Genomic DNA, 52,879 nt, shown 5'->3' with positions numbered 1-52,879 from the left:
GCGCGCGCGGCGGCCTGGGCCATGGCCTGGCCTGCGGTCGATTGCTCGAGATCCTGCGCGGCGATGAACATCTCGCTGCGCAGGGCAGCGGCATCGGCGGGGCCGCCCGCCTTAACGCCTGCCGCGGTCGCCTCCATCAGCGCGCCATAGGCCATCGACAGGGGATCATGCGTCGTCGCATCGCCGGCCAGCGCGCGGGTGAGCGCCGCCGAGGCGCCGTCGGGCGCGCTGTCCGCATAGCCGCCCGCGGCCCGCGCATCGCGGTGCCGGCGGGCGATCGCCGCCGCCTCGCGCGCCAGCGCCAGCGCTTCGGCCCGGTCACCCCCTGCCGCCACGATCGCGCGCGAGAGCGTGGTCAGCAGGATCACCAGATCGGCGTGGTCGGGGTCGAGCTTGCGCTGGATCGGCACTCCGAAGCGCAGCAGCGGCAAGGCCTCCTCGGCCCGCCCCTGACCCAGCAGCGCAGCGGCGAGATTATACTTGTACTTGGCGTAAGTGAGGCTGTCCGAAGTGTCCGTGCCGCTGAAGAAGCCCTCGAAGATTTCCAGCGCCTTGCGGGCATTTGTCTCAGCCAGCGCAAAACGGCCCTGGAAGTTCTGGCGGAAGGCCATGTTGTTGTAGGTCTGCGCGACGATGTGCGTGGGCCGCGTGAAATAGCGGGTGCGCATCCGGTTTGCCGCTTCGAACTGGAGATCGGACTGGCTGATCTTGCCCTGCGCGCCCAGATGATCGGCCTGCCGTTCGAGCAGGTTGGCATAGCGCAAGCCCGCCACGAGGCTTTCCATTGTCCCGTTCTTGGTCTCGTCCGCGCCGGTCGCGCGCCACACGGCCTCGGCACGCGGGAGGGTGGTGGCGAGCAGCGCGAGCGCTTCGGCATGGCGGCCCGTCTGGCCGAGATCCCAGCTCAGGGCCTCGACGGTCCGGAACGCGTCGTCCGAATCCGGCCCCTTATGCTCCACCTGCATGGCGAGCAGCGCGCGGTAGGCATCGATCGCGTCGCCCAGATGCTGGGCATCGTCGAGGTAGCTGGCGAGGGCCCGTTGCAGGCCGATCCTGACCTCGGGATCCTTGCTGGCGGCAACCACGCGGCGCAGGTGCGCCTCGCCCTCGGCCGGGCGGCCTTCGCGGCGCAGCAGATCGGCCACATCGACCGCAAGGATCGCCGCCGCGTAGCTCTTCGGCCCCTCGCGCGATGCAGCGAGAGCGGCGCGGCGCTCGATGATGCCGCGCTCGCCCGCGAAATCGCCGAGCAGCGCATGGGCGCTTTGCAGCACCGGCAGGGCTTGGTCCTGATCCTCCGGGGCGGCGTCCTGCGAGTTCAGCACCAGCGCATCGACCACCGGCAGCAGCGTCGCGACGCGGGCGGTGTCGCCTCGGCTGATCGCGGCCTCGAGCCTTTCGACGAGCGGGCGATAGGAGGTCGAAGCCCCGCCCTTGCCGAGCTTGCCGTCTTCGGCACGCGCGGACGTCTTCTTGGCAACCTTGTCCGAAGCGCCCGATGCGGCGAGCGCAGGGATGGGCTGCAAGACAGCGAAGCACGCCGCCAGAACGGCAGCCGGACAGCAGAATATCGATGCGGCCATGCGCCACTCCCCCCACAGCGGTTCTTGGCCGGAGGACGGCGGATTGGCAAGGGCGCGGAAGCCGCCGTGGTTAGGAGATCTGGCTGGGGCGGAAGGATTCGAACCTTCGCATGGCGGTACCAAAAACCGCTGCCTTACCGCTTGGCTACGCCCCAGCAAGAGCGGCGCTCTATAGCGGCTCGATTGGCAATGTGAAGGGGGCGAAAGCGCGTAATTCGCCCCCTTCGTGTCACAGGCTTAGGCCGGAGCGCCGGTCACCAGCCGCTTGCCTTCGAAATCCGCGGCCGAGTGGCGCTCGCGCAGCTGGGTGTCCTCGTCGCCCCACACCTTGTTGACGATCCGCCCGCGCTGGACCGCCGGGCGCGCCTTGATCTCGGCCACCCAGCGCGCGACGTTGGTGTATTCGTCGATGCTGAGGAAGGTCTTGGCATCGTTGTAGATATTGCCTTCGACGAAGGGCGCGAGCCACGGGAAGTTGGCGATGTCGGCGAGGGTGTATTCGTCGCCCGCGAGGAAGCGGCTCTCGGCCAGCCGCCTGTCGGCGACGTCGAAGATGCGCTTGGTCTCCATCGCGTAGCGGTTGATCGGATATTCGTACTTCTCGGGCGCATAGGCGTAGAAGTGGCCGAAGCCGCCGCCGATGAAGGGCCCGCTCGCGACCTGCCAGAACACCCAGCTCAGCACCTCGGCGCGGCTCGAGGGGTCGGAGGGGAGGAACATCCCGAACTTCTCGGCCAGGTGGACGAGGATCGCGCCGCTCTCGAAGACGCGGAAGGGCTTTGCCGGATCGCTCTTGTCGAGCAGGGCGGGGATCTTCGAGTTGGGGTTCACGCCTACGAAGCCGCTGGTGAACTGCTCGCCTGCGCCGATGTTGATCGTCCAGGCATCATACTCGGCGCCCGTGTGCCCGGCTTCGAGCAATTCCTCGAGTATGATCGTCGCCTTCACCCCGTTGGGCGTGGCGAGCGAATAGAGCTGGAAGGGATTGTCGCCCTCGGGCAGCGCCTTGTCTTCGCGCGGCCCCGCGGTCGGGCGGTTGATGCTGGCGAAGCGCCCGCCCGAAACGGTGTCGGCGCTCCAGACGGCGGGCGGGGTATAGGTGGCGTCTGCCATGGGAAGTCTCCTGTTGGCGCGGCACTGATGCGCGCCGTCACGGCCCCCTAGCTGGCGCGCGGAGGGGCGGGGTGCAAGATGGAACATTCGCGGCCTCGCGCGGCTTTCTCTTGCCGATGGAAAACCTTGTCTATGTTGACGACAGCCTGCCCGGGATCACGCGGCGGCGGGCGGGGAAGGGCTGGGCCTATTACGACCCGAGCGGCGCGCTGATCCGCTCTGCCCGCGAAAAGCAGCGGCTCAACGCCATCGCGCTCCCGCCGGCTTACACCGACGCGTGGTTCTGTCCGGCGCCCAATGGCCACATCCTCGCCACCGGCTATGACGATGCGGGGAGGAAGCAATACCGCTACCACCCGGATTTCCGCAGCGCGCAGGAGAGCGCCAAGTATGACGCCTGCGCCGCCTTCGGCAAACGCCTGCCGCTGGTCCGGAAGCGCGTGGAAGAAGACATTACGGGCGGCGTCACCCGCGAGGCGGCGCTGGCGGCGGTGGTGCGGCTACTCGACCTCTCGGCGATCCGTATCGGCAATGCGCATTACGCCCGCACCAACGACAGCTATGGCGCCACCACGCTGCGGTCCGACCACGCCGAGGTGGGGCGACGCAAGCTCGCGCTGCACTTCGTGGGCAAGGGGGGCAAGGAACACGATCTCGAGGTCGAGGATGCCGACCTCGCCAGGGCCGTGCGGCGGATGGAGAGCCTTGGGGAAGAGGAGGGCGACCACCTGTTCCGCTACGAGGACGACGCGGGCGACATCCGCCCCGTCACCGCCGCCGACGTCAACGGCTACCTGCGCGAGACGATGGGCGAGGATTTCACCGCCAAGCACTTCCGCACCTTCCACGCGAGCAGTCTTGCCTTCGAACGGCTGGCGACCGGCAAGGGGCGGGTGAAGCTCGGCGAGATGCTCGATCACGTCGCCGAGCACCTCGGCAACACCCCGGCGATCGCGCGCAAGTCCTATATCCATCCCGCGCTGATCGCGCGCATCGAGGGGCAGGAGGAATGGCGCGCCGGCCTCACGCTCCCGCGCCAGACCCGCTGGCTCAGCCGGGCCGAGCGGGGCCTCATTGCCTTTCTGGAAGAATGCGGTAGCGCGCAGGGCTATCTGGGAGGCGAGCAAAGCTAGGCAGCGCGGGCCCCGCGCGTTACAGCGCTCGCCCAGCAGGAGATGCCGCAGCGATGACCGAGGCCCACCCCTTCTTCGACATGCACGCGCACGGCTTCGTGCGCGTCGCCACCGCGACCCCGTGCAGCCGCACCGCCGATGTGCCGTTCAACACCGCGGGCGTGCTGGCCGAGGCGGAGAAGGCGCACGAAGCGCACGTCGATCTGGTGGTGTTCCCCGAGCTGACGCTGTCCTCCTACGCGATCGACGATCTGCTGCTCCAGAACGCGATTATCGAGCGGGTCGAGGCAGGGCTGGCCGAGATCGTCGCGGCCACGGCCGACCTGTCCCCGGTGCTGATCGTCGGCGCACCGCTCAAGCGCGGCGACAAGCTCTACAATTGCGCGGTGGTGATCGCCCACGGGACGATCCTCGGGGTGGTGCCCAAGAGCTTCCTGCCCAATTACCGCGAGTTCTACGAGAAGCGCCATTTCGCTCACGGGCGCGGGTGCACCGATCTGTGGATCGACGTCGCGGGGAGCGAAGTGCCCTTCGGCACCGACCTGATCTTCGCCGCCGAGAACCTCCCCGGTTTCCGCTTCGGGGTGGAGATCTGCGAGGACTTCTGGGCGCCCGTCCCGCCGGGGATGCAGGCCGCGCTCGCGGGCGCGCTGATCCTGTGCAACCTCTCGGCCTCGCCCGTCACCATCGGGCGCGCGGACGACCGCCACCTGCACGCGCGCTCCTCGGCGGCCCGCGCCATCGCCGCCTATGTCTATTCGGCGAGCGGGCACGGGGAGAGCACCACCGACCTTGCGTGGGACGGGCAGGGGATGGTCTACGAGATGGGCAGCCTGCTCGCGCAGTCCGAGCGCTTCGACCGCTCGGGCGAATTGTGCATCGTCGACATCGACACCGAAAAGCTCGCCGCCGAGCGCATGCGCAACCAGACCTTTGCGGACGCGGCAGAATTCGCGGGGCGGCCCGAGGACTCCTACCGCCGGATCGAATTCGAGCACGGCTATGCGGCGGGCGATATCGGCCTCGTCCGGCCCGTGGCGCGCTTCCCCTTCGTGCCCGACCGGCCCGAGAAGCTCGACGAGGACTGTTTCGAGGCCTTCAACATCCAGGTCGACGCGCTGATGCGGCGCATCCAGTCGACCGGGGCGAAGAGCCTCGTCATCGGCATTTCGGGCGGGCTCGATTCGACCCACGCGCTGATCGTCGCGGCCAAGGCCTGCGACCGGCTCGGCCTGCCGCGCACCACGATCCGCGGCTACACCATGCCGGGCTTCGGCACCTCGGAGGGCACCAAGTCCAACGCCCACCGGCTGATGCAGGCACTCGAAATCACCGCGGGCGAGATCGACATCCGCCCGGCGGCGCGCAAGATGCTCGAGGACATCGGCCACCCCTTCGCGAGCGGCGAGCCGGTGCATGACGTAACCTTCGAGAACGTGCAGGCGGGCCTCAGAACCGATTACCTGTTCCGCCTCGCGGGCCAGCACGGCGGCTTCGTGGTCGGCACCGGCGACCTCAGCGAGCTCGCCTTGGGCTGGTGCACCTATGGCGTGGGCGACCACATGAGCCACTACGGCGTCAATGCGGGCGTGCCCAAGACGCTGATCCAGTATCTGATCCGCTGGGTGATCCGCACGGGGCAGTTCTGCGAGGAATGCTCGGCGGTGCTCGATGGCGTGCTCGACACCGAGATCAGCCCCGAGCTGGTGCCACCGGGCGCTGACGGGCAGGTGCAATCGACCGAAAGCCTTGTGGGCCCCTACGAGCTCAACGACTTCTTCCTCCACCACATCATCCGCTTCGGCCAGCGTCCCTCCAAGGTCGCGTTTCTGGCGTGGCACGCGTGGAAGGACGCAGCGGCAGGGATGTGGCCTGCGGGCTTCCCCGAGGCGCGCAAGAACGCCTACGACCTTGCCACCATCGCGCGCTGGCTCGACAAGTTCTGTGCGCGCTTCTTCGGCTTTTCGCAGTTCAAGCGCTCGGCGCTGCCTAACGGGCCCAAGGTCTCCTCGGCGGGTGCGCTGTCCCCGCGCGGAGACTGGCGCGCGCCCTCCGATGCGGTCGCGACCGTGTGGCGCGAGGAGCTGCGTGAAGGCCTGCCGGACGAGGTGGCACGCAGCCTTACCCCCTGATGCCCAGATCGCTCCCCCTCTCCGCGCTCGGGATCATGCTGTTTTGCAACGTAGCCTGGGCAATGAATATCGTGGTCAGCAAGATCGCGGTGGCAACGCTCGACCTGCCGCCGCTGTTCTACACCGTGCTGCGCTCGGCCACGGTGGTGGCGGTGCTGCTGCCGCTGCTGCTGCGCGGGCGGCCGGACCGCCTGCCGCTGGTGCTGCTGATCGGCTTTGCCATCACCGGGGGAAGCTTCGGGCTGCAATTCATCGGGCTCCAGACCGCGAGCCCTTCGGCGGTCGGGATCGTCAACCTCTCGGGCGCGCCGCTCACGGTGCTGTTCGCGATCCTGTTCCTCGGCGAGGAGGTGCGCTGGCGGCGCGGGATCGGGATGGCGCTGGCGCTGGGCGGCGTGGGCCTCGCGATCGGCGCGCCTTCGGAAGCGGGCGATCCGGTGGGCCTCGGCTTTGCCTTTGCGGGGGTGCTGGTCGGGGCCTTCGCTTCGGTCTTCGTCAAGCGGCTCGATATCGGCGCGGCGACCCTGCAGGCCTGGGCCGGGGTCGCCTCGCTGCTCGTCATGCTGCCCGCGACGATGGCATTGGAGACCGGGCAGATCGCCGCGGTCGAGGCCGCGCCGCTGGCGGTGGCGGGCTGCGTGCTGTTTGCCGGCGTCATCGTCTCGGTCGGCGCGCATTCGGCCTATTTCATGCTGTTCCAGCGCTACGACGCGAACCTGATCGTGCCGCTGACGCTGCTCACCCCGCTGCTGACCATCGCCTTCGGGACATGGCTGACGGGGGACACGATCCACTGGCCGCTGATCGTGGGCGGAGCGATGGCGCTGACGGGGGTGGCGATCATCGTCATCCGCCCGAGCCGGACGGTCTTCAAGTCCTGGCTGGCGCGGCCCAAGGTGTGACGCGAGAAGGGCCGGAGCGCCTGCGACGCCCCGGCCCTTCGTGCGAGGTTCCGATCCTTCAGCCGCGGTCGAGCGACAGGCGGCCTGGCCCGAAAGCGGCCAGCTGGAACATGCCGCCCGCGATCGCGAGGTTCTTGAGGAAGCTCGTGAACTGCATCTGGTCGGCGAAGTCGGCGTGGAAGATCGCCGCGGCAAGGATGCTGAACAGGCCAAGCGCGATCGCGGCGGCGCGGGTGCGGTAGCCCGCGATCAGCAGGCCTGCGCCCACCACTTCCAAGGCGATGGTGGCGTAGGTGAGGCCGGTCGCGAAGGGCAGGCCGACGCTGGCGATGTAGCCGGCGGTGCCGCCGATCGCGGCCAGCTTGCCGAGCCCGGCGAGCAGGAACAGGGCGGCGAGCAACAGGCGGGCGCCGAGCGCGACGGCGTCCTGCGTCGAGGTGGCGGCAGCGGATTGGGGCAAGGGGGCAGCGATGTCATTCATGGCGGTTCTCCTGAGGAGGAAAGTTGCAGGCAGGGGAGGAGGAAGGGGTGGGCGGGAGACGGTGCGACCCTCGTCGGCCGCCCCCCGCCCCTATGTGTCGCCGGTCAGGCGGCGAGCTTCAGCGCGGCGTCCTTGGCAGCGGCGATCTTCGCCTCGCCATCCGCGCCCATGATCCCGTCGGCCGCGACGATCTCCACGGCGGTGATCCCGATGAAGCCGAGGAAGAAGGTCAGCCAGCGGCTCATGAAGTCGAACTCCGCGCCCACAGGCGTGCCGCCGGTGGCGATGGCGAGGTAGGCCTTCTTGCCCTTGAGCAGGCCCTCGGGGCCGTTGGCGGTGTAGCGGAAGGTCGTTCCTGCGCGCGCGACCAGATCGGCCCAGGCCTTGAGCGTGGCGGGCGGGCCGAAATTGTAGACCGGGCTGGCGATCACGATGGTGTCGGCGGCCTGCAATTCGGCGATCAGCGTGTCGGCGATGGCGGCGAGTTCGGCCTGCTCCGGGGTGCGATCGGCGGCGGGGGTGAGGTTCGCGGCAAAGCGCTCGCCGCTCACGAAGGGCAGGTCATTGGCGGCGAGGTCACGGGTGGTGGTGCTCGCGCCGGTCTTGGCGGCGAGGCCATCGACAATGCTCTGGCCGAGCTGGCGCGAGACGCTCTCGGCGTCCGAACGGATGCTGGCGGTGATGAAGAGGATGTTGCTCATGTCGGAAAACTCCTTTGCTTGGGAGAGGGGGTGGAGCCGGCCGGCGTGGGGGGAGAGGGGGGAAGAGCCGGCCGGCTCCGGGGGGCTTACGCCGCGTCGACCAGCACGACCTCGCTGTCTTCCACAGCCGTGACCGTCACCGATTCCTGCCCGGTGATGGCGACGCCGTCGCGGGCATTGGCTTCGACCGTCTCGATCCGCACCTTGCCGGTGGCAGGCACGAGGTAGAGGTGGCGGTCGACCGAGCGGGGCGTGTAGGTCACGCTCTCGCCTGCCTTGATGGTCGCGCCCAGCACCCGCGCATCGGCGCGGATGGGGAGCGCGTCGTCATCATTCGCCACGCCGCTTGCGAGCGGGACAAAGGCACCCGCACGGTCGTCCTTGGGGAACTGGCGCGCGCCCCAGCTCGGCTGGCCGCCGCGGGCATCGGGGATGATCCAGATCTGGAAGATCCGGGTCTCCTCGTCCTCGAGGTTGTATTCCGAGTGGGTGACACCGCTCCCGGCGCTCATCACCTGGACGTCGCCCGCTTCGGTGCGGCCTTCGTTGCCCATCGAATCGCGGTGCGTGATTGCGCCTGCACGGACATAGGTGATGATCTCCATGTCGCTGTGCGGATGCGGCGGGAAGCCAGACTTGGACGCGATCGCGTCGTCGTTCCACACGCGCAGGGCACCCCAATGGACGCGGGCCGGATCATGATAGCCTGCGAAGCTGAAGTGGTGGTGCGCATCGAGCCAGCCGTGGTTGGCGGCACCGAGCGTGTTGAAGGGCCTGAGTTCGATCATGGCGTGTCTCCTTGTTTCGTTGAGGCGGAGATAGGCCGGTTATGCTGTGCAGATAAGTGCGATAAAACTTGCCAAGATGTTCGGATTATCCGAACAAGCGCGCCATGAAACTCGGCGAACCCACCCTTGACCAGTTGCGGCTCTTCATCGCGGTGGCCGAGCATGGCAGCTTCGGCGGCGCGGCCAAGGCGACGGGCCGGGCGGTCTCGGCGGTCTCTTACGGCATCGCGCAGCTGGAGGCACAGCTCGCGCTCAGCCTGTTCGACCGCGAGGGATCGCGCCGCCCGGTGCTGACGCAGGCGGGCGAGGGGCTGCTGGCCGAGGCGCGCAGCGTCGCCGACCGGGCCGACGCGCTGCTGGCGAAAGCCCGCTCGCTCCACGCGGGGCAGGAGCCGTCGCTGACGCTGGTGGTCGACGTGATGGTGCCGGGCGATGTCACCGCCCATGTGCTCGGCGAGTTCCGGCGGATGTTCCCGACCTGCGCGCTGACGCTCAGGATCGAGGCGCTCGGCGCAGTCGCGGCCTGCGTGATCGAGGGCGGGTCGGATCTTGCGATCGGCGGCCCGGTGATCGGCGACAACCCCGCGCTCGAAAAGCAGGCCGTGGGCGAGATCGACCTCGTCCCTGTCGCCGCGCCCTCGCACCCGCTGGCCCGCCCCGGCATCGCGCCGGGCGAGAGCCGCCGTCACCTGCAGCTGGTGCTGACCGACCGCTCGCCGCTGACCGAGGGCCGCGAGTTCTCGGTGCTGAGCCCGCTCACCTGGCGGCTGGGGGATCTGGGCGCGAAGCACTCGCTGCTCAAGGAGGGGCTCGGCTGGGGCAACATGCCGCGCTCGATGGTGGCGGGCGATCTGGCGGCGGGAACGCTGGTCGAGCTCGACCTGCCCGAGAAGCCCGGCGCGCAATATCGCCTCTCCGCCCTGTGGCGGCGCGACACGCGGCTCGGCCCGGCGGCGAGTTGGCTGGTCGATGCCTTCAAGGAAGGGCTGGCGGGCGCCTAGCCGGCCAGCTCCGCCAGCAGCTGCTCGCTCCCGGCATCGGCAGGAAGGAAGGTCTCGAGCCGCAGCCCGTCGAGCTCGTATTCGCCGGGCGAGGCGAGGTGCGAGATGACCGAGATCACCGACAGCGTCTCCGCTCCCAGCCGATAACGCTCGATGAGGACCGGCGGCGCGGCAAGTTGCGCGCGCGCCGTCAGCGCCTGCACCGCCGGGTAGCGCTCGATCCGGCGCAGCACCGGGGCGAGCATACGGTCCTGCGCCGCCTCGATCCGCAGCCGCCGCAGGGTTTCGGGAATCACCTCGTCCGGGTTCGCCAGCCAGCGCCCGAGCCCGGCCGGGTGGAACACAAGATCGTAGATGTTGGGACCGTCCGCCGGCGCGGTCGCCGCCCACAGGTCCTCGCCCGGCGCGGCGAGATCCAGCAGCCGCCCGAGCGCGCGATTGGCGGCCAGCAGCGTCCCGTCCGGGCGGAAGGCATAGGCGGGCCAGGGTGACAGGCGCTCGGCGAGCAGTGACACCAGCGCAGGGTCGGGCGCGTCGGGCGTTTGCGCCCCGGAAGGCGGATGCGGGGCAAGCGCATCAACCAGCGCACGCTGCTCCCAGCCCCGCAACGCGAGCGCGGCGATCAGCGCGGCAAGGCTGCGCTGCCCCGGCTGCGCCCGTCCGGTCTCGAGAAAGCTGACATGGCGCTGCGAGAGCCCCGCCGCATCGGCAAGGGCTTCCTGTGAGAGGCCGCGGCTGCGGCGAAGGCGGGCAAGGGCGGGTCCGAAGGCCATCGGGCGACGAATATGACTTCAAGGTAATTGAGTCCATTACCTTCTGCGACGATCATTCGCTCACCAGCAAGGAGAGAGACATGATCGACCTGTGGCGCCGCTGGACGGCAGCCTTCGACACCGCCGTTGCGACGGGCGACTGGGACGCGCTTCGCCCGCTCATCGCCGAGGATGCGACCTACACCGTCTCGGGCGTGCCCTTCGCCTGCCATCTCGTCGGCGCCGATGCGGTGCTGGGGGGCTTCCGCCGCTCGATCGCGGGCTTTGACCGGCATTTCGATCAGCGGTGGTGGTTCGGCGTTGGCGCGCGCGAATTCGGACCCGATGTGGTCACCGCGCGGGCGATGGGGGTCTACCGGCTCGGCGACAGGCCGCTGCTGCATTTCTCCGCCCCGAGCCTGTGGCGCTTTCGCGAGGGGAAGGTGGCAATGATGCAGGACTGCTACGACCTCGCCGAGGCCGATGTGCAGGCCGCGCTGGCGTGGCTGGCCGAGCACGCGCCGGAGCTCGATGCGAGCTACGCCTGAGGCGAGCCTGCGTCAGGCGTCAGGCCCGCACACCGGGCAGGCCTCGCCCGCGGGGTAGGGCCGCCCGCAAGGCTGGCAGCGCGTGTGGCTGCCCTGCGCCAGGCCGTGGCCGAGGCTGACGCGCTCGTCGAAGACGAAGCACTCGCCTTGCCAGAGGCTTTGTTCCTCAGGCACTTGCTCGAGATATTTGAGAATGCCTCCACGCAGGTGATAGACCTCGTCGATCCCCTCGGCGCGCAGGAAGGCGGTCGATTTCTCGCAGCGGATGCCCCCGGTGCAGAACATCGCGACCTTCTTCTTGCCTTCGAGCAGCGCGTCGCGGTTGTCGCGGAACCAGTCGGGGAAGTCGCGGAAGGAGGGCGTGGCGGGGTCGACCGCGCCGGCGAAGGTGCCGATGGCGACCTCGTAATCGTTGCGGGTGTCGATCACGAGGCAATCGGGATCGGCGATCAGCGCGTTCCAGTCCTGCGCATCGACATAGGTGCCGACGCTCAGCAGCGGGTCGATATCGGGCTCGCCCATTGTGACGATCTCGCGTTTGACCCGCACCTTCAGCTTGCCGAAGGGCATGGTGGGCGCCTCGGAGAACTTCACGTCGACGCCAGCGCACCCCGGCAGCGCGCGGATGTGGGCGAGGACCACCTCCAGCCCCTCAGGAGCGCCCGCAATCGTCCCGTTGATCCCCTCGCGCGCCAGCAGCAGGGTGCCCTTGATGCCCTGCACCTCGCAGGCGGCAAGAAGCGGGCCTTGCAGGGCGTGGGGATCGTCGAACTTCGTGAACTGGTAGAGCGCCGCAACTGCGACGCCCTGATCATCCCTTGCGGCAGGCATAGGTCCCGCTCATCGCGATCACCGGCTTTCCGCCCTCGATGGCGATGCCGGTGACGACCGGTTCGCCGACCGCGACCGGTGCGCCCTTGTCGCCGCAGACCTCCCTGGCCTTCGCCAGCAGCAGGCCCTCGCCCTGCGGGAAGGGGTTGGCGGGGTCCTTGGCCGCGAAGGACAGCGAAATCTCGAAGCTGCCGTCGTTCTTCCAGATAATCGCAATGCTCTGTTCGAGCATGACGAGGGCGGCGAGGGTCAGTGCAAGCATCGTTGTTCCTCCTAGACCCGCATCACCCAGCCGTGGGTATCGGCGATGCGGCCGGTCTGGATGCCGACCAGCTGTTCGCGCAGGGCCGCGGTGGTCTGGCCGATGCCGCCTGCGCCGATGGTGAATGCGCCGTCATGCCCGGCGACCTTGCCGACCGCCGTGACGACCGCCGCGGTGCCGCAGGCCATGACTTCGACGAGGTGGCCGCTGGCCGCATCGGCGCGCCACTGGTCGATCGAATAGGGGGCTTCCGAGACTATGAGGCCCTGCTCGGTCAGCAGCGCGATCAGACTGTCGCGGGTGATGCCGGGGAGGATCGTGCCGGTCAGCGGCGGGGTGATGACGGTGCCGTCGGCGAAGACGAAGAACAGGTTCATGCCGCCCAGTTCCTCGACCCATTTGTGCTCGGCCGCGTCGAGGAACAGCACTTGGTCATGGCCCTGGGCGAAGGCCTGTCCTGTGGGGACGAGGCTGGCGGCATAGTTCCCCCCGCACTTCGCCGCGCCCGTCCCGCCGGGGGCGGCGCGGGTGTAGTCGGAGATCCAGATGCTCACCGCCTTTGCGCCCGATTTGAAATAGTTGCCGGCCGGACTTGCGATGACGATGAACTTGTATTTCTTCGCAGGCCGCACGCCGAGGAAGGCCTCGGTCGCGATCATGAAGGGTCTGAGGTAAAGCGAGCCGCCTTCGACCGCCGGATACCAGTTGCCATCGACCTCAAGCAGCGCGCGGATCGCGCCGATGAAGGTCTCCTCCGGCAGCGCGGGCATAGCGAGCCGCTCCGCCGAAGCGTTGAAGCGTGCGGCGTTGGCCTCGGGCCGGAACAGGCCGAGCGCGCCGTCGGGGTGGCGATAGGCCTTGAGGCCCTCGAAGATCTCCTGCGCGTAGTGCAGGACGCTCGCCGCCGGATCGAGCGGGATCGCCTCGCGCGGGCCCAGCACCGGGGTCTGCCAGCCGCCCAGCGCCTCGTCATAGTCGATGACGACCATGTGATCGGTGAACACCGTGCCGAAGCCCGGATCGGCGATCAGGCTCTCGCGGGAGGCGTCGGGCGTGGGGGCGGGGTGGGGCAGGCGCGTGAGTTGCATCGGACGCGCGTAATACTGTGGGGGGCGAAGGGCAAGCATCTGCGCGTCCCTCCCCGTCCCGACAGGGATGGGGAGGTGGCAGCGCTGCCAAGCGCTGACGGAGGGGTATGGCGGTCAAGGAAGAACCCCTCCGTCAGCCCTGCGGGCTGCCACCTCCCCATTCGCAGGGCGAACGGGGAGGGACTCCACAGTCGCCAGCCCGCGATAGATGCGCTGGCTCGGTCGCTCAGCGACCGCGAGCGCACGGCGCGAGCCGCAGGCGCTCCGTAGCGCAGCGAAGGAAACAGCGCCGAGGACGAACCTGCGGAGGCAGGTTCGAAAAACAAATATGAAAAGGGCGTTTCCTGCCCGTCGGAGGAAACGCCCTTGACATGGTCAGCGGCCGGAAGTGCCGCTCACGGTGCCTTACTCAGAAGGATGATTACCGAGTATGCTCCGTAGGGATCTTCACCGACCTCGCTACTGAACCATGAGACATCGGATCACCTCCTTTCGCGCTTGTGAGCCAGACCCCGCGTTTCACCGGGGGCCGAGAGCCGCGTTCGCCGCTGGCCTCGGGTGCAATGTGAGTCATTGCGCAGGGCTGCACAAGACTTGAAATAATCTTTTCCGGCGTCATACTCACGCCTCGCCGCACGACGGATGCGGACTGGCCGCCCGGGGGAGACCCCGGGCGTTTTTCGTTTCCGTCGCGGGTGTGGACAGGCTGGGGGCAAGCCTGTGGATATTAATGTATGGAATCGGTTTCCGCTTCGTCATTGCGAGCCGCAGGCGAAGCAATCCATCGACGGATCTTTCGCCAGCGAGCAGCGGCTGTCCATAGATTGCTTCGTCGCCTATGGCTCCTCGCAACGACGAAGCTTAGCGACAATCCTCGATCACCCGGCTGACCTCGGCATAGCTGGGGAGATAGAGCGTTGGCAGGCCGTCCACTTCCACCGCAAAACGCCCCTTGCTGAGCGCCATGGCATCGAGCAGCGGGTCGCGTGCGGACAGTTCCGCCGCAAGATAGGGAACGGGGTCTGGCGCCTTCTTTGCCGTCAGGGTTCTGGTCGAAGTCTCGGTCCGGATGGTCATGGCCGAGCTAGGCTGCATCACCGCCATTTGCGTCAGGCTGATGCGGCCGTTCGGTCGGTCGCAAGATATCACGAACCTGCCCTCGCCATCCGGCGACATGAAGACAGCCGGAGGGCTGCTCATGTAACCCTGATAGACCCACGTACCCGGCGTCAGTGGAGCGTCCATCCAGTGCATATCGACCGGAGCGGGCAGCGGGGCGGGACGGGCGGGCGCAGACGCCACAGACGGACGCGGCGCAGGCCTGGCGGCGGTCGCGACCGGCGGCGCCTTGGCGGCAGGCGCGCAGGCGGCCAGAGCGAGCGTCAGGGCGAGGAGCGGAAGTCCGGCTTTCATCCCCGCATCTTGCGCGCTAGGGCCTCCTCTTGTCCATGCCTGACCACCAACCCCGTCCCCCGAAAGCGCAAAAGCGCCGTGTCGATCAGCTGCTGGTCGAGCGCGGGCTCGCCGAAAGCCGTGCGCGGGCGCAGGCGCTGGTGATGGCGGGGCTGGTGTTTGCGGGCGAGGTCAAGATCGACAAGCCGGGGCACCAGCTGCCTGAGGACGCCGCGCTCGAGGTGCGCGGGCGCGATCATCCCTGGGTTAGCCGGGGCGGGATCAAGCTCGCCCATGCGATCGAACACTTCGGGCTCGATCCGGCAGGGGCGACGGCGATGGATATCGGCTCCTCCACCGGCGGCTTCACTGACGTGTTGCTGACCCACTGCGCCGCCCACGTGTTCTGCGTCGACAGCGGCACCAATCAGCTCGCCTGGAAACTGCGCGAGGACCCGCGCGTGACCGTGCTCGAACAACTCTCCGCCCGCCTGCTGACGCCCGCGCATATCGACCGCCCGTGCAACTGGGTGGTGTGCGACGCGAGTTTCATCAGCCTCGCGAAGGTGCTGGAGGTGCCGCTGCAACTCGCGGCCACCCCGTGCCAGCTGGTCGCCCTGATCAAGCCGCAGTTCGAGGTCGGGCGCGAGGAGGTCGGGAAGGGCGGGGTGGTGCGCGATCCCGCGCTGCACCAGCGCGTGTGCGAGGAGGTGCGCGGCTGGGTCGAGGGGCTCGGCTGGCACGTGCAGGGGATCGCGACCAGCCCGATCACCGGGCCGCAGGGCAATGTCGAATTCCTGATTGCGGCGACGCGGGGCTAGGGCAAAAAAAAAGACCGGCAGCAACCGCAGTTGCTACCGGCCTTTCAATTCCGTTCCCCGATCCGAAGATCAGGGCCGAAAAGCCCTTAAGGCTTACTCGGCCGGGGTTTCGGCAGCCATCGGCTCAGCGGCCGGGGTTTCGGCAGCCATGGCGTCGCCGGTTTCGGCAGCCATCGGCTCTTCGGCCACGGCGGTGGTGTCGGCTTCGGTCGCGGCTTCTTCAGCGGGCTTCGAGCAAGCGGCGGTGGCGAGAGCGAGGCCGGCGACGGCGACGAGAGCGATCTTCTTCATGGTCATTTCCCCTATGGGTCCGGCTAGGCCGGGAATGAGCAAAAGCGCGATTTGTGTTACATCCGGCCGCTACTGCGCTTCGAATCACGGCAGGAATGTGGCAGCATCTAGCAGAGGTTTTTGCAGACCCCAAAGCGTTTCGTGCACCTCTGCCCAATTTTCACCACATTTTTCGCAATTCCCGAGGTGGGCCCCCGGCACCGTGCCTCATCGCGGGGCAAGTGATGGCGGAGTTCTTGCTGGCCTATCGCTGCGCTACTTGAGGCCGGATGTTGGCGCGGCCGCGATGCTCTGGTATCGCCGCGCTCCCCGGCCGGCCAATGAGTGGAAAACCGATGAACGTCCTTGCTTCCCCCGCCCAGCTGCGCGCGAGCTTCCTGCGCTGGGCGCTGTTCATAGTGCCGCTGGTGCTGCTGGTGGGGTTTGTCGCGAGCCAGTTCGGCGGGCCCGACACGGCGTGGTTTGCCGGGCTGGTGAAGCCCGCGATCTATCCGCCGCCGGTCACCTTCGGGATCGTGTGGACCACGCTGTTCGTGCTGATCGGCCTCGCGCTGGCACTGGTCGCGAGCGCCTGGGGCGCGGCGGGACGGGGCCTCGCGCTGGTGGTGTTCGGGGTGCATTTCCTCGTGACGCAAAGCTGGAGCGCGGTGTTTTTCGGGATGCAGGAGATGCAGATCGCGCTGGGCGTGATCGGCTTCGGCATCGCGAGCTTGGCTGTCGCGCTCGCGCTGATCCTGCGAGTGCGGCGCGTGGCGGCGCTGCTGCTGCTCCCCTATCTGGCGTGGCTGTGCTTCGCGGCGGCGCTCAACTACCAGTTCATCGCCGAGAACCCCGACGGCGGCCAACGCGGCATCGACGGCGCAGCCACCAAGGTCGAGTTCTGAGGCGCCGAGCCTGACGACCTATCGTGTGGCAGTGAACGGACGGCGCAGCACGTCCGCAAGGCCGAACGGCCGCCCGCAGCGACGCGCCCGAAGGGCGGGAGAGCGAGGATTTCGCAGCTCGGATGGGCTGCGGAACAAAAAACCTCGCGGCGCAGCACGTCCGCAAGGCCGAACGGCCGCCCGCAGCGACGCGCCCGAAGGGCGTGAGAGCGAGGATTTCGCAGCCCGGACGGGCTGCGGAACACAAAGACTCGCTTGCACAACCGTGCAAGCCTCCCCAAAAAGCAAATATGCAAAGCCAGAACCCGATCATCGCCGACCTCGTCAAGCTTGCCAACAGCGCGGCGGGGACCATGGCGGGCATGACCCGCGAAGCCCGCGAAAGCGCGCGCGAACGGATGCGCGAAGCCTTTGGCGGGATCGATTTCGTCTCCCGCGAGGAGTTCGAGACGGTCAAGGCCATGGCCCAGAAGGCGCGCGAACAGGCCGACGCGCTGGAAGCGCGGCTCGCGGCGCTGGAAGCCAAGTCCAAGAAGTAAGCAAGGGCGCGCGGGCATGACCTCGCGCAGCCCGGCGATCGTGCTCGCGTCCCGGCCGCAGGGCGAGACCGGAGCGATGGTGCGCGTGCTGACTGCGCGCGGCGGCCTTGTCGCGGCCTATGTCGCGGGCGGGCGCGGGCGGCAGATGCGCGCGGTGATGGTGCCGGGCAACCGCGTCGCGGCGGAGTTCACCACCCGGCCCGGCAGCCAGCTTCCCTTCGCAAGGCTCGAGCTCGAGCATTCGCGCGCCGCGCTCATCACCGAGCCGCTGCCGGCTGCCGCGATGCAATGGGCCTGCGCGCTGACCGCGAGCGTGCTGCCCGAGCGCCAGCCTTACCCGAGCCTCCACGCGGCGCTCGATGCGCTGCTCGAGGCGATCGCGATGGCCCCCTCGGCGCGCGGTTGGGTGAGCGGGCTGATCGCCTACGAGACGCTGCTCTTGTCCGAACTGGGCTATGGCGGCACGGCCCCACCCGAAGCGCCCGATTGGCCCGCGCAGCTTGCCCAGCTCGCGATCCTCGAGCGCCGCATCGCGCACTACCTGCTTGCAGGGGCCAAGAGCGATGTTATGGGCGCGCGAAAGCTGCTGACCGAGCGGCTGATGCGGATCGGGTGAGAAAGCCACAGACATGAAGATTGCAGTCCTGCCCGGCGACGGGATCGGCCCGGAGGTCACCGCCGAGGCGGTCGCGGTGCTTGAAGCCCTGGCGCTCCCGGGCCTCACGCTGTTCAGCGGTGATGTGGGCGGCGCGGCCTATCACCGCCATGGCCACCCGCTGCCGGAAGAGACGCTCGACATGGCGCGCGCGGCCGATGCGATCCTGTTCGGCGCGGTGGGCGATCCTTCGTGCGACGCGCTGGAGCGGCATCTGCGGCCCGAGCAAGCGATCCTCGGCCTCAGGAAGCACCTCGGCCTCTTCGCCAACCTGCGCCCGGCGCGGGTGTTTGCGGGGCTGGAGCATCTCTCGCCCCTTCGCGCGGACATCGCCGCCGGGCTCGACATGCTGATCGTGCGCGAGCTGACCGGCGATGTCTATTTCGGCGCCAAGGGCCGCCGCGAGACCGACGCGGGCGAGCGCGAGGGGTGGGACGCCATGTCCTATGCGGAGAACGAAGTGCGCCGCATCGCCCACGTCGCCTTCCGCGCGGCGGCGGCTTCGGGGCAGAAGCTCACCAGCGTCGACAAGGCCAACGTGCTCGAAACCAGCCAGCTGTGGCGCGACGTGGTGGTGGAGGTCGCCGCCGAATATCCCGGGGTCGCGCTTGAGCATATGTACGTTGACAACGCCGCGATGCAGACCGTCAGCCACCCCGAGCGCTTCGGCGTCGTGCTGACGGGCAATCTGTTCGGCGACATCCTTAGCGATCTCGCCAGTGCGGCGGTGGGGAGCATCGGCCTGCTGCCCTCCGCCTCGCTGGGCGAGCGGCAGACCGCCTCAGGCAACTTCGGCCTTTATGAACCGATCCACGGCTCCGCCCCCGATATCGCCGGGCAGGGCAAGGCCAATCCGATGGCAACGATCTTGTCGGCGGCGATGATGCTGCGCCATTCCTTCGGGCTGGAGGAACAGGCCGAGCGGATCGAGGGCGCTGTGGCCAAGGCGCTCGCCGACGGCATTCTCGGCGGCGATCTCGGCGGCTCGTACGGCACCGCAGCCATCGGCGCGGCGGTGCGCGAACGGCTCTGACGAAGCGGGCGCGCGCCAGTTATGGTTTATAAAGAATTATGGTGCACATGGGGGCCATGGATAACGCCTTCTTTCCGCGCCTCGACAGCATCGACGAAGAGCTCGCCGACATCTGGCCGGTGCCCGCACCCGTGAACCTCGAACTCGCCATCATCCTGCCGACCTTCAACGAGCGCGGCAATCTGGCCCCGCTGGTCGAGCGGATCGACCGCGCCATCGGCACGGCGGCCGTCTGGGAAGTGATCATCGTCGACGATGACAGCCGCGACGGCACCGCCAATGAAGCGCGCGCGCTGGCGCAGAAGGATGCCCGCGTGCGCGTGATCCAGCGCATCGGCCGCCGGGGCCTGTCGAGCGCGGTGATCGAGGGCTTCTGCGCCACCGCCGCGCCCTATGTCGCGGTAATGGACGCCGACCACCAGCACGATCCCGCGCTGCTCCCCGGCATGCTCGCCGCATTGAAGAGCGGCGAGGCCGAGATCTGCGTCGCCAGCCGCTTTGCCGAAGGCGCGAGCACCGCCGAATGGGCCGCGCCCGAGCGCGAGAAGCTCTCGACCTACGCCAACGCGCTCGCCCGCAAGATGACGGGCGTGGAATTGACCGACCCGATGAGCGGCTATTTCATGCTCCCCGCCGATGCCGCCCGCGCACTGGTGCCGCGGCTGTCGGCAATCGGTTTCAAGATCCTGCTCGACCTGCTCGCCACCAATGACAGGGCGATGAAGGTCAAGGAATTCCCCCTCAATTTCGCGGCCCGCCGCGAAGGAGAAAGCAAGCTGGACCGCGCCATCCTGTTCGATTTCCTCGCCGGGCTCTACGACAAGACCTTCGGCAAGGTGATCCCGACCCGTTTTGCCCTGTTCGGCACCGTCGGTGCAGCGGGCGTGGTGGTGCACTTCCTGGTCCTCACCAGCCTGCTCTTCGTGATGGACCACGCCTTCACCTTCGCCCAGAGCATCGCGGTGCTGGTGGCGATGAGCTTCAACTTCTGGCTGAACAACTGGCTGACCTACCGCGACAAGCGGTTGACCGGCGCAGGCGAATTGCTGCGCGGCTGGCTGGGCTTCATCGCCACCTGCGCGATCGGCGGCTTTGCCAATGTGGCGATCGCGACCTTCCTCGAAGGGCAGGGCGTGTTCTGGGTGCTCGCCGCGCTGGCGGGGATCGTGGTCGGCTCGGTGTGGAACTACGCCCTGTCGAGCCGCTTCGTGTGGGGGCGGTTCTGAGGCCCAAGTGCCTCCCCGTCCCGCAGGGATGGGGAGGGGGACCGCCCGCAAAGTGGGTGGTGGAGGGGTTTTGCCCCGATGCCTTACCCCTCCGTCAGCGCCTGATGGCGCTGCCACCTCCCCATTCCTGCGGAACGGGGAGGGACTTTCTTACCTCCACCCCTTGAGCCACGCCCAGATCAGGTAATCGTCGCCCCCGCTCAAGGGGAGCGCGGCAAGGATCGGGAAGTAGAAGGCGAACACCGCCACGGACGCCGCCGGGATGCCCCAGGCGGGCCACTTGCCGTAAGGCAGCCGCCTGAGATCGCTGCACGCCAGCGCCAGCGCCGCCAGCAGGAACAGGCTCGGGGCAGCATAGTGGTAGTAGAACTGCACCGGCTTGGGCGCGATCAGCCACAGGCCGAGGCTCGCAGCATAGCCCAGCGATGCCGCCAGCCGCGCCGCGTCGCGCCGCAGCACGCCTGCGGCCAGACACCACACCAGCGCCGGCAGCCCCAGCAGCATCGTCAGCGGATTGCCGATCAGCAGCACCCCGCGCCACGCCCCGTCGACCTCCTCGTAAAGATACCAGATCCCGCGCGTGTTCAGCACCCATTGCGGCCACTGGCTCATGTAGCGGTGGGGGGTCTTGAGCTGGCTCTGGAGCGCGAAGATCTCCTCGTGCAGCCCGACCAGCCCCTTCTCGGCGAGCGGCGAGGGGTGCAGGGGCGCTGCCATCCAGTATCCGGGGATGAAGGTCGCCGCATAGACCGCGAGCGGCAGGATCCCGAGCCACACGAAGGCCTCGACCAGCCGGATCCCCGGCACCGGCGCGCCGCGGCGGCTCAGGAACAGGCGGCGGCGTCCGGCAGAAAGGCGGGCGAAGAAGAAGGCGAGCCCCGGCGCCATCGCCAGCGGAATGGCGTTCCACTTGGACCCCAGCGCCAGCCCCAGCGCGACCCCCGTCAGCGCCAGCCGCCAGCGGCCCTGCTCGGGCCGCGCCGCGGCGGCGGCAAACTGCCATGCGGCGAGCGCGAGCGCCGCGATCATCACCATGTCGAGCATCGCGATCCGGGCGTGGACGAAGAGGTGGAAGCCGGTGGCCGCCAGCACTGCAAAGGCGATGGTGGCGAAGCGGTCATGGCTCGCATGCCACAGCGCGCGCACGCTCGCGAACAGCGCCAGCACGCCCGCCAGCCACGGCACGATGCGCCAGCCCAGCGGATTGTCGCCGAAGACCCACATCGCCAGCGCGATCAGCTCCTTGGCGACCAGCGGATGCTCGCGGTTGCGATATTCGCCCGCCCCTTCGGTGAAGGCGGCGAGCATCTCGCGTGCGGCGGGGACGTAGTGGACCTCGTCGAAATATTCGATCGTCGGTGTGCCGAGCCGCCATGCGGCGAGCAGCGCGAAAACCCCGGTGATCGCCAGACACCACCCCAGCGGATCGCGCGGGCGCGGGGGAGGGGTGGCGGCGGGGGAGGGGGAGAGGTGCGCCTCGGCCATGGCGGGGCCGCGCTTAGGCAGCCCCGCCGGCGAGAGCAAGAAGGATTATGCCCGCGCCGCCTCGCGCGTCCCCGCCTGCTCCAGCCAGAACAGCCGCGCCGCCATCGCCAGCAGGCCGATGCTGGCGCTGAGCAGGATGAAGGCCACCCACAGCGGCAGGTTCATCCCCACCGCCCGCGCGCGGGGCAGGATCAGGAACGTGGCGACCGAGAGCGAGAACAGCAGATCCCACCACACCTGCACGCCCCACAGGTTGGAGGTGTGGTTGAGGATCACCGGAAACACCCCCTCCGAGGCGATGGTCACCACGGTGAAGGCGGCAAAACCGGCCGAGAGCGCGCCTGCCAGCACGGCGTTGCCGGGCGCACCGGGGCGCGCGGCGATCATCAGGATCGCGGCCACGCCGAACACCAGCCCGCCGCCGGCGAGCGCGAGAAAGGGGGTAAGACTATCGGGCATCACGCTTTTCTCCCATAATGTAGCGATTGCTACATGCGCTTGTAGCAAGCGCCCTGCGTCGCTACAAGCGCGCCATGAGGGCCCGTGCAAAAAAGCCGCCGATGTCGAAGGAGAGCCTGCTGCCGCTGCTGACGGGGCATGTCCTGACGCATGGCCTCGGGCAGGCGAGCCTCAGGCCGCTGGCGCAGGCGGCGGGCACGTCTGACCGGATGCTGCTCTATCATTTCGGCACCAAGGAACGTCTCATCATCGACCTGCTCTCGCATGTCGCGGGGCTCTATTCGGCGGCGATCGATGCGGTGATGGCCGAGGGGGAGCGCCCCGCCACGCGGCAGGCGCTGATGGCGCGGATCCTCGAACAGAACGCCGATCCCGCCTTTGCGCCCTTCATGATGCTGTGGTGGGAAATCGTCGGCGGCGCGGCGCGCGATCTTCCGGGTTACCGCGCCGCAGCCGAGGCGATGGTCGGCGAATTGCTGGTCTGGCTCGAAGGGCACATGCCCGCGGGCGATCCCGATCCGGCGGGGGGCGCGCGCTATCTCCTCACCGTGATCGAGGGGACGATGATGCTCGCCGCGGTCGGCCACGGCGAGACTGCGCGCCAAGGCCTGCTTGCGGGCGGGCTTCTGCCGACGTAGAGACCCCGCCCATGAAGAAGACCACCGGCATGGACCGCGCCGCCACTTCGCGTTGGCGCCCCGCAACCCGCGCGCTGCGCGGCGGCACCTGGCGCTCCGAGCATGGCGAGACCAGCGAGGCGCTGTTCCTCTCCTCGGGCTATACCTACGACGACGCGCAGACCGTCGCCGACCGCTTCGCGGGCACCGCGACAGGCATGACCTATTCGCGCCTCCAGAACCCGACCGTCGCGATGCTGGAAGAACGCATCGCCCTGATCGAGGGGGCCGAGGCCTGCCGCGCGCAGGCGAGCGGGATGGCGGCGATGACCGCTGCGCTGCTGTGCCAGCTCTCCGCAGGCGACCACATCGTCGCCGCGCGCGCCGCCTTCGGCTCGTGCCGCTGGCTGTGTGACAGCCTGCTCCCGCGCTTCGGGATCGAGGTGACGATCATCGACAGCGCCGACAACGCCGCGTGGGAGGCCGCGATCCGGCCCAATACCAAGGTCTTCTTCTTCGAGACTCCGGCGAACCCCACGCTCGATGTCGTCGACCTCGCCTATGTCTGCGGGCTGGCGAAGGCGCACGGGATCACCACGGTGGTCGACAACGCCTTCGCCTCGCCGGTGCTCCAGCGCCCGATGGAATTCGGCGCGGATGTCGTTGCTTACAGCGCGACCAAGCTGATGGACGGGCAGGGCCGCGTGCTGGCGGGCGCGATCTGTGCGAGCAAGCAGTGGATCGACGAGGTGCTGATGCCCTTCCAGCGCAACACCGGGCCCACCCTGTCTGCCTTCAACGCCTGGGTGGTGCTGAAGGGCTTGGAGACGCTCCCCTTGCGCGCCTTCAAGCAATCCGAACAGGCCGTGGCGCTCGGCCAGTTCCTCGAACCGCGGGTGCAGGCGGCGGGCGGACACATGCTCCATCCCGGCCTGCCGAGCCATCCGCAGCACAATCTCGCCATGTCCCAGATGGACGCGACGGGCCCGATCTTCGCGCTGGATGTCGGCACCCGCGCTCGGGCCTTTGCTATTCTCGACGAGCTGAAGCTGGTCGACATCTCGAACAACATCGGCGACGCGCGCAGCCTGATGTGCCACCCGGCCTCGACCACCCACGCAGGCCTCACCGACGAAGCGCGCGCGGCGATGGGCGTGACCGAGGGCCTGCTGCGCATCAACGTCGGCCTCGAGGACATCGCCGACCTCACCGAAGACATGGACCAGGCGCTCGCCGCGGCGGGGATGTGAGGGCGGGGCGGGGCCTCCTCTTTGCCGTTGCGGCGGTCATCACGGGGCTGTGCGGTGCTCCTGCCGCTGCCGATCCGGCACCCCGCGCTGCGGCTGAAGCCGCATTCGAGGCTGCCGTGACGCAGCTCGCGCGCTCCTATGGCCCCGGCGATGTGGCATCGGACCTCGCACCTGACGATGTCCTGGTGCCCTTGCGCGACGCCAGACTGGTTGGCCGACGGTTCGACGGAACCTGGGACTACTATGCCTGGGTCCGCCCACGCCGCCCGCTCGCCTTCCTAGGACATTCGGTCGAGCTGGTCATCACCGAGCAAATGCGCGGCGCTTTCATCGGCTGCTGCGTCGATGACGGGGTGACGCTGGTGCTGCGTGAAAATGGCGACCGGGGTGCGCTCCAGCAATTCGCCGACGATCTGCACTGCCGTCTGGATGCCGCAAGCGCCGATTCCCGCGCAAGCGAGGCGCTGGCGCGCAGCCGGCCCAAGGTCGATCCGGCGACCCGTCTTGCTCTGCAATGCCACTTTGGAGTGATCAACCAATGACCAAGCGCGTTGAACTCGTCTTCGATTTCGTCAGCCCCAATGCCTACCTGATCTGGTGGCCGCTGCGCGAATTGCTGGGTCGCTACGAGGCCGAGCTCGATGTGATCCCTGTCTTCCTCGGCGGCATGCACAAGCTCACCGGCAACGCCCCGCCGATGATCCGCGACGCCGAGGTCAAGGGGAAGAACGAATACGCGATGCTCGAGATGCAGCGCTTCATCACCAGGCACGGCCTCGGCAAGTATCGCCTCCACCCGCAGTTTCCGTTCAATTCGATCCTGCTCCAGCGCATGCTCTTCGCCGCCGATCAGGACGGGCGCGGCGTCCAGTTCGTCGAGGCGCTGCTGCGCCCGATCTGGGAGGAGGGGCTGGACATTTCCTCGCCCGAGGCGATCGGCGCGGCCCTCGCCGGAGCCGGGTTCGACGCCGCCGATCTCTTCGCGCGCGCGCAGACCGACGCGGTCAAGCAGGGCCTTGTCGCCAACACCGACGCGGCGGTCGCGCGCGGGGCCTTCGGCATTCCGACCATGTTCGTGGGGCCGAAGGGAGAGGGCGAAATCTTCTTCGGCAAGGAGCGCCTCGGCCAGATCGAGGAACTGCTCGCCAAGGGCTGAGCCGTCCGCCTCCCGCCCCAATCCCCTTGCCAGCCCTGCATATAATCATAGGCTTGGCGAATCGACGACGCTTCAGGGGACGATAGCGGGGCGCTATGGGACTTTTCCGGAATTTTGCCGGGCCGGCGCTGCTGGCCGGCCTGACTTTCGTTGCCGCCACGGCCAACGCGCAGGAGCAGGCGCCCACGCCGCTCAAGGAAGTGCCCTCTGCGCCCCATGCAGCGCCGGAGCCCTAGGCACCGCCGCCCGTCATCGAAGCGCGCCACTTCGCCGGGCGGCCCGCCTTCTGGGATGCCAAGCTCTCGCCGGACGGCGCGCTGTTCTCCTTCATGCGCCAGGGCAAGGACGCGGTGCAGATGGTCATCACCGAAACCGTCTCGGGCAAGCTGGTGCGCGCCTTCGCGAGCAGCCCGACCGACGATCTGCAATGGTATCGCTGGGTCTCCAAGGACAAGCTGCTGCTTTCGGTCGCCACCCCGGGCAAGTTCTACGACGAGGACGTGCGCTACACCCGGCTGGTGCTGATCGAGGTCGGATCGGGCACGATGACCCGGCTGTTCCCGCGCAGCAATGTGGTGGAGGGCGACAACGTCATCCACATCGCCCCCGATGGCTCTTACGTCCTGGTCTCGATCCAGCCCTCGGTGAACGAATATCCCGCGGTGATGCGCCACGATCTTGCGCCCGACGGCAAGATCACCACCGTGCAGGCCCCGCGCGAGGGCGTGTTCAACTGGACCGCCGACCGCAACGGCGTGGTGCGCCTCGCCACCGGCTATGTCCGCGGGCAGGAGCGGCTCTATTACCGTCCCGCGGGCAGCAAGGAGCTCGTCATGACCCCGCTCGCCGAAGACGGCACGGCGTGGGAGGCGGTGCAGATCGACGGCGATTCGGACCAGGGCTATGTCCTGTCTGAGGGAGAGAACGGCCGCGTCGCGCTGCGGCGCTTCGATTTCGCCAGGCGCGAGGTGCTCGAGACCGTGTTCGAGCATCCCGAATGGGACATCGACGATGCCGCCTTCCGCGACGGCAAGCCCTTCGCCGCCTTCTACACCGCCGAGCGCGACGAGGTGCACTGGTTCGATCCCGCCGCCCGCGCCGCCCCGGTGCCGCCGCAGACGCTGGTGATCGAGGGCGAGGGCCACTCCTTCTCCAAGCCCGAAAGCGCGCAGGCCTGGTACGAGGCGCTCGAGGCGTTCCTTGCCAAGCACAACCCGGCCGACCCGGCGCCGACGATGACAGTGACGGTGGCCGCGGCGGGGGAGTGAGGGGCGGGCCTGCCGCCCCCCCGGTTCATCACCCCTCCTTCGCCTTCATGCGCAGTTCGTAGCTGTTGCGCATCAGGAACGGCGATCCCGCAGCCTTCGTCTGCGTGGTGATCCGCAGCCTGCTGCCGTCACGTGTCACGATCTTGCGCGCGGTCAGCGCCTGACCTTTCTCGATGGTGGTCCCGTCGAGCACGATCGTCAGCGCGCTGCCGTCCGCCGCGCCGCGGGCTTCGACCACGGTCCAGGTAGCGGCCGGCTTCGCGCCGCTGGCGATGCTGAAGGTCCGGCCCGAGGCATCGAGCGTCCAGGTCTCGGCCGACCGGACGGTCTTGCCGGGGCCGTCGTCGAAGGTGAAGGCCAGCGCCTGCCCGTCGCTTTGCATGAGCGTCGGCAGGGCCTGCCGGGCATCGTTGCCATAGTCGCGGTAGTCGAGCGTACCGACCCACTCGCCCGCCAGTGCCTTCGCCAGCAAGCCCGCTACATCATTGCTCGTCGCAAGCTGCCCGCGTGCCACAGCCAGCGCGCGGTCACGCCCCGCTTCGAAATCCGCCAGCGTCGGCACCACCAGCTCGTCGACCGGCACTCCCTTGCCGGGAACGAAACCGGCGATGTTGGTGCGGTTCCAAGCCTCGGGGATGCGCACCTTGATCCCGCTTTCGGGGAGCTTCATCAGGAAGATGGCGCCCGATGTCGGCCCCTCGGCACTCCCTGCGCTGTCTTCGCCGATGACGACCGCGCCCGCCTTCTCCTTGAGCTGCGCGATGGTGCGCGTGGCACCCGATCCGTTGCGCGGCCCGCTCAGAATGGTGAGGCGCCCGCGAAAGGCGAGCTCGCCGATCGGCTGCTGTTCGAAGGTGCTGTCGCCATCGCCGAGCGTCTCTCCGCCCAGCACCGGGATGCGGTCATACCAGCCGTCGGCGCTCCGGGTGAAGGCCTCGAGCGGCGGATTGAAGCGCGCCTCGCGGTCCCCCCAGGTCTCGAAATAGTCGGGCAGATCGCCGTAGCGCACCGCCTTGTAGCGGATCGGCTTCGACCAGGTGAAGGGCTGGCCAATCAGATAGCGTCCGAGCGCCACCGAGACATCCTCCGAACCCCCGCCATTATTGCGCAGGTCGAGGATCAGGTGATCGGTCCCGGCCTCCTTCATCGACGCGAAGAATCCGCTCAGAAAGGCGGTGGCCTGCACCGGATTGCGGTAATTGACGAAGGTATCGATGCCGAGCCGGGCGGCCTTGCCGGCCATCCGCCAGGTGATCGCATTGTAGAATTCGCTGCGATACTTCGCCCCCGGGCCGGGCAGGGCGGTCCATTGTGCGAAGCGGATCGGCTCGAGCGTGGCGGTGGCGGACGTGAGCGCGCCCGGCACCTTCCACTCGATCTGCCAGCTCTCGGGAAAGCCGAAGAGCGACGGGTAATTCTCGTTGAAGTCGTCGCCCATCAGGTCGCTGTCATCGGCCAGCTTGGCGGCGATCGCCTGATCGGTGGTGCCGTCATAGGACACCAGCGGCGCAAGCTGGAGTAGCAGCGCGGGCACCGGCGTGCCGTTGATCGCCAGAATCTCGCTTCCCGCCGGGGGTGCACCGGGCTGACCATCGTTGGAGACGACGATCATCCGCCCCTCGATCAGCTGGAAGCGCAGCGGCAGGTGGGTGGCGGCGCGGGTGCGAAAATCGTCCAGCGCCTCGGACATTTCGGCCTTGGTGTGATCGCAGTGGATGGAAGCGAGCAACCGGGCGATCTCGGCATGGAGCGCAAGCTCGGTGATCGGCGCGGCCGCCGCCGCTTCCAGCCGCGCGAAGGCGGCGTCGATCGCTGCCTTGTCGCTGTAGCGGTAGAGCCCCGGATGCACCGTTTCGAGCGCACGGCGCAGCAGAGCGACATCGCGGCTCGCCTGCGCGGCGCTCAGCACCCGCGGCGTGTAGCGCGCGGCATCGACGGTCTGCGCGGCAAGGGGGGCGGCAAGCGGGACAGCAAGGGCCAGCGGCAGGGCGAGGGCGGCAGCGGCAAGGGCGAGGTGTTTCATCGGGACGGCTCCATCTTTCGGGGATGCCGCCCTCTTGTCCCGATCCTCCGGCGGGCGCGCCTCAAACCTCAAATGGCCAGAGAAATTTGTGATCTGGAACGCCACGCGCTCGGGCTCATTCCGGCAAAATCCCGGAAAGCCCGGTTGAAGCTCGCCTTGGAATTGAACCCGGCATCGAGCGCCAGCGTCAAGAGGTCGCGATCTTCGCCCGGCACCGCCAGCAGCCCCTGCACCGCCGCAACCCGGCGGCGGTTGATGACGGCGTTGAAATTCTCGCCCGAGGCCGCGCCCAGCGCGCGCGAGAGATAGGTGGTGTTGGTTCCGAGCATACGGGCGAGGCTGGCGAGCGTCAGCCCGGGATCGCGCCACAATTCCTCCGCCTCGATCCGGGCGATCCATGCGTTGCCTTGCGCGGTCCAGTCGCGCAGCGGTGCGGGCGCGGCTGACTCGGGCTCGGGCTCCGGTGCAGGTTCAGTCGCAGCCGGGGCCTGCGGAAACCGTGTCTCGGCATGGCGCCAGCCGGCAATGCCGAGGTAAAGCACCAGCAGGCTGTAGCCGACATAGAGCGGGAACTGGTCGAAATAGTCGCGCGACGGATCGATCCGCTTGGCGATCAGGAAACCGGCCCAGATCGCCCCCATCGTCACCAGCGCCGCGAGGAAGTTGCGGATCCACACCGGTTCGAAATCGGCGCTGTCGGTGCGGTTCTCGTCCAGCCACTGGCGATAGGCGCGATAGCGCCGGTAGGCGATTGCGCCGTAGACCGCGATGCTGACCAGCGCGGCAAGATCGAGCGCGGGATCGATGAAAGGTTCGTGGACGGCATCGTTCCAGCGGTCCTTCACCGGCAGGGGAAAGGGGAAGACCAGCGCATAGGCGAGGAATTGCACCGCGACGGCCACGAAATGCGGCCAGACCCGCGACGGCGGCGCTTCGACAAGCGAGACGGTGTAGAGATAGAGCAGCGGTCCGAAGGCGAGCGTCAGCGGGAACGGCGCGAAACTGAGCCACGGCCACCTGTCGTAGAAGCCCGCATAGCCGATGATGTAGGGGGTCATCAGCGCGGCCACCGCCAGGATCAGCAGCGCCAGCCACCGGTTGGCCGCCCGGTTTGCCCCGGCGCGGAACAGCAGGACGGCGAGCAGGACCCCCTGCATCGCGCAGATCAGCAGCGTGATGCTCATCGGTCCGAAAGCGATCATGGGGCGATATATGCCGCAGTCGGTGGCCGGAGGAAACAGACTTGCCGGGCGTGAGGCAGCGGCCGGCCATCGGCTGTCACCGGTTTCGCGCTCACCCCGCCGTCACTGCCTCCAAGGGCGTGTCCATGATCGGATAGCGCCGCCATTCGGCCCAGTCGTAGTGCCACCATTCGTTGGGGAGCGGGACGAAGCCCTCGGCGACCATCCAGATCTCGAGCAGGCGGCTCGCGGCGAGTGCCTCCGGCGGGGCGTCGGTGAAGCTGCGGTAGGCGGCGGGGGTGAAGTCGTCGTAGGGGCTGGGCATGGTGACCTCGACGCCGCCCTTGTGGAGCGAGAGGTCGATCGAGCATCCGCGGTTGTGGCGCGATCCGGCGCTCGGGTTGGCGACGAATTCGCGCTTGTCGGGCGGGGTCTGGTCCCACATCGCCTTGGTGATGCGCCAGGGGCGGTAGGCGTCGAAGATCAGGAGGCCGTAGCCTGCCGCCTCGGCGCGGGTCTGCACTTTCGCGAGCGCCTCGGCCACCGGACGCTGGGCGACGGCGCGGGCGACGGGGTAGAGCACGCGGCCCATGAAGTTGGCGGAGGTTGCATAGCGGATGTCGAGCCTGAGGCGCGGATCGTAGCGGGCGAGGTCGACAAGGTCGCTCGCCAGGTCCGCGGCCGGATCGACCGGCGGGAGCAGGGCAGGCGGCGCGCTGCGCCCGGCGCATCCCGCCACCGCGCCCGCCGCCATGCCCGCCAGCACCGCGCGGCGCGATAGGTGGAGGGGCGGGGCGGGGGCGCGCAGCATCGCCGCTCTGGCTATGCCATCGCCCGCCCGCCTGCAACCGCGCGGCGCGAATTACGACGAGTTGCGGGATACAGCTGGGATTAAGCGCGTTGGTGCTCTTGTGACCCGGCGAAGAATCGCTAACCTTGGGGGCGACATGAAAGAATTTTTCCAGCACGCCGCCACCACCGACGGGGTCACCGTGAGGGTCGCCGTCAACTACCTGCCGGAGCAGTCGCATCCGGAGGCGGGCAAGTGGTTCTGGGTCTATCACATCCGCATCGAGAACGCCTCGCACGAGCCGCTCACCCTGCGCACCCGCCACTGGCGCATCACCGACGGGCGCGGGATGGTGAACCATGTCGACGGCGAAGGCGTGGTGGGCGAACAGCCGCTGCTCCAGCCGGGGCAGAGCCACGACTATGTCTCGGGCTGCCCGCTGACGACGCCGTTCGGCTCGATGGAGGGTTTTTACACCTTCGAGCGCGGCGATGGTTCGCGCTGCGAGGTGCGCATCCCCTTCTTCCCCCTCTCCGCGCCCGAGACGGCGGAAGGCCGCACGCCCCGCTGACTCTTGCGGTGAGCCGCGGGCCGTCCTAATCGCTTCGGCGTGAAGCGCACCCACTTGCCCCTCAACGCCCTGCGCGTGTTCGACGCCGCCGCGCGGCACCTCTCCTTCACCCGCGCCGCGGACGAGCTGGCGGTGACCCCCGCCGCGGTCGGCCAGCAGATCCGCGCGCTGGAGGACGTGCTCGGCGTGGTCCTGTTCCGCCGCACCTCCAAGGGGCTGGAACTCACGCCCGAGGGCGAGGCGGGGCTCGATCCCTTGCGCGAGGGGTTCCTGAGGTTCGAGGAAAGCGTCGCCGCGATGCAGGCCGGCCAGTCCTCCGACCGCTATACCATCGCGGTCCCGCGCGAGTTCTACGCCGAGTGGCTCGCCCCGCGCCTCGCCCGGTTCCAGGCCGGCACCCCCGGCGTGCAATACATCCTCGCCCCCGACGAGCATGCCGACTTCACCGAGGCGAACCTCGACCTCGCGATCCGGCTGGCCGACGGGCCGGGCGACCTCATGGGCGTCCAGCTCGCCCCGGCAATGCGCGTGACGGTCGCCGCGCCCGAGTATCGCGACGCATGGATCGACTGGCCCGGCATGGCGCTGCCCGAGGGCGTGAACCCCTGCATCCGCGCGGGTTCGCCCGGACAGGCGCTCGCCTCGGCGATGGCCGGGATGGGCCGCACCATCCTCCCCCTCGCGCTCGCCGAGCGGGCGATCGCGGGCGGCCAGCTCCAGACCCTCGCCGAGCCCGAGCCCGCCACCCGCGCCTACTGGCTCCTCGCCCCCGCGCCGCAGTGGCGCAGCAAGAAGGTGCGCGCGCTGGTCGCCTACCTTGCGGGCTGATCCGCCGGGTCGTCCAGCAGCCCGACCCTGATCCCGAACACCTCGGGATGCTCCTCCGGCCAGCGCCCCTCGGCCTTGAGCTGCTCGGCCCGGGCGACGAAGGCGGGATCGTGGATGTCGATCCCCATCAAGACCAGCCGCTCCTCCCACAGCGCCGTGAAGCCCTTGTACCAGCGGGCGACCATGTGGTGGAGGGTGTCGAGCCGCTTCTTCTCGGCCACCGGATCGGCGGCGATCCGCCGCTGCTCGGCCGCATAGGCCGCCGCGACCTTCTCGTAGAGCGGGTGCCCCGGCCCCACGTCCTTTTGCTGGTCATAGCGGTGGGGGAGGCGGTTCCTCAGGAAGAACATCACCAGTGCATCATTATGCCGCCGCTCGGTGCCGACGACCTTGCCGCCGTGGAGGATGGGCCGCTCCTCCCCCTGGATCGCGCGGGCGAGCGCCGAGTCCTCCAGCCGCGCCACCCCCCGGTCGAGCGCCGCATCCCACGCCGCCCGGAACCCCTCCGCGCCGGGCCGCTGGCGCAGCTTGTAGAGCGCCTCGAGGCTCTTGCCGACATGCCGCGCGGCCTGCTGGACGATGCCGGTCGCGGCCAGCTGCGCGATGAAGGCGCGCTGCACGTCCGGCGTGATCGAGTTCGCGCGCGGCTGCACATGCGGCACCGGCACGAAATCGAGCAGCGGATCATCGGGCGCAGGCGGCACGAGTTCATAGGCGACCGCGGAGGTCGCCTGCTTCGCGATCTTGCGCTTGATCCGCGCAACGGGCCGGACAGCGGAGCGGGAGGGGCGGGCGGCAGGAGGGCGCTTGTCGGTCATGGCCCAAGGGGTGACAGGTTTGCGGGGAGTAGGAAAATGAAAAGCCTCCTCCTCTTCAGGGGGAGTCGCAGACGGCCCGCTTGCGGGTCAGCGGGTTGGGGGAGGGGCGGCTGGGCTCACACGGAGACCGCGGAGGAAAGGAGACCGCAGAGGGAAATGAGTCCCCCTCCCGCCCACCCCCGGCTCAAGGCCGGGGCGGGTATCGGGGTTAGGGGTGGGCGCGGAGCCACCACCCTCGCGCAGGCCCACCCCGCTGCGACTAGGCCGCTGCGCGACCAAGTCTCGCTCCCCTCCCGCAAGCGGGAGGGGCGATCAACGCCACCAGTCCCCCTCCCGTTCACGGGAGGGGCCAGGGGTGGGCGCGGAGCCGCCAACGATGCGTGTGACAATGAACCGGCGCGAAGCGCCGCAAGGCCGAACGGCCGCCGCGCCTTATGGCGCGAAAGCCAAGCAGCGCGGACGCGCTGCGCCCGGCGCTTGAGGGCGAAAACAAAAAACTCCCGGAGCCACAACGCCAGCGCCCAACCCCGCGGCCCCACCCCCCCCGCGTCCAACCCCGCCCTGCCGGTGGCAAAAGCGAGCGCCCGCAGAGCGCCCTCGATCGCGTGGAACAGAGAGCAGACCCGAACGCGCCGGTCCTCGGCAGGGCCAGAGAAGGTGACTTGGGGAGGGGGGAGGGTGGCGTCGGGCTGCTGCAAGGCTAGATATGGATCTGCCCAAGCCGCAGCGCCTTGATCACCGCTCCGATCCGATCGTGGCAGTCCAGCTTGGCGAAGATCCGCCGCATATAGGTGGCCACCGTATCACCCGAGATGGCGAGGATGGTCGCGATATCGGTGTTGCTCTTGCCTCGCCCGGCCCAGGTCAGAACCTCGCGTTCACGCAAAGACAGAGAAGGATCGGCGTTCGCCGCTGTCAGTTCGCAGATTTTCTGATGGCCGTTCGTCAGCAACATATGGTGCGTGTTGATCGTCGGCAGATCAGGTAACGGCTCGCCGGGGGGAAAGCCGACTGCAACATAGGCGTTATGACCATTGGGGCCCCACAGCGGGAACCCGTAGCCCGATGTGATCCCCATCCGCACCGTCTCGGCCACATAATCGAGCTCGGCCCTGGTCAGCCTGCGGCTGCTGAGCGCATCGTGCCAGGTCGTCGGCTTGCCACGGCGCATGGTGATGTCCGGGCCCGGATCGATCAGCCGCGCACCCTGATCGATGTAGTATGTCCTCCACTCATCGGAGAATCCGACCGAGTAAACCTCCGACAGGACCGACGCGATCCCTTCGAACATCACTTCGGTGTGGTAGCTGAACTTATCGCCTCCGATCGCGATCGAGGCTTCGTGCATGATCTCCAGCAGCTCGGCGACGCTGGTCGCTGCGAGCAAGCGGTCGACGGCCTCTTCGTCCAGATGTGATCCGGTCATTGGCACCCTCCCTTGCCATGATCCCGCTTGGCACTCGATCCGTGAATTGTCTGATCTTTACCTTCTCGACGCCGACCCTCTGCTTTTCAAGGGTATTTATCCTGACATAAGTTTGTAGTCGATGTAGGTGACAGGTATCTAACCGGTTAACGTCCTATCGTAGGATCATGAAAGACGACCTCCACAGCCTCGCGGCGAGACTCGAACATCTCAGCGCAACACTCGATCGGCTCGGCATCAAGGCGGGCTGCGACGTCGGGCTCGATGTGCCGCCCGTGGGGGCAAACGACGGTCCCGGGGTTGAGCCCTTTGCCGCGGCTCCCAAGCCGGCTCCGGGGCAGACCGTCGGAGTGGCGTTCGTGGAGGCGGTCATGCGCAGTCGCCAAAGGCGCTCGTCGTTCCTTGAGGGCGATCTCCTGTTCGACCCGGCCTGGGCAATGCTGCTCGACATCTATTGCGCCACGCTGCGGGGGAAGCGGCTGGCGGTGACGGCCGTACTGATCGGGAGCGGCGTTCCCGACACCACCGCGCTGCGATACCTGAAGGTGCTCGAAGAGCGCGGCCACGTCGTCCGTGTTCCCGACGAGACCGACAGGCGCCGCAGCTTCGTGAAAATAGCCCAGCCGACCTTCGAGGGCATGACGGCCTATTTTGCCGCGCTGGAGTCGGACACGATCGCGATCCTGCCACCGAAGATGGCGCTTTCCTGAGCGGGCAAGCTGCACCCAGGCCATCCCGCCCTTGACCCCCCGCCCAAACCCGCCTAAGGGCCCCCATCCTTCCGGGGGTCTCCCTCGGAAAGCGAGCTGAACATTGGCGGTGCGTCTCTCACAAAAGGGGCAGCCGTCAAAGTAACCCGGTGGCCGAAGGGCCTGACCATGTGGGTGGAGCGTTTCGGCTTGAACGTCATGCCGGCTTCGGCCGGTTCTTTCCCGCTGGCGATGCGCTGGCGGCGAGCGGTCCCGGATCAAGTCCGGGATGACGGTTCAGGGCAATCCTCTCTCCCCGACATCGTCCGGCACCCGTGCTCACCATCAACCTGGTGAAGTGAGAACTTAATGCCGACGATCAACCAGCTGGTCCGCAAGGGCCGCGTTCCGCAGAAGGCCAAGAGCAAGGTCCCTGCGATGGAGCAGAACCCGCAGAAGCGCGGTGTCTGCACCCGCGTCTACACGACGACCCCGAAGAAGCCGAACTCGGCGCTGCGCAAGGTGGCCAAGGTCCGCCTGACCAACCAGCGCGAGGTCATCTCCTACATCCCGGGCGAAGGCCACAACCTGCAGGAGCACTCCGTGGTGCTGATCCGCGGCGGGCGTGTGCGCGACCTTCCGGGCGTGCGCTATCACGTCCTTCGCGGCGTGCTCGACACGCAGGGCGTGAAGGACCGCAAGCAGTCGCGCTCGAAGTACGGCGCCAAGCGTCCGAAGTGACCCGGTAGCCTTCGGCACCGGGTCATCCTGAACTTGTTTCAGGATCCATGGAGCCGCCGGCGCAGGTCTATCCGATTACAGGGCTGAGCCCGTCTCCCGATGGATCCTGAAACAAGTTCAGGATGACGGAAGGGGAGGGTGGGGCCCGCACTCCGAAGGAGTTCAAAACATGTCACGTCGTCGTCGTCCCGAAAAGCGGGTCATCCTGCCCGATCCCCAGTACGGGGATCAGATCCTGTCGAAGTTCATGAACAACCTCATGCTCGACGGTAAGAAGGCTGTTGCCGAGAAGATCGTCTATGGCGCGCTCGCCACGGTCGAAGCCAAGGCGAAGGCCGATCCCATCCAGCTGTTCCACGATGCGCTGAACAACGTGAAGCCGCAGGTCGAGGTGCGCAGCCGCCGCGTCGGTGGTGCGACCTATCAGGTGCCGGTGGAGGTGCGTCCCGAGCGTGCCCAGGCGCTTGCGATCCGCTGGCTGATCACCGCCGCGCGCGGTCGCCCGGAAACCACGATGGCCGCGCGTTTGTCGGGCGAGCTGCTCGATGCGGCGAACAACCGCGGCAACGCGGTGAAGAAGCGCGAGGACACGCACCGCATGGCGGACGCGAACCGCGCCTTCTCGCACTATCGCTGGTAACTCGCTCGGATTGTGGGCAGCCGGGGGCGCAAGGTCTTCCGGCTGTCACAATTCTCCCTATATGGGGGCCTGACCGCGACCCGGCGGCCCCTCTCAATCCAAGGAACCTGATATGGCCCGCGAGTATCCGCTGGAGCGCTATCGCAACATCGGCATCATGGCGCACATCGATGCCGGCAAGACCACCACGACCGAGCGTATTCTCTACTACACCGGCAAGTCCTACAAGATCGGCGAAGTGCACGATGGTGCCGCGACGATGGACTGGATGGAGCAGGAGCAGGAGCGCGGGATCACGATCACCTCGGCCGCGACCACGACCTTCTGGACCGCCGAGGACAGCTCGATGGATCCGATGAGCGATCCCGACGCGCTGCGTGAAGGCCAGCCCAAGCACCGCATCAACATCATCGACACCCCCGGCCACGTCGACTTCACCATCGAAGTCGAACGCTCGCTGCGCGTGCTCGACGGTGCCGTTGCCGTGTTCGACGGCGTGGCCGGCGTGGAGCCGCAGTCGGAAACCGTGTGGCGTCAGGCCGACAAGTACGGCGTGCCGCGGATGTGCTTCATCAATAAGTTGGACCGCACCGGCGCCGATTTCTACTACTGCGTCCAGTCGATCATCGATCGTCTGGGTGCCAAGCCGCTCGTCCTCTATCTCCCGATCGGGGCCGAGAGCCAGCTTCAGGGCGTGGTCGACCTCGTCAACAACCGCGGCATCGTCTGGAAGGACGAGAGCCTCGGTGCGAAGTACGAGTTCATCGAGATCCCCGCTGACCTCGCCGACAAGGCTGCCGAATACCGCGAGCGCCTGATCGAGCTCGTCGTCGAACAGGACGACGAGATCATGGAAGCCTATCTCGAAGGCAACGAGCCCGATGTCCCGACGATCAAGAAGCTGATCCGTCAGGGCACCATCGCGCGCGCCTTCGTGCCGGTGACCTGCGGCTCGGCGTTCAAGAACAAGGGTGTGCAGCCCCTGCTCGACGCCGTGGTCGACTACATGCCCTCGCCGCTCGACATTCCGCCGATCAAGGGCGTGCTGCCCGACAGCGATCAGGAGGACGAGCGTCCTTCGAGCGACGATGCGCCTTTCGCCGCGCTCGCGTTCAAGATCATGAACGACCCCTTCGTCGGCTCTCTGACCTTCACCCGCATCTATTCGGGCAAGCTCACCAAGGGCCAGGTCCTGAACTCGGTGAAGGACAAGAAGGAAAAGATCGGCCGCATGCTGCTGATGCACTCGAACAACCGCGAGGACATCGATGAGGCGTTTGCGGGCGACATCGTCGCGCTGGCCGGCATGAAGGACACGACCACGGGCGATACCCTGTGCGACGCGTCCAAGCCGATCATCCTCGAGCGCATGGAATTCCCCGAGCCCGTGATCGAGCTTTCTGTGGAACCCAAGACCAAGGCCGACCAGGAAAAGATGGGCATCGCGCTCAATCGTCTGGCGCAGGAAGACCCCTCGTTCCGCGTGTCGACCGACCACGAAAGCGGTCAGACGATCATCAAGGGCATGGGCGAACTCCACCTCGACATCATCGTCGATCGCATGCGCCGCGAATTCAAGGTCGAAGCCAACGTCGGCGCGCCGCAGGTGGCTTACCGCGAATACCTCGCCCGCGAAGTCGAAGTCGATTACACCCACAAGAAGCAGTCGGGCGGCTCGGGCCAGTTCGGCCGCGTGAAGGTCACGGTCACCCCGGGTGAGCGCGGCCAGGGCGTGATCTTCGAGGACCAGATCAAGGGCGGGAACATTCCGCGCGAATACATCCCGGCGATCGAAAAGGGCTTCCGCGAGCAGGCCGAGAGCGGCCACCTCGTGGGCTTCCCGATCATCGACTTCTCGATCAAGCTGACCGATGGTGCCTACCACGACGTCGACTCGAGCGCGATCGCGTTCGAAATCGCCGCCCGCGGTGCCATGCGCGAAGTTGCTCAGAAGTCGGGCATCAAGCTGCTCGAGCCGATCATGAAGGTTGAAGTCGTCACCCCCGATGACTACCTCGGCGACGTCATCGGCGACCTCAACAGCCGCCGCGGCCAGATCCAGGGCACCGACACGCGCGGCAATGCCCAGGCCGTCGAAGCCTTCGTGCCGCTCGCCAACATGTTCGGCTACGTCAATGAACTGCGTTCGTTCACGCAAGGGCGTGCGCAGTACACCATGCAGTTCTCGCACTATGACGAGGTTCCGGCCAACGTCGCAGCCGAGGTCAAGGAGAAACTTGCCTAAGCTGCCTCGGCAGTCTAGGGGCGGCGCCTGATTCTGCGGGTGCCGCCAGTTTCCCGCGAACACAGATTTTCATCCAAGAAGGTACACCAGAGAAATGGCCAAGGAAAAGTTCCAGCGGAATAAGCCGCACTGCAACATCGGCACCATCGGTCACGTCGACCATGGCAAGACCACCCTGACCGCGGCGATCACCAAGGTGATGGCTGAAACCTACGGCGGCAGCGCCGTGGACTTCGCCAACATCGACAAGGCCCCGGAAGAGCGTGAGCGCGGCATCACCATCTCGACCGCGCACGTCGAGTACGAATCGGCTGCCCGTCACTACGCGCACGTCGACTGCCCGGGTCACGCTGACTACGTGAAGAACATGATCACCGGTGCCGCCCAGATGGACGGCGCGATCCTGGTCGTGAACGCCGCCGACGGCCCGATGCCCCAGACCCGCGAGCACATCCTGCTCGCCCGTCAGGTCGGCGTGCCGGCGCTGGTCGTCTACATGAACAAGGTCGACCAGGTTGACGACGAGGAAATCCTCGAGCTCGTCGAACTCGAAGTGCGCGAACTGCTGAGCTCGTACGACTTCGACGGCGACAACATTCCGATCGTCAAGGGTTCGGCTCTGGCCGCTCTCGAAGGCCGCGATGACAACATCGGCAAGGACTCGGTCATTGCCCTGATCGAAGCCGTCGACAGCTACATCCCGCAGCCCGACCGTCCGGTCGACAAGAGCTTCCTGATGCCGATCGAAGACGTGTTCTCGATCTCGGGTCGCGGCACCGTGGTGACCGGCCGTATCGAAACCGGCATCGTGAACGTCGGCGACGAAGTCGAAATCGTCGGCATCAAGGACACCCGCAAGACCACCGTCACCGGCGTGGAAATGTTCCGCAAGCTGCTCGATCGCGGTGAAGCTGGCGACAACGTCGGCGCCCTGATCCGCGGCGTGGCCCGTGAAGAAGTCGAGCGCGGCCAGGTTCTCGCCAAGCCGGGCACCGTGACCCCGCACACCGAGTTCTCGGCCGAGGTCTACGTGCTGTCGAAGGACGAAGGTGGCCGTCACACGCCGTTCTTCGCCAACTACCGCCCGCAGTTCTACTTCCGCACCACCGACGTGACCGGCGAAGTGATCCTTCCCGAAGGCACCGAAATGGTGATGCCGGGCGACAACGTGACCATCGGCGTCAAGCTGATCGCGCCGATCGCCATGGACGAAGGTCTGCGCTTCGCGATCCGCGAAGGCGGCCGCACCGTGGGTTCGGGCGTCGTCGCCAAGATCACCAAGTAAGGTCGCCGCTGCTCGAGGCAGCTGATTGAACGCAAAAACGGCCCGGTAGCTCGATGAGCTGCCGGGCCTTTTTGTGTGAGGGCAGGGCGCCTTTCCGGCATGAAAACATGGTCGTTTCACGGTCATGTAATTTTCGGTCGGAGAGCCCTTGCCAGAATCCAACTCGCCCCGTATAGGCGCGCATCCCTGACGGAGATTCGTCTCCCGACGGCACGAGTTTTGAGGAAGGCCGCCCGCTCACGGGAAACCGAAGCAAGCGGGGCGGTCTTTGTTTTTGGGAAATGCCGGGCAACCGGCGGCTCCTTGGCTCTTTCGCATCGGTAGTAGGACATGGAAGCTCAGAATATCCGTATTCGCCTCAAGGCGTTCGACCACCGCGTTCTCGACCAGGCCACTGGTGAGATCGCAGATACGGCCCGCCGCACTGGCGCACTTATTCGTGGCCCCATTCCCCTGCCGACGCGTATCGAGAAGTTCACCGTGAACCGCGGCCCGCACGTCGACAAGAAGTCGCGCGAGCAGTTCGAGGTGCGCACCTACAAGCGGCTGCTCGACATCGTGCAGCCCAACGCCCAGACCGTCGATGCTCTGATGAAGCTCGATCTGGCTGCCGGCGTGAACGTCGAGATCAAGCTGGCCTAAGAGTCAGCCGAAATGCCCCTCGCTTCGGCAAGGGGCCTCTATCGTTGGAGTTCCAGAAGCTCCGCCTGACGATAGGGTGGATACCGCCGGAGAAACTCTCCGGGCTGCGTCCCCCGTCTCGCTTCCAGCGGCCACCCGGCCAGCGGAGGCACTCAGCCCGGACGGGGCGATGCATGACATATCGGGCTGAACGGGGCCGCGATGCCATTTCGGTATCGCGGTCTCACACGCACCTGGCGGATGGTCTGTCAGGTGCCTCTGTTGAGGAGTGAACTGACGATGCGCACCGGCGTTATCGCAAAGAAAGTCGGGATGACCCGCCTCTTCCAGGAGGACGGACGGCACGTGCCCGTGACCGTTCTGTCGCTGGAGGAATGCCAGGTGGTCTCGCACCGCACCGAAGACCGCGATGGCTACTTCGCCGTCCAGCTCGGCGCGGGCGAAGCCAAGCACAAGAACGTTGCCAAGCCGCAGCGTGAACAATTCGCCAAGGCCGATGTCGGCCTCAAGAAGCAGGTCGCCGAATTCCGTGTCGACAGCGCCGATGCGCTCGTCCCGGTCGGCGCCACCATCTCGGCCGAGCACTTCGTGGCTGGCCAGATGGTCGACATCACCGGCCACACGCAGGGCAAGGGCTTTGCGGGCGCCATGAAGCGCTGGGGCTTCGGCGGTATGCGCGCCACCCACGGCGTCTCGATCTCGCACCGTGCCCATGGTTCGACCGGTAACCGTCAGGATCCGGGCCGCGTGTTCAAGGGCAAGAAGATGGCCGGCCACATGGGCGACCGTCAGCGCACCCAGCAGAACCTCGAAATCGTCCGCACCGACGCCGAGCGCGGCCTTCTCTTCGTCAAGGGCTCGGTCCCGGGCGCGAAGAACGGCTGGCTGCTCGTTCGCGACGCGGTGAAGCTCAAGGCTCCGGCTGACCTGCCGTTCCCGGGCGCGATCCTTGACAAGAACAAGGCTCCCGTCGCCGACGAGACCCCCGTGGCTGTCGAGGCTGTCGAAATCGACACCGCGGCCACCGAAGAAAACAAGGAAGGCTGAGCCATGAAGATCAAGGTTCAGAACATCGCAGGCGGCAAGGCTTCGGGTGAAGTCGAGCTGTCGGATGACGTGTTCGGCATCGAGCCGCGCGCCGACATCCTGCACCGCGTGGTGACTTGGCAGCTCGAGAACCGCCGCGGCACCGCCCGCCCGACGCGCGAGCGTTCGGACGTGGCCCGCACCGGCAAGAAGTTCGGCAAGCAGAAGGGCGGCGGCACCGCCCGTCACGGCGACCGCGCAGCCCCGATCTTCATCGGCGGCGGTAAGGCTCACGGTGCGCGCAAGCGTGACTTCGAGCAGTCGCTCAACAAGAAGGTCCGTGCGCTGGGTCTCAAGATGGCGCTCTCGACCAAGGCGAAGGCCGGTTTGATCGTCGTCGACAGTCTCGAGCTGGCCGATGCCAAGACCAAGGCGCTCAAGGGCCACCTCACCAAGGCCGGTCTCACCGGCAAGGTGCTGGTGATCGACGGCGAGCAGGTCGACGCGGGCTTCAAGAAGGCCGCCGGCAACCTCCCGGGCGTGAACGTGCTCCCGGCGATCGGTGCCAATGTCTACGACATCCTCAACCACGACACGCTGGTGCTGACCAAGGCCGCGGTCGAAAAGCTGGAGGCGCGTTTCAATGGCTAAGAAGGGCACCGTCGACGCGCGTCACTACGATGTGATCATCGCGCCGCACATCACCGAAAAGTCGACCCTCGCGTCCGAAGCGAACGCCGTGGTCTTCAAGGTCGCCGGCAACGCGACCAAGCCGCAGATCAAGGAAGCGATCGAGGCGATCTACGACAAGAAGGTCGTCGCCGTGAACACCCTGATCCAGAAGGGCAAGACCAAGCGCTGGAAGGGCAAGGCCTATCAGCGCTCCGACGTGAAGAAGGCCATTGTCACCCTCGCCGAGGGTGAAATGATCGACATCACCAGCGGTATCTGAGGCCAAGGGACAGGAAACGAACAATGGCACTCAAGAACTACAAGCCGACCAGTCCCGCCCGCCGCGGTCTGATCCTGGTCGACAAGTCGGCGCTCTACAAGGGCAAGCCGGTCAAGGCGCTGACCGAAGGCAAGCGCAAGACCGGTGGCCGCAACAACAAGGGCCACGTCACCTCGCGCGGGATCGCCGGGGGCCACAAGCAGAAGTACCGCTTCATCGACTTCAAGCGTCGCAAGTGGGACATGCCGGCCACCGTCGAGCGTCTGGAATATGACCCCAACCGCACGGCCTTCATCGCGCTGGTGAAGTACGAAGACGGCGAACAGGCCTACATCATCGCTCCGCAGCGTCTGGCTGTCGGCGACACGGTGGTGGCGGGCGAGAAGACCGACACCAAGCCGGGCAACGCGATGCTGCTGGGTCAGATGCCGGTCGGCACGATCTGCCACAACGTCGAGATGAAGCCGGGCAAGGGCGGCCAGATCGCCCGTTCGGCCGGGACCTATGTCCAGGTCGTCGGCCGTGACCGCGCTTTCGTGATCGTCCGCCTCAACTCGGGCGAGCAGCGTTACCTGCGCGCCGATTGCATGGGCACGGTGGGTGCGGTGTCGAACCCCGACAACGCCAACCAGAACTTTGCCAAGGCCGGTCGTGGCCGCTGGATGGGCAAGCGTCCGCTGACCCGCGGCGTTGCGAAGAACCCGGTCGACCACCCGCACGGTGGTGGTGAAGGCCGGACCTCGGGCGGTCGCCACCCGGTGACCCCGTGGGGCAAGCCGACCAAGGGTGCCCGCACGCGCCACAACAAGCAGACGGACAAGATGATCATCCGTTCGCGTCACGCGAAGAAGAAGAGGTAAGAGACGATGGCACGTTCCGTCTGGAAAGGTCCGTTTGTCGAGCTGAGCCTGCTGAAGAAGGCAGAGGAAGCGCAGGAGACCACGAACGCCAAGCCGATCAAGACCTGGTCGCGGCGTTCGACGATCCTGCCGCAGTTCGTCGGGCTCACCTTCAACGTCTACAACGGGCACAAGTTCATTCCCGTTTCGGTTTCGGAAGAAATGGTCGGCCACAAGCTCGGTGAATTTGCGCCCACGCGCACCTTCCCCGGCCACGCCGCCGACAAGAAGGGCAAGCGCTAATGGGCAAGGCTAAGGCACCCCGCCGCGTGGGCGATAACGAGGCGCTGGCCGTCGGCACCACGATCCGTGGTTCGGCGCAGAAGCTCAACCTCGTTGCGGCCCTGATCCGCGGCAAGAAGGCCGAAGAGGCGATGAACATCCTCGCCTTTTCGAAGCGGGCGATGGCGCGCGATGCGAGCAAGGTGCTCGCCTCGGCGATCGCCAACGCGGAAAACAACCACAACCTCGACGTCGACGCGCTGGTCGTCGCTGAGGCGAGCGTCGGCAAGTCGGTGACGATGAAGCGCTTCCACACCCGTGGCCGCGGCAAGTCGACCCGGATCCTCAAGCCGTTCTCGCGTCTGCGGATCGTCGTTCGCGAAGCAGAGGAGGCCTGAGATGGGTCAGAAGAGCAATCCGATCGGTCTGCGCCTGCAGATCAACCGCACCTGGGACAGCCGCTGGTACGCCGAAGGGCGTGACTATGCGGGCCTGCTCAAGGAAGACATCGCGATCCGCAAGTACATCATGAAGAACCTGCCCCAGGCGGCGGTTTCGAAGGTGGTGATCGAGCGTCCGGCCAAGCTGTGCCGCGTGTCGATCTATGCAGCGCGTCCGGGTGTCATCATCGGCAAGAAGGGCGCGGACATCGAAAAGCTGCGCTCGAAGCTGGCGACCATGACCGCGAGCGACGTGAAGCTGAACATCGTCGAGATCCGCAAGCCGGAAATCGACGCCAAGCTCGTCGCGCAGGGCATTGCCGACCAGCTGGTGCGCCGCGTGGCGTTCCGCCGGGCGATGAAGCGCGCGGTGCAGTCGGCGCTGCGTCTGGGTGCCGAAGGCATCAAGATCGTGTGCGGTGGCCGTCTCGGCGGGGCGGAAATCGCCCGCGTCGAATGGTACCGCGAAGGCCGCGTGCCGCTTCACACCCTGCGTGCGAACATTGATTACGCCGAGACCGAGGCGCTCACCGCCTACGGGATCATCGGGATCAAGGTGTGGATCTTCAAGGGCGAGATCCTCGCCCATGATCCGACCGCGCAGGACCGCCTGATGATGGAAGCCCAGACTTCCGGCGTCCGCCCGGCTCGTTGAGGTAACAGACCATGTTGCAACCGAAAAAGACCAAGTTCCGCAAGCAGTTCAAGGGCCGGATCAAGGGCGATGCCAAGGGCGGCACCACCCTGAACTTCGGGTCCTACGGGCTGAAGGCTCTGGAACCCGAGCGCGTCACCGCGCGCCAGATCGAAGCTGCGCGTCGTGCGATCACGCGTCACATCAAGCGTCAGGGTCGTCTCTGGATCCGCGTGTTCCCCGATGTGCCCGTGTCGAAGAAGCCTGCCGAAGTCCGTCAGGGTAAGGGCAAGGGTTCGGTCGAATACTGGGCGGCCAAGGTGAAGCCGGGCCGTATCCTGTTCGAACTCGACGGCGTGGCCGGCCCGCTGGCCGCCGAAGCCTTCGAGCGTGCAGCGATGAAGCTGCCGATCAAGACCAAGGTTGTCGCCCGTCTCGGCGACACCAGCCACCTGGGAGGCGAATAATGGCCGATATCGCGGACCTTCGCACCAAGACCGATGACCAGCTGACCGCCGAGCTCACCGAGCTCAAGCGCGAGCAGTACAATCTGCGGTTCCAGGCTGCGACCAACCAGCTCGAGGCTCCCTCGCGCATCCGTCAGGTGCGCCGGACCATCGCGCAGATCAAGACGCTGCAGAGCGAGCGCGCGGCCAAGGCCGCCGCCGTGAAGGCGTAAGGAGAAAGCACATGCCCAAGCGCATCCTCGTCGGGACTGTGACCTCCGACAAGACCGACAAGACCGTGACCGTGCTGGTCGAACGCAAGGTGAAGCACCCGCTCTACGGGAAGATCATCCGTCGTTCGAAGAAGTATCACGCGCACGACGAGCAGAACGAATACACCGTGGGTGACGTGGTGCGGATCGAAGAGACCCGCCCGATGTCCAAGACCAAGACCTGGATCGTCAAGGACCGGGTCGTGGCGGGCGGCGTGCAGGCGGTGGAAGCCGACCTCGACGTCGCGGCTGCGGGCAACTGAATTAGGCGTAATCGGAACTGTCAGGCCCCGGTCGGATCGGGCGTCCTGATAAGCCAGTGAGAAGGAAGACGGATCAATGATCCAGATGCAATCCAATCTCGACGTCGCGGACAACAGCGGCGCCAAGCGCGTCCAGTGCATCAAGGTGCTGGGTGGCTCGAAGCGTCGTACCGCGGGCGTCGGCGATGTGATCGTCGTCTCCATCAAGGAGGCGCAGCCGCGCACCAAGGTCAAGAAGGGCGACGTTCACCGCGCCGTGATCGTGCGCACCCGCAAGGACGTGCGTCGTCCGGATGGCACCGTCATCCGCTTCGACACCAACGCCGCGGTGCTCGTGAACAAGAACGAGGAGCCGATCGGCACCCGTATCTTTGGCCCCGTGGTGCGCGAACTGCGTTCGAAGGGCTTCATGAAGATCATCTCGCTCGCGCCGGAGGTGCTGTAATGGCTGCCGCGAAGATCAAGAAGGGTGACAGCGTCGTCGTGCTGTCGGGCAAGGACAAGGGCCGCACCGGTACGGTCGCCCAGGTCATGCCCAAGGACGGCAAGGTCGTTGTCGAGGGCGTGAACATCGTCGCCCGTCACCGCAAGCCCAGCCAGGCCAACCCTCAGGGTGGCATCGACCGCTTCGCCGCGCCGATGGCCATTTCCAAGGTTGCTCTCGCTGATCCCAAGACCGGCAAGGCCACCCGCGTCCGTTTCGAAGTGAAGGACGGCAAGAAGGTGCGCGTTGCAGTCAAGAGTGGGGAGACCATCGATGGCTGATTACACCGCCCGGATGAAGGCCAAGTACGATAACGAAATCGTCAAGGCCATGACCGAGAAGTTCGGCTACAAGAACCGCATGGAAGTGCCCAAGCTCGAGAAGATCACGCTCAACATGGGCGTGGGCGAAGCGAGCCAGGACAAGAAGAAGGTTCAGACCGCCGCCGAGGAAATGGCGCTGATCGCCGGCCAGAAGCCGGTCATCACCATCGCCAAGAAGTCGATCGCGCAGTTCAAGCTGCGTGAAGGCATGCCGATCGGCTGCAAGGTGACCCTGCGCCGTGAGCGGATGTACGAATTTCTCGACCGTCTCGTCACTGTCGCCATGCCGCGCATCCGTGACTTCCGCGGGCTGAACGCCAAGTCGTTCGACGGCCGCGGCAACTATGCGATGGGGCTGAAGGAACAGATCGTGTTCCCCGAAATCAGCTACGACAAGATCGAGAAGGTGCGTGGGATGGACATCATCGTCACCACCACTGCCAAGACCGACGAAGAGGCGCGCGAGCTGCTGCGTCTTTTCGGCTTCCCCTTCGCAGGCGAAGCCAAGACCGAACAGAAGGAAGCGGCGTAAGCCGCCTCCCGTTAGTGACACGAAAGCAGAGAGCTTAAGTCCATGGCGAAACTGAGTTCCATCAACAAGAATGAGCGTCGCAAGAAGCTCGTCAAGCAGTACGCTGCGAAGTACGAGAAGCTGAAGGCGATTGCCGACGATGAAAGCCTCGACGAGACCGAGCGCCTCATGGCCCGGCTCAAGATGGCCGAGCTTCCGCGCAACGCGAACCCGACCCGGGTGCGCAACCGTTGCGCCACCACCGGCCGCCCGCGCGGCTATTACCGCAAGTTCGGCATCAACCGCATCGAACTGCGTCAGCTTGGCAACCGGGGCATGATCCCGGGTCTGACCAAGTCGAGCTGGTGAGGACTAGACAATGGCAATGACCGATCCTCTGGGTGACATGCTCACCCGCATCCGCAACGGCCAGCGCGCCAAGAAGGACTCCGTCCTGACTCCGGCGAGCAACCTGCGTGCGAGCGTTCTCGAAGTGCTTCAGCGTGAAGGCTACATCCGTGGCTATTCCGAAGACACCTCGGGCAAGCACAAGGCGCTGCGGATCGAACTGAAGTATTTCGAAGGCGAGCCCGCGATCAAGCACGTGGCGCGCGTTTCGAAGCCGGGCCGCCGGATCTACTCGGGTTCCAAGGAACTCCCGACGATCCGCAATGGCCTCGGCATCACCATCGTCTCGACCCCCAAGGGCGTGCTTTCGGATGCCGAAGCCCGCGCCAACAACGTCGGCGGCGAAGTGCTGGCGGAGGTGTTCTGATGAGCCGCATCGGTAAGAAGCCGGTTGCGATCCCGGGCGGTGTCACCGCCTCGATCGACAACGGCACCCTCACGGTGAAGGGGCCCAAGGGCACCCTGACCCTCGGTCTGTCCGACCTCATCGACTACAAGGTCGAAGAGGACGAGATCTCGGTCAAGCCGGCCAACGACAGCAAGCAGGCCCGCGCGTTCTGGGGCATGCAGCGCACGCTGGTGTCGAACCTGGTGGAAGGCGTCAGCGCCGGCTTCACCAAGACCCTGATCATCAAGGGCGTCGGCTACCGTGCGAATGCTCAGGGCAAGACCCTGAAGCTGCAGCTCGGCTACAGCCACGATGTCGATCTTCCGGTGCCCGAGGGCCTGGAAGTGAAGACCCCGGACCAGACCACGATCGAGATTTCCGGCACCGACAAGCAGGCCGTCGGCCAGTTTGCCGCCGAAATCCGCCGCTGGCGCAAGCCCGAGCCCTACAAGGGCAAGGGGATCGCCTACAAGGGCGAGTTTATCTTCCGCAAGGAAGGGAAGAAGAGATAAGATGGCAAAGCTTTCCCTTTTCGAACGTCGCCGTCGCCGGGTCCGCACTGCGCTTCGTGCGCGTGCCGGTGGCAAGCCCCGTCTGTCGGTGCACCGCACCGGCCGCCACATCTACGCCCAGATCATCGATGATGCGGCCGGCAAGACCGTTGCCGCCGCCTCGACGCTCGGCGCCAAGACGAGCGGTGCCAATGTCGATGCTGCTGCCGAAGTCGGCAAGCAGATCGCCGAGGCCGCCAAGAAGGCGGGCGTGACCACTGTCGTGTTCGATCGCGGCGGGTTCCTGTTCCATGGCCGCGTCAAGGCGCTGGCCGATGCCGCCCGTGAAGGCGGGCTGGAGTTCTGATCATGGCTGACGAAAACACCATCGAAACCCCGGACGTGGCCGGCGACATCGGCGGCGACGCCGGTGAGGCGCAGGGCCGTCGTGGCCGGGGCCGTGGCGGTAACCGCGAAGGCGGTGATCGTGGTCGCGGTCGCGGGGGTCGTGACGACCGTCGCGGCGGCAAGCCCGAGGAAGATGACGGCATCATCGAGAAGCTGGTGCACATCAACCGCGTCTCCAAGACCGTGAAGGGCGGCAAGCGCTTCGGCTTTGCGGCGCTCGTGGTTGTCGGTGACGGCCAGGGCCGCGTCGGCTTCGGCCACGGCAAGGCCCGCGAAGTGCCCGAGGCGATCACCAAGGCGACCGCTTCGGCGCGCAAGAAGATGATCCGCGTTCCGCTCAAGGAAGGCCGCACCCTGCACCATGACGGCAACGGCCGTTTCGGGGCGGGCAAGGTCACGGTCCGCACCGCGCCTCCGGGCACCGGCATCATCGCCGGCGGTCCGATGCGCGCCGTGTTCGAGAGCCTCGGCGTTGCCGACGTGGTGACCAAGTCGGTCGGCACCTCGAACCCCTACAACATGATCCGCGCCACCTTCGACGCGCTCGCTGACCAGACTTCGCCGAAGTCGGTCGCCCAGCGTCGCGGCAAGAAGGTTGCCGACCTCCTGGGTCGCGGCGGGGCCAGCGCAGTCGAGGCGGAAGCCGAAGCTGCGGCGATTGCGGAGTAATCCCGGATGGCTACCATCAAGATCAAGCAGATCGGCTCGCCGATCCGTCGCCCCGCCAGCCAGCGCCAGATCCTTATCGGTCTGGGGCTGAACAAGATGCACAAGATCGTCGAGCGTCAGGACACCCCCGAGGTGCGCGGCGCGATCGCCAAGATCCCGCATCTGGTGCAGGTGATCGACTGAATATCAGGCAGGCCCCGCTAAGTCGGGGCCTCCCTTTCTTATCAAGCGCGACAAAAGCGAAAGCGAGTGCACACCATGAAACTGAATGACATCCGCGACAATGCCGGCGCCCGCAAGGGCCGCATCCGTGTCGGCCGTGGTATCGGCTCGGGCAAGGGCAAGACCTCGGCCCGCGGCCAGAAGGGCCAGAAGGCCCGTTCGGGCGTGGCCATCAAGGGCTTCGAGGGCGGCCAGATGCCGCTCCACATGCGCCTGCCGAAGCGCGGCTTCAACAACCCCTTCGCCAAGGACTATGCCGAAGTGAACATCGGCATGATCCAGAAGTTCATCGACGCCGGCAAGCTCGATGCCAAGGCCACCATCACCGAGGAAGCGCTGCGCGCTGCCGGTCTGGTTCGCGGCGGCAAGGACGGCGTGCGTCTGCTCGGCAAGGGTGAGATCACCGCCAAGGCGACCTTCGCCGTGACCGGCGCCACCAAGGGCGCCATCGCCGCGGTCGAAAAGGCCGGCGGCAGCGTCGAAGTGGCTCCCGCGCCGACCCCGGAGCACGAGAAGAAGCTCGCGCGTCGCGACGCAAACAAGGCCGCCAAGGCCAAGTAATCGACAAAAGGTGGTGCGCGGGGGTTCGACAAGAGCCCCCGCGCTCCCTATTTACGCTCTCGCGCGCCGGACCGGCCCTTTGCGAAGGGCCCCCAAAGCACGGTGCGCCCGGATCAAGAGCTAGGATCGACCCGTTCCCATGGCATCACGCGCCGACAATATCGCGAGCAACCTCAGCCTCGGCAATTTCTCCAAGGCGACCGAGCTCAAGCAGCGTATCTGGTTCACCATCGGTGCGCTGATTGTCTTCCGCTTCCTGAGCTTCGTGCCGCTGCCGGGGATCGACCCGGTCAAGCTCGCCGAGTTCAACAGCCGCGCATCGGGCACGATCCTCGATCTGTTCAACGCTTTCTCGGGCGGCGCGCTCGAGCGCATGAGCCTGATCGCGGTCGGCATCATGCCCTACATCACGGCCTCGATCGTGGTGCAGATGGCCTCGGCGCTGCACCCGGCGCTGTCCGCGCTCAAGAAGGACGGGGCGAGCGGGCGGCAGAAGCTGAACCAGTACACCCGTTATGGCGCGGTGCTGCTGTGCATCATCCAGGGCTATGCGGTTGCCGCGAACGCGGTGGCGCAGGGCTTTGCGGTCGATACCGGCCCGCTGTTCTACGTCTCGACCATCATCAACGTCACCGGCGGGACCATGTTCCTGCTGTGGCTCGGCGAGCAGATCACCAGCCGCGGCATCGGCAACGGCGTCTCGCTGATCATCATGGCGGGCATCGTCGCGGCCTTCCCGAACTTTATCGGCGCGCTGTTCGAAGGCGGCCGGACGGGCGCGATCTCGGAAATCGTCATCATCGGCTTCATCGCCATGGTGGTGTTCCTGATCCTCGGCATCGCCTTCATGGAGCGCGCCCAGCGGCGCCTCACCATCCAGTATCCCAAGCGCGCGACCGAGCGCGGGATGATGCAGGCCGAGCGCTCCTACCTGCCGCTGAAGATCAACACTGCGGGCGTGATCCCGCCGATCTTCGCCAGCTCGCTGCTGCTGCTGCCGCTGACCATCACCCAGCTCGTCGGCAGTTCGATCACGCCCGACAGCGCGGCCTATGGCGTGCTGCAGACGATGAACCAGTATCTCCAGCACGGCCAGCCGCTTTACATGAGCCTCTATGCGCTGGGGATCATCTTCTTCTGCTTCTTCTACACCGCTGTCGTGTTCAACCCGGAAGAGACGGCGGACAACCTCAAGAAGAACGGCGGCTCGATCCCCGGCATCCGCCCGGGCAAGCGCACCGCGGACTATCTCGAATATGTCCTCACCCGCATCACGGTGATCGGCTCGATTTACCTGACGGTGGTCTGCGTGCTGCCCGAAGCGGTGATTTCGCAGACCGGGATTCCGCTGTTCCTCGGCGGCACCTCGCTGCTGATCGTCGTCAACGTGACGGTCGACACCATCAGCCAGATCCAGTCGCACCTGCTCGCGCTGCAATATGGCGATCTCATCAAGAAGGCCAAGCTCAAGGGCCGGATGCGCTGATATCCGACGATAGTCGGCTTGACGCGCCTGCCCGCTTGGTTGAACCCGTAAGTCTGAAAGAACGCGCGCGGCAGCGATCCGCGGCGATATTGGGGGACGGTTCGTGAACATCATTCTTCTTGGCCCTCCCGGCGCCGGCAAGGGAACGCAGAGCGCGGGGCTGGTCGAGCGGCATGGCATGCGCCAGCTCTCCACCGGCGACATGCTGCGCGCCGCGGTCAAGGCCGGCACGCCGGTGGGCCTGCGCGCCAAGGAAGTCATGGAGCGCGGCGAGCTGGTCTCGGATGAAATCGTCTCCGACCTGATCGACGCCGAACTCGCCGCGATGGCGCCCGAGACCGGTGCAATCTTCGATGGCTATCCCCGCACCGCCGCGCAGGCCGATGCGCTCGACGCGATCCTCGCCAAGAACGGCCGCGCGCTCGACAAGGTGATCGAGCTCGAGGTGAACGAGGACGCGCTGGTCGAACGCATCACCGGCCGCTTCTCCTGCGGCAATTGCGGCACGCTCTACCACGACACCGCCAACCCCCCGAAGGTTGCTGGCGTGTGCGACACTTGCGGCAGCACCGAATTCAAGCGCCGTCCGGACGACAACGAGGAAACCGTGCGCACCCGCATGGCCGAATACCGCGCCAAGACCGCGCCGATCCTGCCGGGCTATGAAGCGCGCGGGATCGTCAGCCGGATCGACGGGATGGCGGCGATCGACACGGTTGCAGGCCAGATCGACGCGATCCTCGCATCCTGAGCCGGGCGAGGGCAGGGCGGTGCTTGCAGCGCCCGCGCTTTTGCCGCAGCCTTCCAGGCACGGTTTCGCAAGGGAGGGTCTTGCCATGAAATTTCCGGTGATGGCGGCAGCGCTCGCCGCATTCGCATCGGTTCCGGCCGCCGCCGAGGTGACGCGCGTCACCGATCTCGGCTTCGTCTCGCGCAACGAGGTGGTGGTGAAGGCGAGCCCCAAGGAAGTGTGGCTCGCGCTGATCAACCCGGCGAGCTGGTGGGAATCCTCCCACACCTGGTCGGGCGACGCGAAGAACCTCAGCCTCACCCCGCAAGCGGGCGGGTGTTTCTGCGAGATCATCCCCGAGGTCGACGAGCCCGGGCGTTTCACGCTCCAGGGCAGCGTCGAGCACATGCGTGTGGTCCAGGCCTATCCCGAGGCTGCGCTGCGGATGGTCGGCAGCCTCGGTCCGCTCCAGAGCGAGCCGGTGACCGGCGTGCTGACGATCGTGCTCAGCAAGCACGAGAAGGGCACGCGGATCGTGTGGGAGTATAATGTCGGCGGGTCGATGCGATACGAGATCCCGGTGATCTCCAAGGCGGTCGACGGGGTGATGGCAGCGCAGCTTGCCGGGCTGGCAAAGCCGCTGGGTGTGGTCGCCGTGCCGCCGCCGCCCCCGCCGCCCGCGCCCGCGCCGGAACCGGCGGATGCTCCCGCCGCAGTGGCGCCGCCAGCGGCAGCCAAGCCTGCCGGCACCGCGCCCGCGCAGCCCTCGGCCAA

General features: G+C 67.0%; 66 protein-coding genes and 1 tRNA gene (1 of these 67 cut by a window edge). 48 read left to right on the top strand and 19 right to left on the bottom strand.

Going from position 1 to position 52,879, the window contains the following annotated elements:
* The 3 genes from PFX90_RS12855 to yghU all read right to left on the bottom strand — a co-directional run.
* On the bottom strand, positions 1–1,583 hold the 5' portion of the coding sequence (locus PFX90_RS12855) for a CHAT domain-containing protein (RefSeq protein ID WP_285712922.1). The gene continues 1,549 nt to the left of window position 1, outside the view; 1,583 of the gene's 3,132 nt are visible here — the first part of the coding sequence; its start codon is at positions 1,581–1,583; the stop codon falls past the left edge of the window.
* Positions 1,584–1,663: 80 nt separating this feature from the next.
* Positions 1,664–1,738: transfer RNA gene (locus tag PFX90_RS12850), tRNA-Gln, on the bottom strand.
* 82 nt (positions 1,739–1,820) lie between these two features.
* The gene (gene yghU / locus PFX90_RS12845; RefSeq protein WP_285712921.1) at positions 1,821–2,696 is read right to left on the bottom strand and encodes a glutathione-dependent disulfide-bond oxidoreductase; all 876 of its coding nucleotides are present in this window, start codon (positions 2,694–2,696) and stop codon (positions 1,821–1,823) included.
* 116 nt (positions 2,697–2,812) lie between these two features.
* Between yghU and PFX90_RS12840 the strand changes: the two genes are divergently transcribed.
* From PFX90_RS12840 to PFX90_RS12830, 3 genes are read left to right on the top strand one after another with little or no spacing between them, the layout of a single operon-like run.
* Positions 2,813–3,829 (top strand): DNA topoisomerase IB, encoded by a 1,017-nt coding sequence (locus PFX90_RS12840; RefSeq protein WP_285712920.1) that lies wholly within the window; start codon positions 2,813–2,815, stop codon positions 3,827–3,829.
* A 53-nt stretch (positions 3,830–3,882) separates the two neighbouring features.
* Complete coding sequence (locus PFX90_RS12835; RefSeq protein ID WP_285712919.1) at positions 3,883–5,961, top strand: NAD(+) synthase; 2,079 nt, start codon at positions 3,883–3,885, stop codon at positions 5,959–5,961.
* Positions 5,961–6,863, top strand: coding sequence for a DMT family transporter (locus PFX90_RS12830; protein ID WP_285712918.1), 903 nt, complete (start codon positions 5,961–5,963; stop codon positions 6,861–6,863). Before PFX90_RS12835 ends, PFX90_RS12830 begins: the two co-directional genes overlap by 1 nt.
* Positions 6,864–6,921: 58 nt before the next feature.
* Here PFX90_RS12830 and PFX90_RS12825 read toward each other — a convergent pair whose 3' ends face one another.
* From PFX90_RS12825 to PFX90_RS12815, 3 genes are all read right to left on the bottom strand, one after another.
* A complete protein-coding gene (locus PFX90_RS12825; RefSeq protein WP_285712917.1) occupies positions 6,922–7,344 on the bottom strand; it encodes a DoxX family protein in 423 nt (140 codons plus the stop codon).
* Positions 7,345–7,448: 104 nt separating this feature from the next.
* A complete protein-coding gene (locus PFX90_RS12820; RefSeq protein ID WP_285712916.1) occupies positions 7,449–8,045 on the bottom strand; it encodes an FMN-dependent NADH-azoreductase in 597 nt (198 codons plus the stop codon).
* A gap of 86 nt (positions 8,046–8,131) precedes the next feature.
* Complete coding sequence (locus PFX90_RS12815; protein ID WP_285712915.1) at positions 8,132–8,833, bottom strand: pirin family protein; 702 nt, start codon at positions 8,831–8,833, stop codon at positions 8,132–8,134.
* A 104-nt stretch (positions 8,834–8,937) separates the two neighbouring features.
* Here PFX90_RS12815 and PFX90_RS12810 point away from each other — a divergent pair, with 104 nt between their 5' ends.
* A complete protein-coding gene (locus tag PFX90_RS12810; protein WP_285712914.1) occupies positions 8,938–9,834 on the top strand; it encodes a LysR family transcriptional regulator in 897 nt (298 codons plus the stop codon).
* Here PFX90_RS12810 and PFX90_RS12805 read toward each other — a convergent pair.
* Positions 9,831–10,607 (bottom strand): helix-turn-helix domain-containing protein, encoded by a 777-nt coding sequence (locus PFX90_RS12805; protein WP_285712913.1) that lies wholly within the window; start codon positions 10,605–10,607, stop codon positions 9,831–9,833. The two genes, PFX90_RS12810 and PFX90_RS12805, sit on opposite strands and share 4 nt — an antisense overlap.
* 80 nt (positions 10,608–10,687) lie before the next feature.
* Here PFX90_RS12805 and PFX90_RS12800 point away from each other — a divergent pair, with 80 nt between their 5' ends.
* Positions 10,688–11,134: a nuclear transport factor 2 family protein gene (locus PFX90_RS12800; protein ID WP_285712912.1), complete on the top strand. Its 447-nt coding sequence runs from the start codon at positions 10,688–10,690 to the stop codon at positions 11,132–11,134.
* Positions 11,135–11,146: 12 nt separating this feature from the next.
* On the opposite strand, the gene trhO is transcribed toward PFX90_RS12800, so the two are convergent.
* The 4 genes from trhO to PFX90_RS12780 all read right to left on the bottom strand — a co-directional run bounded on the left by trhO (position 11,147) and on the right by PFX90_RS12780 (position 14,728).
* Complete coding sequence (gene trhO, locus PFX90_RS12795) at positions 11,147–11,965, bottom strand: oxygen-dependent tRNA uridine(34) hydroxylase TrhO (protein ID WP_285712911.1); 819 nt, start codon at positions 11,963–11,965, stop codon at positions 11,147–11,149.
* On the bottom strand, positions 11,946–12,227 hold the full coding sequence (locus PFX90_RS12790; protein WP_285712910.1) for a hypothetical protein: 282 nt from the start codon (positions 12,225–12,227) through the stop codon (positions 11,946–11,948). The genes trhO and PFX90_RS12790 overlap by 20 nt, the downstream gene beginning before the upstream one ends.
* 11 nt (positions 12,228–12,238) lie before the next feature.
* A complete protein-coding gene (locus PFX90_RS12785; protein WP_285712908.1) occupies positions 12,239–13,315 on the bottom strand; it encodes a branched-chain amino acid aminotransferase in 1,077 nt (358 codons plus the stop codon).
* 861 nt (positions 13,316–14,176) lie between these two features.
* A complete protein-coding gene (locus PFX90_RS12780) occupies positions 14,177–14,728 on the bottom strand; it encodes a hypothetical protein (RefSeq protein ID WP_285712907.1) in 552 nt (183 codons plus the stop codon).
* A gap of 35 nt (positions 14,729–14,763) precedes the next feature.
* Between PFX90_RS12780 and PFX90_RS12775 the strand changes: the two genes are divergently transcribed.
* On the top strand, positions 14,764–15,528 hold the full coding sequence (locus tag PFX90_RS12775; RefSeq protein ID WP_285712906.1) for a TlyA family RNA methyltransferase: 765 nt from the start codon (positions 14,764–14,766) through the stop codon (positions 15,526–15,528).
* A gap of 93 nt (positions 15,529–15,621) precedes the next feature.
* Here PFX90_RS12775 and PFX90_RS12770 read toward each other — a convergent pair whose 3' ends face one another.
* On the bottom strand, positions 15,622–15,819 hold the full coding sequence (locus PFX90_RS12770; RefSeq protein WP_285712905.1) for a hypothetical protein: 198 nt from the start codon (positions 15,817–15,819) through the stop codon (positions 15,622–15,624).
* Between the two features lie 335 nt (positions 15,820–16,154).
* Here PFX90_RS12770 and PFX90_RS12765 point away from each other — a divergent pair, with 335 nt between their 5' ends.
* From PFX90_RS12765 to PFX90_RS12745, 5 genes are all read left to right on the top strand, one after another.
* Positions 16,155–16,703 (top strand): TspO/MBR family protein, encoded by a 549-nt coding sequence (locus PFX90_RS12765; protein WP_285712904.1) that lies wholly within the window; start codon positions 16,155–16,157, stop codon positions 16,701–16,703.
* Between the two features lie 290 nt (positions 16,704–16,993).
* Positions 16,994–17,242, top strand: coding sequence for an accessory factor UbiK family protein (locus tag PFX90_RS12760; protein WP_285712903.1), 249 nt, complete (start codon positions 16,994–16,996; stop codon positions 17,240–17,242).
* Positions 17,243–17,258: 16 nt separating this feature from the next.
* A complete protein-coding gene (recO, locus tag PFX90_RS12755) occupies positions 17,259–17,858 on the top strand; it encodes a DNA repair protein RecO (RefSeq protein ID WP_285712901.1) in 600 nt (199 codons plus the stop codon).
* A gap of 13 nt (positions 17,859–17,871) precedes the next feature.
* Positions 17,872–18,930 (top strand): 3-isopropylmalate dehydrogenase, encoded by a 1,059-nt coding sequence (gene leuB / locus PFX90_RS12750; RefSeq protein ID WP_285712900.1) that lies wholly within the window; start codon positions 17,872–17,874, stop codon positions 18,928–18,930.
* Between the two features lie 56 nt (positions 18,931–18,986).
* Positions 18,987–20,156 carry a glycosyltransferase gene (locus PFX90_RS12745; RefSeq protein ID WP_285713589.1) on the top strand — a complete coding sequence of 390 codons (1,170 nt, stop codon included), beginning with the start codon at positions 18,987–18,989 and terminating at the stop codon, positions 20,154–20,156.
* Between the two features lie 150 nt (positions 20,157–20,306).
* On the opposite strand, the gene PFX90_RS12740 is transcribed toward PFX90_RS12745, so the two are convergent.
* Positions 20,307–21,641, bottom strand: a complete 1,335-nt coding sequence (locus PFX90_RS12740) for a phospholipid carrier-dependent glycosyltransferase (protein WP_285712899.1) — start codon at positions 21,639–21,641, stop codon at positions 20,307–20,309.
* A 45-nt stretch (positions 21,642–21,686) separates the two neighbouring features.
* Complete coding sequence (locus PFX90_RS12735) at positions 21,687–22,100, bottom strand: hypothetical protein (protein WP_285712898.1); 414 nt, start codon at positions 22,098–22,100, stop codon at positions 21,687–21,689.
* Between the two features lie 101 nt (positions 22,101–22,201).
* On the opposite strand from PFX90_RS12735, the gene PFX90_RS12730 reads away from it, so the two are divergent.
* The 6 genes from PFX90_RS12730 to PFX90_RS12705 all read left to right on the top strand — a co-directional run bounded on the left by PFX90_RS12730 (position 22,202) and on the right by PFX90_RS12705 (position 26,391).
* Positions 22,202–22,738 (top strand): TetR/AcrR family transcriptional regulator, encoded by a 537-nt coding sequence (locus tag PFX90_RS12730; protein WP_285712897.1) that lies wholly within the window; start codon positions 22,202–22,204, stop codon positions 22,736–22,738.
* An 11-nt stretch (positions 22,739–22,749) separates the two neighbouring features.
* On the top strand, positions 22,750–23,967 hold the full coding sequence (locus tag PFX90_RS12725; RefSeq protein ID WP_285712896.1) for a trans-sulfuration enzyme family protein: 1,218 nt from the start codon (positions 22,750–22,752) through the stop codon (positions 23,965–23,967).
* Between the two features lie 116 nt (positions 23,968–24,083).
* The gene (locus PFX90_RS12720; RefSeq protein ID WP_285712895.1) at positions 24,084–24,509 is read left to right on the top strand and encodes a hypothetical protein; all 426 of its coding nucleotides are present in this window, start codon (positions 24,084–24,086) and stop codon (positions 24,507–24,509) included.
* Positions 24,506–25,123, top strand: a complete 618-nt coding sequence (locus PFX90_RS12715) for a 2-hydroxychromene-2-carboxylate isomerase (protein ID WP_285712894.1) — start codon at positions 24,506–24,508, stop codon at positions 25,121–25,123. The genes PFX90_RS12720 and PFX90_RS12715 overlap by 4 nt, the downstream gene beginning before the upstream one ends.
* Before the next feature lie 95 nt (positions 25,124–25,218).
* Positions 25,219–25,359: a hypothetical protein gene (locus PFX90_RS12710; protein ID WP_285712893.1), complete on the top strand. Its 141-nt coding sequence runs from the start codon at positions 25,219–25,221 to the stop codon at positions 25,357–25,359.
* Positions 25,360–25,452: 93 nt separating this feature from the next.
* Positions 25,453–26,391, top strand: a complete 939-nt coding sequence (locus tag PFX90_RS12705) for a hypothetical protein (RefSeq protein WP_285712892.1) — start codon at positions 25,453–25,455, stop codon at positions 26,389–26,391.
* 28 nt (positions 26,392–26,419) lie between these two features.
* Here the strand turns inward: PFX90_RS12705 and PFX90_RS12700 are convergent, their stop codons facing one another.
* From PFX90_RS12700 to PFX90_RS12690, 3 genes are all read right to left on the bottom strand, one after another.
* Positions 26,420–28,414, bottom strand: a complete 1,995-nt coding sequence (locus tag PFX90_RS12700) for a S41 family peptidase (protein WP_285712891.1) — start codon at positions 28,412–28,414, stop codon at positions 26,420–26,422.
* A 68-nt stretch (positions 28,415–28,482) separates the two neighbouring features.
* A complete protein-coding gene (locus PFX90_RS12695; RefSeq protein WP_285712890.1) occupies positions 28,483–29,616 on the bottom strand; it encodes a helix-turn-helix domain-containing protein in 1,134 nt (377 codons plus the stop codon).
* Between the two features lie 91 nt (positions 29,617–29,707).
* Positions 29,708–30,406, bottom strand: coding sequence for a M15 family metallopeptidase (locus PFX90_RS12690; RefSeq protein WP_285712889.1), 699 nt, complete (start codon positions 30,404–30,406; stop codon positions 29,708–29,710).
* Positions 30,407–30,542: 136 nt separating this feature from the next.
* Between PFX90_RS12690 and apaG the strand changes: the two genes are divergently transcribed.
* Both apaG and PFX90_RS12680 read left to right on the top strand, forming a co-directional pair.
* The gene (gene apaG, locus PFX90_RS12685; protein ID WP_285712888.1) at positions 30,543–30,956 is read left to right on the top strand and encodes a Co2+/Mg2+ efflux protein ApaG; all 414 of its coding nucleotides are present in this window, start codon (positions 30,543–30,545) and stop codon (positions 30,954–30,956) included.
* Between the two features lie 39 nt (positions 30,957–30,995).
* Complete coding sequence (locus PFX90_RS12680) at positions 30,996–31,784, top strand: LysR family transcriptional regulator (RefSeq protein ID WP_285712887.1); 789 nt, start codon at positions 30,996–30,998, stop codon at positions 31,782–31,784.
* On the opposite strand, the gene PFX90_RS12675 is transcribed toward PFX90_RS12680, so the two are convergent.
* Together PFX90_RS12675 and PFX90_RS12670 are read right to left on the bottom strand one after the other, a co-directional pair.
* Positions 31,769–32,602 carry a hypothetical protein gene (locus PFX90_RS12675; RefSeq protein ID WP_285712886.1) on the bottom strand — a complete coding sequence of 278 codons (834 nt, stop codon included), beginning with the start codon at positions 32,600–32,602 and terminating at the stop codon, positions 31,769–31,771. The genes PFX90_RS12680 and PFX90_RS12675 overlap by 16 nt on opposite strands.
* 700 nt (positions 32,603–33,302) lie before the next feature.
* Positions 33,303–34,028, bottom strand: coding sequence for a helix-turn-helix transcriptional regulator (locus PFX90_RS12670; protein WP_285712885.1), 726 nt, complete (start codon positions 34,026–34,028; stop codon positions 33,303–33,305).
* 167 nt (positions 34,029–34,195) lie between these two features.
* Between PFX90_RS12670 and PFX90_RS12665 the strand changes: the two genes are divergently transcribed.
* From PFX90_RS12665 to PFX90_RS12525, 29 genes are all read left to right on the top strand, one after another.
* Positions 34,196–34,738, top strand: a complete 543-nt coding sequence (locus PFX90_RS12665; RefSeq protein WP_285712884.1) for a MarR family winged helix-turn-helix transcriptional regulator — start codon at positions 34,196–34,198, stop codon at positions 34,736–34,738.
* Between the two features lie 348 nt (positions 34,739–35,086).
* Positions 35,087–35,458 (top strand): 30S ribosomal protein S12, encoded by a 372-nt coding sequence (gene rpsL, locus PFX90_RS12660; protein WP_006831873.1) that lies wholly within the window; start codon positions 35,087–35,089, stop codon positions 35,456–35,458.
* Positions 35,459–35,627: 169 nt separating this feature from the next.
* Entirely contained in the window at positions 35,628–36,098 is a 471-nt protein-coding gene (gene rpsG, locus PFX90_RS12655; protein ID WP_069310558.1) for a 30S ribosomal protein S7, read from the top strand.
* Positions 36,099–36,210: 112 nt separating this feature from the next.
* Entirely contained in the window at positions 36,211–38,343 is a 2,133-nt protein-coding gene (gene fusA, locus PFX90_RS12650) for an elongation factor G (RefSeq protein WP_086739463.1), read from the top strand.
* Between the two features lie 94 nt (positions 38,344–38,437).
* Positions 38,438–39,628: an elongation factor Tu gene (gene tuf / locus PFX90_RS12645; protein ID WP_017665147.1), complete on the top strand. Its 1,191-nt coding sequence runs from the start codon at positions 38,438–38,440 to the stop codon at positions 39,626–39,628.
* 330 nt (positions 39,629–39,958) lie between these two features.
* Complete coding sequence (gene rpsJ / locus PFX90_RS12640; RefSeq protein ID WP_017665146.1) at positions 39,959–40,270, top strand: 30S ribosomal protein S10; 312 nt, start codon at positions 39,959–39,961, stop codon at positions 40,268–40,270.
* A gap of 279 nt (positions 40,271–40,549) precedes the next feature.
* Complete coding sequence (gene rplC, locus PFX90_RS12635) at positions 40,550–41,317, top strand: 50S ribosomal protein L3 (protein WP_285712878.1); 768 nt, start codon at positions 40,550–40,552, stop codon at positions 41,315–41,317.
* Between the two features lie 3 nt (positions 41,318–41,320).
* Positions 41,321–41,947, top strand: coding sequence for a 50S ribosomal protein L4 (gene rplD, locus PFX90_RS12630; RefSeq protein WP_285712876.1), 627 nt, complete (start codon positions 41,321–41,323; stop codon positions 41,945–41,947).
* Positions 41,940–42,248, top strand: coding sequence for a 50S ribosomal protein L23 (locus PFX90_RS12625; protein ID WP_285712875.1), 309 nt, complete (start codon positions 41,940–41,942; stop codon positions 42,246–42,248). Before rplD ends, PFX90_RS12625 begins: the two co-directional genes overlap by 8 nt.
* Before the next feature lie 23 nt (positions 42,249–42,271).
* Positions 42,272–43,108 carry a 50S ribosomal protein L2 gene (rplB, locus tag PFX90_RS12620; RefSeq protein WP_285712873.1) on the top strand — a complete coding sequence of 279 codons (837 nt, stop codon included), beginning with the start codon at positions 42,272–42,274 and terminating at the stop codon, positions 43,106–43,108.
* Between the two features lie 6 nt (positions 43,109–43,114).
* Positions 43,115–43,390 carry a 30S ribosomal protein S19 gene (gene rpsS / locus PFX90_RS12615; protein ID WP_068862137.1) on the top strand — a complete coding sequence of 92 codons (276 nt, stop codon included), beginning with the start codon at positions 43,115–43,117 and terminating at the stop codon, positions 43,388–43,390.
* Positions 43,390–43,767 carry a 50S ribosomal protein L22 gene (gene rplV, locus PFX90_RS12610; RefSeq protein WP_017665140.1) on the top strand — a complete coding sequence of 126 codons (378 nt, stop codon included), beginning with the start codon at positions 43,390–43,392 and terminating at the stop codon, positions 43,765–43,767. The genes rpsS and rplV overlap by 1 nt, the downstream gene beginning before the upstream one ends.
* A 1-nt stretch (position 43,768) precedes the next feature.
* Positions 43,769–44,464 carry a 30S ribosomal protein S3 gene (gene rpsC / locus PFX90_RS12605; protein ID WP_017665139.1) on the top strand — a complete coding sequence of 232 codons (696 nt, stop codon included), beginning with the start codon at positions 43,769–43,771 and terminating at the stop codon, positions 44,462–44,464.
* 11 nt (positions 44,465–44,475) lie between these two features.
* On the top strand, positions 44,476–44,910 hold the full coding sequence (gene rplP, locus PFX90_RS12600) for a 50S ribosomal protein L16 (protein ID WP_017665138.1): 435 nt from the start codon (positions 44,476–44,478) through the stop codon (positions 44,908–44,910).
* Positions 44,910–45,122, top strand: coding sequence for a 50S ribosomal protein L29 (rpmC, locus tag PFX90_RS12595; RefSeq protein WP_285712872.1), 213 nt, complete (start codon positions 44,910–44,912; stop codon positions 45,120–45,122). Before rplP ends, rpmC begins: the two co-directional genes overlap by 1 nt.
* Positions 45,123–45,133: 11 nt before the next feature.
* Positions 45,134–45,424 carry a 30S ribosomal protein S17 gene (rpsQ, locus tag PFX90_RS12590; RefSeq protein WP_066529809.1) on the top strand — a complete coding sequence of 97 codons (291 nt, stop codon included), beginning with the start codon at positions 45,134–45,136 and terminating at the stop codon, positions 45,422–45,424.
* Positions 45,425–45,500: 76 nt separating this feature from the next.
* Positions 45,501–45,869: a 50S ribosomal protein L14 gene (rplN, locus tag PFX90_RS12585; RefSeq protein ID WP_066529816.1), complete on the top strand. Its 369-nt coding sequence runs from the start codon at positions 45,501–45,503 to the stop codon at positions 45,867–45,869.
* Positions 45,869–46,189: a 50S ribosomal protein L24 gene (rplX, locus tag PFX90_RS12580; protein WP_285712871.1), complete on the top strand. Its 321-nt coding sequence runs from the start codon at positions 45,869–45,871 to the stop codon at positions 46,187–46,189. The genes rplN and rplX overlap by 1 nt, the downstream gene beginning before the upstream one ends.
* Entirely contained in the window at positions 46,182–46,763 is a 582-nt protein-coding gene (rplE, locus tag PFX90_RS12575) for a 50S ribosomal protein L5 (RefSeq protein ID WP_267619824.1), read from the top strand. Before rplX ends, rplE begins: the two co-directional genes overlap by 8 nt.
* Before the next feature lie 42 nt (positions 46,764–46,805).
* Positions 46,806–47,111, top strand: a complete 306-nt coding sequence (rpsN, locus tag PFX90_RS12570) for a 30S ribosomal protein S14 (RefSeq protein ID WP_017665132.1) — start codon at positions 46,806–46,808, stop codon at positions 47,109–47,111.
* Positions 47,112–47,121: 10 nt separating this feature from the next.
* Positions 47,122–47,517 carry a 30S ribosomal protein S8 gene (rpsH, locus tag PFX90_RS12565; RefSeq protein WP_066529821.1) on the top strand — a complete coding sequence of 132 codons (396 nt, stop codon included), beginning with the start codon at positions 47,122–47,124 and terminating at the stop codon, positions 47,515–47,517.
* Positions 47,517–48,050, top strand: coding sequence for a 50S ribosomal protein L6 (gene rplF / locus PFX90_RS12560; RefSeq protein WP_285712867.1), 534 nt, complete (start codon positions 47,517–47,519; stop codon positions 48,048–48,050). Before rpsH ends, rplF begins: the two co-directional genes overlap by 1 nt.
* A 1-nt stretch (position 48,051) precedes the next feature.
* A complete protein-coding gene (rplR, locus tag PFX90_RS12555; protein WP_285712866.1) occupies positions 48,052–48,396 on the top strand; it encodes a 50S ribosomal protein L18 in 345 nt (114 codons plus the stop codon).
* Positions 48,397–48,398: 2 nt separating this feature from the next.
* Positions 48,399–49,106 (top strand): 30S ribosomal protein S5, encoded by a 708-nt coding sequence (gene rpsE / locus PFX90_RS12550; protein ID WP_285712865.1) that lies wholly within the window; start codon positions 48,399–48,401, stop codon positions 49,104–49,106.
* Positions 49,107–49,112: 6 nt separating this feature from the next.
* The gene (rpmD, locus tag PFX90_RS12545) at positions 49,113–49,289 is read left to right on the top strand and encodes a 50S ribosomal protein L30 (protein WP_017665127.1); all 177 of its coding nucleotides are present in this window, start codon (positions 49,113–49,115) and stop codon (positions 49,287–49,289) included.
* Between the two features lie 75 nt (positions 49,290–49,364).
* Positions 49,365–49,889, top strand: a complete 525-nt coding sequence (gene rplO, locus PFX90_RS12540) for a 50S ribosomal protein L15 (RefSeq protein ID WP_267619868.1) — start codon at positions 49,365–49,367, stop codon at positions 49,887–49,889.
* Positions 49,890–50,028: 139 nt separating this feature from the next.
* Positions 50,029–51,375 (top strand): preprotein translocase subunit SecY, encoded by a 1,347-nt coding sequence (gene secY, locus PFX90_RS12535; protein ID WP_285712863.1) that lies wholly within the window; start codon positions 50,029–50,031, stop codon positions 51,373–51,375.
* Between the two features lie 103 nt (positions 51,376–51,478).
* Complete coding sequence (locus tag PFX90_RS12530; protein ID WP_285712861.1) at positions 51,479–52,126, top strand: adenylate kinase; 648 nt, start codon at positions 51,479–51,481, stop codon at positions 52,124–52,126.
* An 85-nt stretch (positions 52,127–52,211) separates the two neighbouring features.
* Positions 52,212–52,879 (top strand): SRPBCC family protein (locus PFX90_RS12525; protein WP_285712859.1); only part of this gene is annotated, 668 nt, incomplete at its 3' end.

Origin of the sequence: Erythrobacter oryzae, from assembly GCF_030271515.1 — a bacterium.
GTDB lineage: Bacteria > Pseudomonadota > Alphaproteobacteria > Sphingomonadales > Sphingomonadaceae > Erythrobacter > Erythrobacter oryzae.
This window is presented reverse-complemented; position numbering and strand designations above follow the sequence as displayed.

Coding starts and splice junctions, on each gene's coding strand:
- PFX90_RS12700 (WP_285712891.1), bottom strand. CDS start 28,414: ATGAAACACCTCGCCCTTGCCGCTGCCGCCCTCGCCCTGCCGCTGGCC.
- rpsH (WP_066529821.1), top strand. CDS start 47,122: ATGGCAATGACCGATCCTCTGGGTGACATGCTCACCCGCATCCGCAAC.
- rpmD (WP_017665127.1), top strand. CDS start 49,113: ATGGCTACCATCAAGATCAAGCAGATCGGCTCGCCGATCCGTCGCCCC.
- rplV (WP_017665140.1), top strand. CDS start 43,390: ATGGGCAAGGCTAAGGCACCCCGCCGCGTGGGCGATAACGAGGCGCTG.
- leuB (WP_285712900.1), top strand. CDS start 17,872: ATGAAGATTGCAGTCCTGCCCGGCGACGGGATCGGCCCGGAGGTCACC.
- fusA (WP_086739463.1), top strand. CDS start 36,211: ATGGCCCGCGAGTATCCGCTGGAGCGCTATCGCAACATCGGCATCATG.
- rpmC (WP_285712872.1), top strand. CDS start 44,910: ATGGCCGATATCGCGGACCTTCGCACCAAGACCGATGACCAGCTGACC.
- tuf (WP_017665147.1), top strand. CDS start 38,438: ATGGCCAAGGAAAAGTTCCAGCGGAATAAGCCGCACTGCAACATCGGC.
- PFX90_RS12725 (WP_285712896.1), top strand. CDS start 22,750: ATGAAGAAGACCACCGGCATGGACCGCGCCGCCACTTCGCGTTGGCGC.
- rplO (WP_267619868.1), top strand. CDS start 49,365: ATGAAACTGAATGACATCCGCGACAATGCCGGCGCCCGCAAGGGCCGC.
- PFX90_RS12625 (WP_285712875.1), top strand. CDS start 41,940: ATGGCTAAGAAGGGCACCGTCGACGCGCGTCACTACGATGTGATCATC.
- PFX90_RS12715 (WP_285712894.1), top strand. CDS start 24,506: ATGACCAAGCGCGTTGAACTCGTCTTCGATTTCGTCAGCCCCAATGCC.
- rplP (WP_017665138.1), top strand. CDS start 44,476: ATGTTGCAACCGAAAAAGACCAAGTTCCGCAAGCAGTTCAAGGGCCGG.
- PFX90_RS12705 (WP_285712892.1), top strand. CDS start 25,453: ATGCGCCAGGGCAAGGACGCGGTGCAGATGGTCATCACCGAAACCGTC.
- PFX90_RS12745 (WP_285713589.1), top strand. CDS start 18,987: ATGGATAACGCCTTCTTTCCGCGCCTCGACAGCATCGACGAAGAGCTC.
- yghU (WP_285712921.1), bottom strand. CDS start 2,696: ATGGCAGACGCCACCTATACCCCGCCCGCCGTCTGGAGCGCCGACACC.
- PFX90_RS12760 (WP_285712903.1), top strand. CDS start 16,994: ATGCAAAGCCAGAACCCGATCATCGCCGACCTCGTCAAGCTTGCCAAC.
- rpsC (WP_017665139.1), top strand. CDS start 43,769: ATGGGTCAGAAGAGCAATCCGATCGGTCTGCGCCTGCAGATCAACCGC.
- PFX90_RS12825 (WP_285712917.1), bottom strand. CDS start 7,344: ATGAATGACATCGCTGCCCCCTTGCCCCAATCCGCTGCCGCCACCTCG.
- PFX90_RS12675 (WP_285712886.1), bottom strand. CDS start 32,602: ATGACCGACAAGCGCCCTCCTGCCGCCCGCCCCTCCCGCTCCGCTGTC.
- PFX90_RS12770 (WP_285712905.1), bottom strand. CDS start 15,819: ATGAAGAAGATCGCTCTCGTCGCCGTCGCCGGCCTCGCTCTCGCCACC.
- rpsE (WP_285712865.1), top strand. CDS start 48,399: ATGGCTGACGAAAACACCATCGAAACCCCGGACGTGGCCGGCGACATC.
- PFX90_RS12810 (WP_285712914.1), top strand. CDS start 8,938: ATGAAACTCGGCGAACCCACCCTTGACCAGTTGCGGCTCTTCATCGCG.
- PFX90_RS12765 (WP_285712904.1), top strand. CDS start 16,155: ATGAACGTCCTTGCTTCCCCCGCCCAGCTGCGCGCGAGCTTCCTGCGC.
- rplE (WP_267619824.1), top strand. CDS start 46,182: ATGGCTGATTACACCGCCCGGATGAAGGCCAAGTACGATAACGAAATC.
- rpsJ (WP_017665146.1), top strand. CDS start 39,959: ATGGAAGCTCAGAATATCCGTATTCGCCTCAAGGCGTTCGACCACCGC.
- rplC (WP_285712878.1), top strand. CDS start 40,550: ATGCGCACCGGCGTTATCGCAAAGAAAGTCGGGATGACCCGCCTCTTC.
- rplD (WP_285712876.1), top strand. CDS start 41,321: ATGAAGATCAAGGTTCAGAACATCGCAGGCGGCAAGGCTTCGGGTGAA.
- PFX90_RS12670 (WP_285712885.1), bottom strand. CDS start 34,028: ATGACCGGATCACATCTGGACGAAGAGGCCGTCGACCGCTTGCTCGCA.
- rplR (WP_285712866.1), top strand. CDS start 48,052: ATGGCAAAGCTTTCCCTTTTCGAACGTCGCCGTCGCCGGGTCCGCACT.
- PFX90_RS12840 (WP_285712920.1), top strand. CDS start 2,813: ATGGAAAACCTTGTCTATGTTGACGACAGCCTGCCCGGGATCACGCGG.
- rplF (WP_285712867.1), top strand. CDS start 47,517: ATGAGCCGCATCGGTAAGAAGCCGGTTGCGATCCCGGGCGGTGTCACC.
- PFX90_RS12690 (WP_285712889.1), bottom strand. CDS start 30,406: ATGCTGCGCGCCCCCGCCCCGCCCCTCCACCTATCGCGCCGCGCGGTG.
- PFX90_RS12780 (WP_285712907.1), bottom strand. CDS start 14,728: ATGAAAGCCGGACTTCCGCTCCTCGCCCTGACGCTCGCTCTGGCCGCC.
- PFX90_RS12805 (WP_285712913.1), bottom strand. CDS start 10,607: ATGGCCTTCGGACCCGCCCTTGCCCGCCTTCGCCGCAGCCGCGGCCTC.
- PFX90_RS12820 (WP_285712916.1), bottom strand. CDS start 8,045: ATGAGCAACATCCTCTTCATCACCGCCAGCATCCGTTCGGACGCCGAG.
- PFX90_RS12710 (WP_285712893.1), top strand. CDS start 25,219: ATGGGACTTTTCCGGAATTTTGCCGGGCCGGCGCTGCTGGCCGGCCTG.
- apaG (WP_285712888.1), top strand. CDS start 30,543: ATGAAAGAATTTTTCCAGCACGCCGCCACCACCGACGGGGTCACCGTG.
- secY (WP_285712863.1), top strand. CDS start 50,029: ATGGCATCACGCGCCGACAATATCGCGAGCAACCTCAGCCTCGGCAAT.
- rpsG (WP_069310558.1), top strand. CDS start 35,628: ATGTCACGTCGTCGTCGTCCCGAAAAGCGGGTCATCCTGCCCGATCCC.
- PFX90_RS12785 (WP_285712908.1), bottom strand. CDS start 13,315: ATGCAACTCACGCGCCTGCCCCACCCCGCCCCCACGCCCGACGCCTCC.
- rplB (WP_285712873.1), top strand. CDS start 42,272: ATGGCACTCAAGAACTACAAGCCGACCAGTCCCGCCCGCCGCGGTCTG.
- rplX (WP_285712871.1), top strand. CDS start 45,869: ATGGCTGCCGCGAAGATCAAGAAGGGTGACAGCGTCGTCGTGCTGTCG.
- PFX90_RS12695 (WP_285712890.1), bottom strand. CDS start 29,616: ATGATCGCTTTCGGACCGATGAGCATCACGCTGCTGATCTGCGCGATG.
- PFX90_RS12665 (WP_285712884.1), top strand. CDS start 34,196: ATGAAAGACGACCTCCACAGCCTCGCGGCGAGACTCGAACATCTCAGC.
- PFX90_RS12830 (WP_285712918.1), top strand. CDS start 5,961: ATGCCCAGATCGCTCCCCCTCTCCGCGCTCGGGATCATGCTGTTTTGC.
- trhO (WP_285712911.1), bottom strand. CDS start 11,965: ATGCCTGCCGCAAGGGATGATCAGGGCGTCGCAGTTGCGGCGCTCTAC.
- PFX90_RS12775 (WP_285712906.1), top strand. CDS start 14,764: ATGCCTGACCACCAACCCCGTCCCCCGAAAGCGCAAAAGCGCCGTGTC.
- PFX90_RS12735 (WP_285712898.1), bottom strand. CDS start 22,100: ATGCCCGATAGTCTTACCCCCTTTCTCGCGCTCGCCGGCGGCGGGCTG.
- PFX90_RS12740 (WP_285712899.1), bottom strand. CDS start 21,641: ATGGCCGAGGCGCACCTCTCCCCCTCCCCCGCCGCCACCCCTCCCCCG.
- rpsQ (WP_066529809.1), top strand. CDS start 45,134: ATGCCCAAGCGCATCCTCGTCGGGACTGTGACCTCCGACAAGACCGAC.
- recO (WP_285712901.1), top strand. CDS start 17,259: ATGACCTCGCGCAGCCCGGCGATCGTGCTCGCGTCCCGGCCGCAGGGC.
- PFX90_RS12835 (WP_285712919.1), top strand. CDS start 3,883: ATGACCGAGGCCCACCCCTTCTTCGACATGCACGCGCACGGCTTCGTG.
- rplN (WP_066529816.1), top strand. CDS start 45,501: ATGATCCAGATGCAATCCAATCTCGACGTCGCGGACAACAGCGGCGCC.
- rpsN (WP_017665132.1), top strand. CDS start 46,806: ATGGCGAAACTGAGTTCCATCAACAAGAATGAGCGTCGCAAGAAGCTC.
- rpsS (WP_068862137.1), top strand. CDS start 43,115: ATGGCACGTTCCGTCTGGAAAGGTCCGTTTGTCGAGCTGAGCCTGCTG.
- PFX90_RS12790 (WP_285712910.1), bottom strand. CDS start 12,227: ATGCTTGCACTGACCCTCGCCGCCCTCGTCATGCTCGAACAGAGCATT.
- PFX90_RS12800 (WP_285712912.1), top strand. CDS start 10,688: ATGATCGACCTGTGGCGCCGCTGGACGGCAGCCTTCGACACCGCCGTT.
- PFX90_RS12730 (WP_285712897.1), top strand. CDS start 22,202: ATGTCGAAGGAGAGCCTGCTGCCGCTGCTGACGGGGCATGTCCTGACG.
- PFX90_RS12815 (WP_285712915.1), bottom strand. CDS start 8,833: ATGATCGAACTCAGGCCCTTCAACACGCTCGGTGCCGCCAACCACGGC.
- rpsL (WP_006831873.1), top strand. CDS start 35,087: ATGCCGACGATCAACCAGCTGGTCCGCAAGGGCCGCGTTCCGCAGAAG.